Annotated in this window: 52 protein-coding genes (2 of these 52 cut by a window edge); 29 read left to right on the forward strand and 23 right to left on the reverse strand. The window is 68.8% G+C overall.

Going from position 1 to position 56743, the window contains the following annotated elements; all coding sequences use genetic code 11:
* Positions 1 to 402, forward strand: the 3' portion of a protein-coding gene (locus U5798_RS10240; RefSeq protein WP_322081966.1) for a type IV pilin protein. It extends 45 nt beyond the left edge of the window; 402 of the gene's 447 nt are visible here — the last part of the coding sequence; the start codon falls outside the window, past its left edge; its stop codon occupies positions 400 to 402.
* A gap of 64 nt (positions 403 to 466) precedes the next feature.
* Here U5798_RS10240 and U5798_RS10245 read toward each other — a convergent pair whose 3' ends face one another.
* The 3 genes from U5798_RS10245 to U5798_RS10255 all read right to left on the reverse strand — a co-directional run bounded on the left by U5798_RS10245 (position 467) and on the right by U5798_RS10255 (position 1767).
* Positions 467 to 910: a DUF3318 domain-containing protein gene (locus U5798_RS10245; protein ID WP_322081967.1), complete on the reverse strand. Its 444-nt coding sequence runs from the start codon at positions 908 to 910 to the stop codon at positions 467 to 469.
* A gap of 43 nt (positions 911 to 953) precedes the next feature.
* A complete protein-coding gene (locus U5798_RS10250) occupies positions 954 to 1343 on the reverse strand; it encodes a phage holin family protein (protein ID WP_124449275.1) in 390 nt (129 codons plus the stop codon).
* A gap of 121 nt (positions 1344 to 1464) precedes the next feature.
* On the reverse strand, positions 1465 to 1767 hold the full coding sequence (locus U5798_RS10255; RefSeq protein ID WP_006494044.1) for a DUF883 family protein: 303 nt from the start codon (positions 1765 to 1767) through the stop codon (positions 1465 to 1467).
* A 317-nt stretch (positions 1768 to 2084) separates the two neighbouring features.
* Between U5798_RS10255 and U5798_RS10260 the strand changes: the two genes are divergently transcribed.
* Complete coding sequence (locus U5798_RS10260; RefSeq protein WP_034187217.1) at positions 2085 to 2723, forward strand: peroxiredoxin; 639 nt, start codon at positions 2085 to 2087, stop codon at positions 2721 to 2723.
* A gap of 123 nt (positions 2724 to 2846) precedes the next feature.
* Here the strand turns inward: U5798_RS10260 and U5798_RS10265 are convergent, their stop codons facing one another.
* Positions 2847 to 4034 (reverse strand): acyl-CoA dehydrogenase, encoded by a 1188-nt coding sequence (locus U5798_RS10265; protein WP_124449273.1) that lies wholly within the window; start codon positions 4032 to 4034, stop codon positions 2847 to 2849.
* A 115-nt stretch (positions 4035 to 4149) separates the two neighbouring features.
* Between U5798_RS10265 and U5798_RS10270 the strand changes: the two genes are divergently transcribed.
* On the forward strand, positions 4150 to 4941 hold the full coding sequence (locus U5798_RS10270) for an IclR family transcriptional regulator (RefSeq protein WP_322081968.1): 792 nt from the start codon (positions 4150 to 4152) through the stop codon (positions 4939 to 4941).
* 214 nt (positions 4942 to 5155) lie between these two features.
* Here U5798_RS10270 and U5798_RS10275 read toward each other — a convergent pair whose 3' ends face one another.
* Positions 5156 to 5959 carry an EAL domain-containing protein gene (locus U5798_RS10275; RefSeq protein WP_322081969.1) on the reverse strand — a complete coding sequence of 268 codons (804 nt, stop codon included), beginning with the start codon at positions 5957 to 5959 and terminating at the stop codon, positions 5156 to 5158.
* A gap of 353 nt (positions 5960 to 6312) precedes the next feature.
* On the opposite strand from U5798_RS10275, the gene U5798_RS10280 reads away from it, so the two are divergent.
* Genes U5798_RS10280 through fahA form a run of 5 tightly spaced genes read left to right on the forward strand, consistent with a single transcriptional unit; the run spans position 6313 to position 12242 of the window.
* Positions 6313 to 7974 (forward strand): FAD-dependent oxidoreductase, encoded by a 1662-nt coding sequence (locus U5798_RS10280; RefSeq protein WP_322081970.1) that lies wholly within the window; start codon positions 6313 to 6315, stop codon positions 7972 to 7974.
* 28 nt (positions 7975 to 8002) lie between these two features.
* Positions 8003 to 8233 carry a DUF2783 domain-containing protein gene (locus U5798_RS10285; protein ID WP_322081971.1) on the forward strand — a complete coding sequence of 77 codons (231 nt, stop codon included), beginning with the start codon at positions 8003 to 8005 and terminating at the stop codon, positions 8231 to 8233.
* Positions 8230 to 9591, forward strand: a complete 1362-nt coding sequence (locus U5798_RS10290) for an MFS transporter (protein WP_124449263.1) — start codon at positions 8230 to 8232, stop codon at positions 9589 to 9591. Before U5798_RS10285 ends, U5798_RS10290 begins: the two co-directional genes overlap by 4 nt.
* Positions 9592 to 9606: 15 nt before the next feature.
* Positions 9607 to 10941 (forward strand): homogentisate 1,2-dioxygenase, encoded by a 1335-nt coding sequence (gene hmgA, locus U5798_RS10295; protein WP_322081972.1) that lies wholly within the window; start codon positions 9607 to 9609, stop codon positions 10939 to 10941.
* Entirely contained in the window at positions 10938 to 12242 is a 1305-nt protein-coding gene (gene fahA, locus U5798_RS10300; protein ID WP_322081973.1) for a fumarylacetoacetase, read from the forward strand. The genes hmgA and fahA overlap by 4 nt, the downstream gene beginning before the upstream one ends.
* A 78-nt stretch (positions 12243 to 12320) precedes the next feature.
* Here fahA and U5798_RS10305 read toward each other — a convergent pair whose 3' ends face one another.
* From U5798_RS10305 to U5798_RS10325, 5 genes are all read right to left on the reverse strand, one after another.
* Positions 12321 to 13481, reverse strand: a complete 1161-nt coding sequence (locus tag U5798_RS10305; protein WP_322081974.1) for an MFS transporter — start codon at positions 13479 to 13481, stop codon at positions 12321 to 12323.
* 104 nt (positions 13482 to 13585) lie between these two features.
* Positions 13586 to 14755 carry an MFS transporter gene (locus U5798_RS10310; protein WP_322081975.1) on the reverse strand — a complete coding sequence of 390 codons (1170 nt, stop codon included), beginning with the start codon at positions 14753 to 14755 and terminating at the stop codon, positions 13586 to 13588.
* Positions 14756 to 14996: 241 nt separating this feature from the next.
* Positions 14997 to 15746 carry a 5,6-dimethylbenzimidazole synthase gene (gene bluB, locus U5798_RS10315; protein WP_322081976.1) on the reverse strand — a complete coding sequence of 250 codons (750 nt, stop codon included), beginning with the start codon at positions 15744 to 15746 and terminating at the stop codon, positions 14997 to 14999.
* Between the two features lie 172 nt (positions 15747 to 15918).
* The gene (locus U5798_RS10320) at positions 15919 to 16917 is read right to left on the reverse strand and encodes a 2-hydroxyacid dehydrogenase (protein ID WP_124449253.1); all 999 of its coding nucleotides are present in this window, start codon (positions 16915 to 16917) and stop codon (positions 15919 to 15921) included.
* Positions 16918 to 16947: 30 nt separating this feature from the next.
* A complete protein-coding gene (locus U5798_RS10325; RefSeq protein WP_124449251.1) occupies positions 16948 to 17931 on the reverse strand; it encodes a LysR family transcriptional regulator in 984 nt (327 codons plus the stop codon).
* Here U5798_RS10325 and U5798_RS10330 point away from each other — a divergent pair.
* Together U5798_RS10330 and U5798_RS10335 are read left to right on the forward strand one after the other, a co-directional pair.
* Positions 17930 to 18142: a hypothetical protein gene (locus tag U5798_RS10330; RefSeq protein WP_124449249.1), complete on the forward strand. Its 213-nt coding sequence runs from the start codon at positions 17930 to 17932 to the stop codon at positions 18140 to 18142. The genes U5798_RS10325 and U5798_RS10330 overlap by 2 nt on opposite strands.
* 545 nt (positions 18143 to 18687) lie before the next feature.
* Positions 18688 to 19899, forward strand: coding sequence for a pyridoxal-phosphate-dependent aminotransferase family protein (locus U5798_RS10335; RefSeq protein ID WP_059235871.1), 1212 nt, complete (start codon positions 18688 to 18690; stop codon positions 19897 to 19899).
* A 27-nt stretch (positions 19900 to 19926) separates the two neighbouring features.
* On the opposite strand, the gene U5798_RS10340 is transcribed toward U5798_RS10335, so the two are convergent.
* Positions 19927 to 20862: an AraC family transcriptional regulator gene (locus U5798_RS10340; RefSeq protein WP_322081977.1), complete on the reverse strand. Its 936-nt coding sequence runs from the start codon at positions 20860 to 20862 to the stop codon at positions 19927 to 19929.
* Between the two features lie 134 nt (positions 20863 to 20996).
* Here U5798_RS10340 and U5798_RS10345 point away from each other — a divergent pair, with 134 nt between their 5' ends.
* The 3 genes from U5798_RS10345 to U5798_RS10355 all read left to right on the forward strand — a co-directional run bounded on the left by U5798_RS10345 (position 20997) and on the right by U5798_RS10355 (position 23266).
* Complete coding sequence (locus U5798_RS10345; protein WP_322081978.1) at positions 20997 to 21887, forward strand: DMT family transporter; 891 nt, start codon at positions 20997 to 20999, stop codon at positions 21885 to 21887.
* Between the two features lie 122 nt (positions 21888 to 22009).
* A complete protein-coding gene (locus U5798_RS10350; protein WP_322081979.1) occupies positions 22010 to 22663 on the forward strand; it encodes a hypothetical protein in 654 nt (217 codons plus the stop codon).
* A 51-nt stretch (positions 22664 to 22714) separates the two neighbouring features.
* Positions 22715 to 23266, forward strand: coding sequence for an RES family NAD+ phosphorylase (locus U5798_RS10355; RefSeq protein ID WP_322081980.1), 552 nt, complete (start codon positions 22715 to 22717; stop codon positions 23264 to 23266).
* Positions 23267 to 23304: 38 nt separating this feature from the next.
* Here U5798_RS10355 and U5798_RS10360 read toward each other — a convergent pair whose 3' ends face one another.
* Positions 23305 to 24519 (reverse strand): MFS transporter, encoded by a 1215-nt coding sequence (locus U5798_RS10360; protein WP_124449243.1) that lies wholly within the window; start codon positions 24517 to 24519, stop codon positions 23305 to 23307.
* A gap of 339 nt (positions 24520 to 24858) precedes the next feature.
* Between U5798_RS10360 and xdhA the strand changes: the two genes are divergently transcribed.
* The 4 genes from xdhA (at position 24859) to U5798_RS10380 (ending at position 29971) form a co-directional block, all read left to right on the forward strand.
* Entirely contained in the window at positions 24859 to 26430 is a 1572-nt protein-coding gene (gene xdhA / locus U5798_RS10365) for a xanthine dehydrogenase small subunit (protein ID WP_322081981.1), read from the forward strand.
* Positions 26431 to 26448: 18 nt separating this feature from the next.
* Positions 26449 to 28812: a xanthine dehydrogenase molybdopterin binding subunit gene (gene xdhB, locus U5798_RS10370; protein ID WP_322081982.1), complete on the forward strand. Its 2364-nt coding sequence runs from the start codon at positions 26449 to 26451 to the stop codon at positions 28810 to 28812.
* Position 28813: 1 nt separating this feature from the next.
* Positions 28814 to 29482 carry a xanthine dehydrogenase accessory protein XdhC gene (xdhC, locus tag U5798_RS10375; protein ID WP_124449236.1) on the forward strand — a complete coding sequence of 223 codons (669 nt, stop codon included), beginning with the start codon at positions 28814 to 28816 and terminating at the stop codon, positions 29480 to 29482.
* 87 nt (positions 29483 to 29569) lie between these two features.
* Positions 29570 to 29971, forward strand: coding sequence for a nuclear transport factor 2 family protein (locus U5798_RS10380; protein WP_124449234.1), 402 nt, complete (start codon positions 29570 to 29572; stop codon positions 29969 to 29971).
* A gap of 27 nt (positions 29972 to 29998) precedes the next feature.
* Here the strand turns inward: U5798_RS10380 and U5798_RS10385 are convergent, their stop codons facing one another.
* From U5798_RS10385 to U5798_RS10395, 3 genes are all read right to left on the reverse strand, one after another.
* Positions 29999 to 30946, reverse strand: coding sequence for a LysR family transcriptional regulator (locus U5798_RS10385; protein WP_124449232.1), 948 nt, complete (start codon positions 30944 to 30946; stop codon positions 29999 to 30001).
* A 68-nt stretch (positions 30947 to 31014) separates the two neighbouring features.
* On the reverse strand, positions 31015 to 31653 hold the full coding sequence (locus tag U5798_RS10390) for a 2-hydroxychromene-2-carboxylate isomerase (protein ID WP_124449230.1): 639 nt from the start codon (positions 31651 to 31653) through the stop codon (positions 31015 to 31017).
* Between the two features lie 94 nt (positions 31654 to 31747).
* Complete coding sequence (locus U5798_RS10395; protein WP_124449228.1) at positions 31748 to 33190, reverse strand: TAXI family TRAP transporter solute-binding subunit; 1443 nt, start codon at positions 33188 to 33190, stop codon at positions 31748 to 31750.
* Between the two features lie 438 nt (positions 33191 to 33628).
* Here U5798_RS10395 and U5798_RS10400 point away from each other — a divergent pair, with 438 nt between their 5' ends.
* From U5798_RS10400 to U5798_RS10410, 3 genes are all read left to right on the forward strand, one after another.
* Positions 33629 to 33994 (forward strand): BON domain-containing protein, encoded by a 366-nt coding sequence (locus U5798_RS10400; protein WP_089424630.1) that lies wholly within the window; start codon positions 33629 to 33631, stop codon positions 33992 to 33994.
* A 138-nt stretch (positions 33995 to 34132) separates the two neighbouring features.
* Entirely contained in the window at positions 34133 to 36223 is a 2091-nt protein-coding gene (locus U5798_RS10405; RefSeq protein ID WP_322081983.1) for a D-(-)-3-hydroxybutyrate oligomer hydrolase, read from the forward strand.
* A gap of 612 nt (positions 36224 to 36835) precedes the next feature.
* Positions 36836 to 38671 carry a S10 family serine carboxypeptidase-like protein gene (locus U5798_RS10410; protein ID WP_322081984.1) on the forward strand — a complete coding sequence of 612 codons (1836 nt, stop codon included), beginning with the start codon at positions 36836 to 36838 and terminating at the stop codon, positions 38669 to 38671.
* Positions 38672 to 38966: 295 nt separating this feature from the next.
* On the opposite strand, the gene U5798_RS10415 is transcribed toward U5798_RS10410, so the two are convergent.
* The 5 genes from U5798_RS10415 to U5798_RS10435 form a co-directional block, all read right to left on the reverse strand.
* Entirely contained in the window at positions 38967 to 39755 is a 789-nt protein-coding gene (locus U5798_RS10415; protein WP_124449220.1) for a sulfite exporter TauE/SafE family protein, read from the reverse strand.
* A gap of 291 nt (positions 39756 to 40046) precedes the next feature.
* Positions 40047 to 41486, reverse strand: coding sequence for a DHA2 family efflux MFS transporter permease subunit (locus U5798_RS10420; protein ID WP_322081985.1), 1440 nt, complete (start codon positions 41484 to 41486; stop codon positions 40047 to 40049).
* A 142-nt stretch (positions 41487 to 41628) separates the two neighbouring features.
* Positions 41629 to 42360, reverse strand: coding sequence for a DsbA family oxidoreductase (locus U5798_RS10425; RefSeq protein ID WP_322081986.1), 732 nt, complete (start codon positions 42358 to 42360; stop codon positions 41629 to 41631).
* A 174-nt stretch (positions 42361 to 42534) separates the two neighbouring features.
* A complete protein-coding gene (locus U5798_RS10430) occupies positions 42535 to 43329 on the reverse strand; it encodes a transcriptional regulator (RefSeq protein WP_322081987.1) in 795 nt (264 codons plus the stop codon).
* Positions 43326 to 44300, reverse strand: coding sequence for an ornithine cyclodeaminase family protein (locus U5798_RS10435; RefSeq protein ID WP_322081988.1), 975 nt, complete (start codon positions 44298 to 44300; stop codon positions 43326 to 43328). Before U5798_RS10435 ends, U5798_RS10430 begins: the two co-directional genes overlap by 4 nt.
* Positions 44301 to 44682: 382 nt before the next feature.
* Here U5798_RS10435 and U5798_RS10440 point away from each other — a divergent pair, with 382 nt between their 5' ends.
* The 9 genes from U5798_RS10440 (at position 44683) to U5798_RS10480 (ending at position 53787) form a co-directional block, all read left to right on the forward strand.
* A complete protein-coding gene (locus tag U5798_RS10440; protein ID WP_124449210.1) occupies positions 44683 to 45462 on the forward strand; it encodes an ABC transporter substrate-binding protein in 780 nt (259 codons plus the stop codon).
* 67 nt (positions 45463 to 45529) lie between these two features.
* The gene (locus U5798_RS10445) at positions 45530 to 46774 is read left to right on the forward strand and encodes an FAD-binding oxidoreductase (RefSeq protein WP_322081989.1); all 1245 of its coding nucleotides are present in this window, start codon (positions 45530 to 45532) and stop codon (positions 46772 to 46774) included.
* Positions 46775 to 47305: 531 nt separating this feature from the next.
* Positions 47306 to 50164 (forward strand): hypothetical protein, encoded by a 2859-nt coding sequence (locus U5798_RS10450; protein WP_322081990.1) that lies wholly within the window; start codon positions 47306 to 47308, stop codon positions 50162 to 50164.
* 295 nt (positions 50165 to 50459) lie between these two features.
* Positions 50460 to 50819: a hypothetical protein gene (locus U5798_RS10455; RefSeq protein WP_124449204.1), complete on the forward strand. Its 360-nt coding sequence runs from the start codon at positions 50460 to 50462 to the stop codon at positions 50817 to 50819.
* Between the two features lie 33 nt (positions 50820 to 50852).
* Complete coding sequence (locus U5798_RS10460; RefSeq protein WP_124449202.1) at positions 50853 to 51368, forward strand: sigma-70 family RNA polymerase sigma factor; 516 nt, start codon at positions 50853 to 50855, stop codon at positions 51366 to 51368.
* The gene (locus tag U5798_RS10465) at positions 51365 to 52147 is read left to right on the forward strand and encodes an anti-sigma factor family protein (RefSeq protein WP_124449200.1); all 783 of its coding nucleotides are present in this window, start codon (positions 51365 to 51367) and stop codon (positions 52145 to 52147) included. The genes U5798_RS10460 and U5798_RS10465 overlap by 4 nt, the downstream gene beginning before the upstream one ends.
* A gap of 28 nt (positions 52148 to 52175) precedes the next feature.
* On the forward strand, positions 52176 to 52598 hold the full coding sequence (locus tag U5798_RS10470; protein ID WP_322081991.1) for a quinol oxidase: 423 nt from the start codon (positions 52176 to 52178) through the stop codon (positions 52596 to 52598).
* On the forward strand, positions 52595 to 53227 hold the full coding sequence (locus U5798_RS10475) for a LolA family protein (protein WP_124449196.1): 633 nt from the start codon (positions 52595 to 52597) through the stop codon (positions 53225 to 53227). The genes U5798_RS10470 and U5798_RS10475 overlap by 4 nt, the downstream gene beginning before the upstream one ends.
* 44 nt (positions 53228 to 53271) lie before the next feature.
* A complete protein-coding gene (locus tag U5798_RS10480; RefSeq protein ID WP_124449194.1) occupies positions 53272 to 53787 on the forward strand; it encodes an SRPBCC family protein in 516 nt (171 codons plus the stop codon).
* 36 nt (positions 53788 to 53823) lie between these two features.
* On the opposite strand, the gene U5798_RS10485 is transcribed toward U5798_RS10480, so the two are convergent.
* The 3 genes in view from U5798_RS10485 to U5798_RS10495 are tightly spaced (at most 27 nt apart) and all read right to left on the reverse strand, a layout consistent with a single transcriptional unit that may run on beyond the window.
* Positions 53824 to 54873 carry an ABC transporter ATP-binding protein gene (locus U5798_RS10485; RefSeq protein ID WP_124449192.1) on the reverse strand — a complete coding sequence of 350 codons (1050 nt, stop codon included), beginning with the start codon at positions 54871 to 54873 and terminating at the stop codon, positions 53824 to 53826.
* A gap of 27 nt (positions 54874 to 54900) precedes the next feature.
* Positions 54901 to 56499, reverse strand: coding sequence for an iron ABC transporter permease (locus tag U5798_RS10490; RefSeq protein WP_322081992.1), 1599 nt, complete (start codon positions 56497 to 56499; stop codon positions 54901 to 54903).
* Positions 56500 to 56501: 2 nt separating this feature from the next.
* Positions 56502 to 56743, reverse strand: partial view of an iron ABC transporter substrate-binding protein gene (locus tag U5798_RS10495; protein WP_124449188.1) — the 3' portion only. It continues 793 nt past the right edge of the window; the window shows 242 of its 1035 coding nt (coding positions 794-1035); the start codon falls outside the window, past its right edge; it ends in the stop codon at positions 56502 to 56504.

Below are 56743 nucleotides of genomic sequence, written 5' to 3' on the forward strand. Positions count from 1 at the left end.
ATCGAGTTGATGGTCGTGCTCGCGATCGTCGCGGTGCTGGCCGGATGGGGCATCCCGTCGTATCGCGAGCATGTCGCGCGCGTTCATCGCGCGTCGGCGGTGTCCGCGCTGTATCGCGCGGCCCAGTATCTCGAAACGCTGGATGGTTCGTTGCCTTCGGCGTTGCCGGACGCGCTCGTGCGGGCGCCGCCGGACGGGCGTGCCGTCTATCGCCTGACGCTGCGGCGGCCGGGTGGCGACGATTCGCCGGTGAGCTACGAACTGGACGCAAGCCCGCTCGATACGGGCCCGATGCACGACGATCCATGCGGGTCCTTCACGCTGGATTCCGGCGGGACGAAAGGCAATGTGCGGCGCGATGGCACCGACGAACCGGGCACGGCCTGCTGGGGCGCGCGTTGAGTTTGCAAGCGTCTGCAAAAAAGGCGCGCAACGGCGCATGGCCGTGCGCGTGGGAGGTCGGCGGTCAGTCGTCGTGCGGGTCGAGCCCGCGCTCGTCGCGGGATTGTTTCCAGATCCGGTAGACCTCCCATGCGGCGAAGCCGAGCGTGCCCCATTTCAGCGCGGGGCCCGCGCTCGCGCGCAGCAGCGAGCGAACGGGTTTCGCCAGCACGAGCGACGCGAGCGAACTCAGCATCGGGTACTGGTTGACGAGATTGCCGAGGCTCGCGTTCAGGTTCCTGGCGGACTGGCTGAACTTGTTGGTGGAAAGGCCGGGGATGAAAACCTTGAGCCAGCTGAAGCGCGTGACGGCCTGGCGCATCTCGCCGGCGGCTTCCGCGAGCTCGAGCCGCTCGACTTCGGATCGCAGGATCAGCAGTTCCTTGCGGAGCGCGCGATGCTGCGATGCGCTCCAGTTCGATCGCGACGAATGGGAGCGGGATGAATTGCCCGTAACGTTCTGGCTCATGGCGCGTCGACGAAGTAGGTGGGAGGGGTGAACGCGATGGCGATCACGGCTTGCCGCGGAACAGTTCGCGGTCCTTCTCGAGTTCGGCGAGCGTCGCCTCGAATACGGTCGGTGCGTCGCGCAGGCCCGAGCGGGCTTTCAGCGCGCACACGATGCCGGCGGCGGCATACAGCGCGGTGATTACCGCGAGCGACTGCCAGCGATAGGTATCCCAGAACGCGATCGCGACGAGCACGGTCAGGCTGATGAGTGCCATCGTCGCGAGCATCATCGCGGCGAGCCCGAGGAACAGCACGCCCATCAGGCGCTCCTTCTCCTCGGCAAGCTCGATGCCTACCAGTTCGAGGCGTGTCTGCAGAAGCCCGATCGCGGAGCCGACGAGGCGGCGCAGCGGTCCTTGGCCGGACGGCTGCGAGGTGGTGTCTGTCGTCATGGATGAGGTGCGTGCGCGCAGTGAGCAGCTAGGACAAAGCCGGCCGGCGGAAACCGCCGGCTGGCTTCGACGCCCGCGGGCCGCGCGACGCGGCCCGCGGGACGAAACGGCGCAGAGCGCGTTACTTGCGGTTGATCAGCAGGCCGATCAGCACGCCGACGCCGGCGGCCACGCCGATCGACGTCCACGGGTGCTCGTGCACGTAATCGTCGGTCGCGCGTGCGGCCTTCTTGCCTTTCTCGACCACCACGACCTGGACGTCGGCAGCCTTTTCCTTGGCCTGCTTCAGGCGCGACATCGCCTTCTCGCGCAGCTCGGCCGCACGGTCGCCCGTGCTGCTCGCTGCTTGCTTGAGCAGGTCTTCGGCGTCCGAGAGAACGGTTTTGATATCCGACATCAGTTTCTCCTTGTTGATTTCCGACATTGCAACTCCCTTCGTGCTGTCATGCTGCAGGTTCACATCGTAGCGAAACCCCTGCCTGCTGGCGAGCCGGGAACACACACGGCGGCAGTGCAAGACTGCATGGTAAACGACTTGTAATCATGAACAGAGCGGCAAAGGATTGAAAAGTTTCCCTCGTGGCCGTCCGTCCCGTCCCGGCGCCGGGTAAAAATGACAAAAAAGTATGAATATCAAACGGAATAATCGTTCGCACGGCCCATTGCTTCCCGTAAGCTGATGGACTGTCCCGCGCTGTCCAGCGCGCGGTTTCAACCAGCATCGTTCGAGGAGGGAACATCATGAGTCTGCGTCTTGGCGACATCGCACCGGATTTCGAGCAGGAATCGAGCCTGGGCACCATCAAGTTTCACGACTGGCTCGGCAACAGCTGGGGCGTCCTGTTCTCCCATCCGGCCGACTACACGCCGGTGTGCACGACGGAACTCGGGCTGACCTCGAAGCTGAAGGGCGAATTCGAGAAACGCAACGTGAAGGTGATCGCGCTGTCGGTCGACGGCGTCGAATCGCACAAGGGCTGGATCAACGACATCAACGAAACGCAATCGACGGTCGTCGGCTTCCCGATCATCGCCGATGCGGACCGCAAGGTTTCGCAGCTGTACGACATGATCCACCCGAACGCGAACGAAACGCTGACGGTGCGCTCGCTGTTCGTGATCGACCCGAACAAGAAGGTGCGGCTCACGATCACCTATCCGGCCAGCACGGGGCGCAATTTCGACGAAGTGCTGCGCGTGATCGACTCGCTGCAGCTGACCGACAACTACAAGGTCGCGACGCCCGGCAACTGGAAGGACGGCGACGACGTCGTGATCGTGCCGTCGCTGCAGGATCCGGAAGAGCTGAAGAAGCGCTTCCCGAAGGGCTTCAACGCAGTGCGTCCGTATCTGCGCCTGACGCCGCAGCCGAACAAGTAAGCAGCGGCGGCCCGGAACCGCGGTTCCGATGAACAACGGCCCGCCCGGCAGTGATGCCGGGCGGGCCGTTTGCTTGGCGCTGCGCCACGCGGCATCGCGGCCGCGTGCGTCACGTCCGGATGTTCAGAAGAATGCCTGGATGCCCGTCTGCGCGCGGCCGAGGATCAGCGCGTGGATGTCGTGCGTGCCTTCGTACGTGTTGACCACTTCGAGGTTCACGAGGTGGCGCGCGACGCCGAATTCGTCGGAGATGCCGTTGCCGCCGAGCATGTCGCGCGCGAGGCGCGCGATGTCGAGCGCCTTGCCGCACGAGTTGCGCTTCATGATCGACGTGATCTCGACGGCCGCCGTGCCTTCGTCCTTCATCCGGCCGAGGCGCAGTACGCCTTGCAGGCCGAGCGTGATTTCGGTCTGCATGTCGGCGAGCTTCTTCTGGATCAGCTGGTTCGCGGCGAGCGGCCGGCCGAACTGCTGGCGGTCGAGCACGTACTGGCGCGAGGTGTGCCAGCAGGACTCGGCCGCGCCGAGCGCGCCCCATGCGATCCCGTAGCGCGCCGAGTTCAGGCACGTGAACGGGCCGCGCAGGCCGCTCACGTTCGGCATCAGGTTCTCTTCCGGCACGAACACTTCGTCGAGGACGATCTCGCCGGTGATCGACGCGCGCAGCCCGACCTTGCCGTGGATCGCCGGCGCCGACAGGCCCTTCCAGCCTTTCTCCAGGATGAAGCCGCGGATCGCGTCCTTGCCGTTCTCTTCGAGCTTCGCCCACACGACGAACACGTCGGCGATCGGCGAGTTCGTGATCCACATCTTCGCGCCGGACAGCGAGTAGCCGCCGGGCACCTTCTTCGCGCGCGTGACCATGCTGCCCGGATCGGAGCCGTGGTTCGGCTCGGTCAGCCCGAAGCAGCCGATCCATTCGCCCGTCGCGAGCTTCGGCAGGTATTTCTGCTTCTGCGCGTCGGAGCCGAATTCGAAGATCGGCACCATCACGAGCGACGACTGCACGGACATCATCGACCGGTAGCCCGAATCGACGCGCTCGACTTCGCGCGCGATCAGCCCGTAGCTCACGTAATTGAGGCCGGGGCCGCCGTATTCCTCGGGAATCGTCGGGCCGAGCAGGCCGACTTCGCCCATCTCGCGGAAGATGGCGGCGTCGGTGCGCTCGTGGCGGAACGCTTCGGTGACGCGCGGCGCGAGCTTGTCCTGTGCGTACGCCTGCGCGGCATCGCGCACCATCCGCTCTTCTTCAGTCAGTTGCTGGTCGAGCAGCAGCGGATCGTCCCAATGAAAAGTTGCAGCGGTCATCGTCTCATCTCCAGTTGGTCCGGTCTTCCAGCCGGGCCCCATGCCAAAAGTTCGCTTGACTGTAGTTCCGCTGTGCGGAACAATGTTTTGCAAATTGAACTCAGTGTAGCACCAGATGACACTTTCAACCATCGACGAAACCACGATCGACGAGCGCAAGTTCGTCGTCGCGCTCGCGCGCGGGCTCGACCTGCTGCGCGCCTTCCGGCCCGGCGAGACGATGCTCGGCAACCGCGACTTCGCGGAGCGCACGGGGCTGCCGAAGGCGACCGTGAACCGGCTCGCCTATACGCTGACCGTGCTCGGTTACCTGCGCTACGACGAGACGCTCGGAAAGTATGCGCTCGACGCCGGCGTGCTGTCGCTCGGCTACGCGCTGCTGTCGGGTTCGGGGACGATCGATCTCGCGCGGCCGCACATGCAGGCGCTCGCGCGCGAGATCGGCGCGGCCGTGTCGCTGGGCTGCCGGGACGGACTCGACATGATCTACCTGGAGACGATCCGCAGCGAGACGGCGCTGACGCTCGGGCTCGCGCCCGGTTCGCGGCTGTCGATGCTGACGAGCTCGATGGGGCGTGCGTACCTGGCCGTGCAGCCGGAGGATGTGCGCCGCACGCTCTATACGGAACTGCATCGCGCGGCAGGCGGCGCGGCGGACGCCGATGCGCTCGTCGCCGCCGCGCAGCATGCGGTGGCCGAGTTCTCGGCAGGCGGGTGCTGCTATTCGTTCCGCGCGTGGCACATGGACGTGAACGCGGCGGCCGTGCCGTTTCGCGAGCCGCGCGAGGGACGCTGGCTGATCCTGAGCTGCAGCGGTCCCGCGTCGTCGATGGACGAGGACGTGTTCCGGACGCAGATCGGGCCGAAGCTGAAAGGGCTCGCGCAACGGCTCGGGCAGACGGCCTGAGCCATGCGGTGCGCGACGGCCATGCCGTCGTCGCCGGTGTCGGCGGGAACCGCGGAGGGCGGCGGCGCCTTCCGGTTGCGCCGGCCATGCAAGACATCCAGTCACGAACCGGCCGGCATCGGGCACGGATGACGCAAGCCGAACGGATTCCGCGAACGGCGCGTCGCCCAACGCTCGCAACCGGCACATCGCGCGTGCCGGTCACGCCCTCCGCTCAGGCCGTCACGACCTTCGCAAACACGGGGCCCTGCATGAACCGCACGTCGTGCTGGCGCAGCAGCTCGCACTGCGTCTCGTCGACGACGCCGTCGAAGATCAGCGGAATCCGCACGCGCTGCGCATAGGCGACGAGCGCCTTGACCATCCCGTCGCGCAACGCGATCCCTGCATCCATCTTGATGAAGTCGGGCCGCGCCATGTCCGATTCGACCGCGAGGATGCGGCCCGGGTCGGGCAGCTTGTCCGCGACCTTGAAGCCGTGATGCTGGTAGCTGCGCGTCAGGTAGCCGAGGAAGGTCTTGTGCGCGACCGCGACCGCCGGCAGCTCGATCACGACCCGCTCGGGCGGCAGCCCGAAGCGCTGCAGCACCGACGAGAAATGCTTGCCGTGGTCGTACTTCACGCTCTTCAGCAGCCGTTCATGCACGCGCAGGAACAGCAGCCCGTGGCGCTGCGCGCCGAAAAAGTTGATCGCATGCAGCGCGCGCGACAGGCGGTCGATCGCGACCAGCGTCTGGTCGTCGACGGCCGAGTCGACCGGATCGTGCGGCGCGCCCGTGACGACCGTGACGGCCTGGAAGCCGAGCTCGTCGCCGTAGCGCTCGATCGCGTCGGCAAATGACGTCGATTGCGGCGCGCCGGGCATCGTCACGTCGTAGATCGGTTCGTAGGCGCTGCCGAGCGTGCGCTCGGGCAGATTCGCGCTCGCGGTGCCGCCTTCGGCCAGCGCGAGGTGATCCCGCAGATACGGCAGTTGCCCGGCACGGGTGACCAGCTCGGGAATGGTGGGCGGAATCATCGGCGTAAGAAGGAAAAACGGCGGCCGAACGGGCCGCCTCGTATCTCGATATTAGCAGCGCGCGCCAAGCTCGGCTTGGCGTTTCGCTCATATGGTTATCCCGTCCGGATAGGTTCGCCTAGGGTTTACGTTGATTTCACTATTCGTAATTGGTTTTACTATTCGTAAATCCAAGAATTTGTCGCCGATCAAGAAATGCGGCATGCGGGCGCCGCGAGACGGCGCCGTTCACGAATCAACAGGAAGCAAGGAGCGAGACGTGGCGGTTGACAGGACAGCCGGGCAGGCGCGCCGGCAGGAGACGAAAGGCACGACGGGCGCGCCGGTGCGCGCGCGGCAGGGTTGAGGAGCGGATGGCGACCATGAGCATCGATTACCAGACGCTGAAGTTCGAGTACCGCGCTCGCGCGCATGACGCGGCCGTCCACCCGGTCATCGTCGTCGGTGCGGGCCCGGTGGGCCTCGCGGCCGCGATCGACCTCGCGCAGCAGGGCGTGCCCGTCGTGCTGCTCGACGACGACGACACGCTGTCGACCGGTTCGCGCGCGATCTGCTTCGCGAAACGCACGCTCGAGATCTTCGACCGGCTCGGCTGCGGCGAGCGCTTCGTCGACAAGGGCGTGAGCTGGCACGTCGGCAAGGTGTTCCTGCAGGACGAGCAGCTGTACGCGTTCGACCTGCTGCCCGAGGAAGGGCACGCGCGCCCCGCGTTCATCAACCTGCAGCAGTACTACGTCGAAGGCTATCTGGCCGACCGTGCGTTCGAGCTGCCGAACATCGACATTCGCTGGAAGCACAAGGTGACGGGCATCGAGCAGTCGGCCGAACACGCGGTGCTGACGATCGAGACGCCGGACGGGATCGCGACGCTGCACGCGCGGTACGTGATCGCGGCCGACGGCTCGCGCAGCCCGATGCGCACGATGATGGGCCTCGAAAGCCACGGCCGCACGTTCAAGGACCGCTTCCTGATCGCCGACGTGAAGATGAAGGCGGAGTTTCCGACCGAGCGCTGGTTCTGGTTCGATCCGCCGTTCCATCGCAACCAGTCGGTGCTGCTGCATCGCCAGCCCGATAACGTATGGCGCATCGACTTCCAGCTCGGCTGGGACGCCGACCCCGTCGCCGAGAAGCAGCCGGAGCGCGTGATCCCGCGCGTGCGCGCGCTGCTCGGGCCGGACGTCGAGTTCGAGCTCGAATGGGTGAGCGTCTATACGTTCCGCTGCCAGCGGATGGACACGTTCCGCCACGGCCGCGTGCTGTTCGCGGGCGATTCCGCGCACGGCGTGTCGCCGTTCGGCGCGCGCGGCGCGAACAGCGGCGTGCAGGACGCGGACAACCTCGCATGGAAGCTGAAGCTCATGCTCGACGGCCGCTCGGACGACCGCCTGCTCGACACGTATGCGAGCGAGCGCGAATTCGCGGCCGACGAGAACATCCGCAACTCGACGCGCTCGACCGACTTCATCACGCCGAAGAGCGCGGTGTCGCGCGTGTTCCGCGACGCGACGCTGAAGCTCGCGCGCGACTGCGAGTTCGCGCGCAAGCTCGTGAACAGCGGCCGCCTGTCGGTGCCGGCGGAACTGGCCGATTCGCCGCTGAACACGCCCGATCGCAACGGCGACGCATTTGCCTGCGCGATGCGGCCGGGCGCGGCGGCGGCCGATGCGCCGGTGCGCGTGCAGGGTGCGTCGGGCTGGCTGCTGCGGCATCTGCGCGGCGGCTTCACCGGCGTGCTGTTCGGCTTGCCGGGCGATGCGGCCGCGCTCGCCGGGGCCGTCGACGGCCTCGCGCTGCCGGTGCGTCCGGTGCTCGTCGTGCCGGCCGGCCATGCGCAGCCGGTGGCCGGCGTCGACGTCGTGGAGGACGTCGACGGTTTTGCCACGCAACGCTACGACGCGCAGCCGGGCACGTTCTACCTGCTGCGCCCCGACCAGCACGTCTGCGCGCGCATGCGCACGCTCGACCGCCAGGCGATCGCCGACGCACTGGCGCGCGCGACCTGCGCACGCTGAATACGATAAAGACAACGGAGACACCGTCATGCCCGCACTCGATACCCGCCCGCGCCTGGCCGACCCCGACGCGTTCTACGAAGCGCTGATCGACATGCATCGCGACCTGTCCGACAGCGACAGCCAGCTCGTCAACGCGAAGCTGATCCTGCTGCTCGCGAACCAGGTCGGCGACGCCGACGTGCTGCGCGAAGCGATGGCGCTCGCGCGCCAGGGCGTGACGCCGCACGCGCATCCGGCCGCCGAGGTGGCGCAATGAGCGCGGCGCCGGCCGACGCACGCGTGCTCGAGGTCGAGCGCGTGATCGACGAGACCCATCGCCCGGGCTTTCACTGGATGCTGCTGATGCTGTGCGGGCTGTGCCTCGTGATCGACGGGTTCGACGCGCAGGCGATGGGCTACGTCGCGCCGAGCGTGATCGCCGAATGGGGCGTGCCGAAGCAGGCGCTTGGGCCCGTGTTCAGCGCGAGCCTGTTCGGGATGCTGCTCGGCGCGCTCGGGCTGTCGGTGCTGGCCGACCGGATCGGGCGGCGCCCGGTGCTGATCGGCTCGACGCTGTTCTTCGCGGTGACGATGCTCGCGACGCCGTTCGCCGGTTCGATTCCCGTGCTGATGGCGCTGCGCTTCGTCACGGGCCTCGGCCTCGGCTGCATCATGCCGAACGCGATGGCGCTGGTCGGCGAGTTCAGCCCGGCCGCGCATCGCGTGAAGCGGATGATGATCGTGTCGTGCGGCTTCACGCTCGGCGCGGCGCTCGGCGGCTTCATCAGCGCCGCGCTGATTCCCGCATTCGGCTGGCGTTCGGTGTTCTTCGTCGGCGGCGCGGTGCCGCTCGTACTGACGATCGCGATGCTCGCGCGGCTGCCGGAGTCGCTGCAGTTCCTGGTGCTGAAAGGCCGCGTCGCGCAGGCGCGCGACTGGCTCGCGCGATTCGCGCCGCAGGCCGGTATCGATGCGAACACGCGCATCGTCGTGCGCGAGCGTGCCGCGAGCGGTGCGCCGGTCGCCGAACTGTTCAGCCATGGCCGCCTGCCGGTCACGCTGCTGCTGTGGGCGATCAGCTTCATGAACCTGATCGATCTGTATTTCCTGTCGAACTGGCTGCCGACCGTGATGCGCGACGCCGGCTATTCGCCGGGCACGGCAGTGATCGTCGGCACGGTGCTGCAGACGGGCGGCGTGATCGGCACGCTGTCGCTCGGCTGGTTCATCGAACGTTACGGCTTCGTGCGCGTGCTGTTCGTGTGCTTCGCGTGCGCGGCCGTGTCGGTGGGGCTGATCGGCTCGGTCGCGCATGCGCTGCCGTGGCTGCTGGTCGTCGTGTTCGCGGGCGGGTTCTGCGTGGTCGGCGGGCAGCCGGCCGTGAACGCGCTCGCGGGCCAGTATTACCCGACGTCGCTGCGCTCGACGGGCATCGGCTGGAGCCTCGGCATCGGCCGGATCGGCTCGGTACTCGGACCGCTCGTCGGCGGACAACTGATTGCGCTCAACTGGTCGAACGGCGCGCTGTTCCACGCGGCCGCGGTGCCCGTGCTGTGCTCGGCGCTGTTCGTTCTCGGCCTGGCGGGCGTGACGCGGCGCAACGGCGTGCAGGCGCCGAACGCCGCCATGAATTGAGGGAGAAAGGAAACGATGACGCTTGACCTGTCGAAATCGGCAACCGCCGGCTACCTGAGCGGTTTCGCGAACGAATTCGCGACCGAGGCACTGCCCGGCGCGCTGCCGCACGGCCGCAACTCGCCGCAGCGTGCGCCGTACGGGCTGTACGCGGAGCAGCTGTCGGGCACTGCGTTCACCGCGCCGCGCGGCCACAATCGCCGCTCGTGGCTGTACCGCATTCGCCCGGCCGCCGTGCACCGGCCGTTCGAGCCGTACGCGGGCCCGCAGCGGCTCGTGTCGGAATTCGGCGATTCGGCCGACGTGCCACCGACGCCGCCGAACCAGCTGCGCTGGGATCCGCTGCCGATGCCGGTCGAGCCGACCGATTTCGTCGACGGGCTCGTGACGATGGCCGGCAACGGCTCGGCCGCCGCGATGAACGGCTGCGCGATCCACCTGTACGCGGCGAACCGCTCGATGCAGGACCGCTTCTTCTACAGCGCGGACGGCGAACTGCTGATCGTGCCGCAACAGGGGCGCCTGTTCATTGCGACCGAATTCGGCCGCGTCGACGTCGAGCCGTTCGAGATCGCGGTGATCCCGCGCGGCGTGCGCTTTACCGTCACGCTGCCGGACGGCGACGCGCGCGGCTATCTCTGCGAAAACTTCGGCGCGCAGCTGCGCCTGCCGGATCTCGGCCCGATCGGCTCGAACGGGCTCGCGAACCCGCGCGACTTCCTGACGCCGCAAGCCGCGTACGAAGACCGCGAAGGCGCGTTCGAACTGATCGCGAAGCTGAACGGCCGCCTGTGGCGCGCGGACATCGGCCATTCGCCGCTCGACGTCGTCGCGTGGCACGGCAACTACGCGCCGTACAAATACGACCTGCGCCTGTTCAACACGATCGGCTCGATCAGCTTCGACCATCCCGATCCGTCGATCTTCCTCGTGCTGCAGGCGCAGAGCGACACGCCGGGCGTCGACACGATCGACTTCGTGATCTTCCCGCCGCGCTGGCTCGCGGCCGAGGATACATTCCGCCCGCCGTGGTTCCACCGCAACGTCGCGAGCGAATTCATGGGGCTCGTGCACGGCGCATACGACGCGAAGGCCGAAGGCTTCGTGCCGGGCGGCGCGAGCCTGCACAACTGCATGTCGGGCCACGGGCCCGATGCGGATACGTTCGAGAAGGCGTCCGCGAGCGACACGACGAAGCCGCACAAGGTCGACGCGACGATGGCGTTCATGTTCGAGACCCGCACGCTGATCCGGCCGACGCGCTATGCGCTCGACACCGCGCAGCTGCAGGCCGACTACTTCGAATGCTGGCAAGGCATCAGGAAACACTTCAATCCGGAGCAACGATGAGCGATACCCAAGACTGGCGCGCGACGCTCGACCCGGCTCGCAAGAGCTGGATCGACACCGCGAACGAGCCCGCCTGCGATTTCCCGATCCAGAACCTGCCGTTCGGGATCTTCAGCGATGCGAAGCAGGCGGCGCATCGTGCGGGCGTGGCGCTGGGCGACCAGATCGTCGATCTCGCGGCGCTCGCGCGCGCGGGCCTCGTGACGCTGCCGGCCGGCGCCGATGCGTTCGCCGCGCCGACGCTCAATGCGTTCATCGCGCTCGGCCGCGACGCATGGCGCAGCGTGCGCGTGCAGCTGTCCGACCTGTTCTCGCGCGACAACGCGACGCTGCGTGACGACGCGGCGCTGCGCGCGCAAGTGCTCGTCGCGCAGCGCGACGCGACGCTGCATCTGCCGGTCGAGATTCCCGGCTATACGGATTTCTATTCGTCGAAGGAACACGCGACCAACGTCGGCTCGATGTTCCGCGATCCGAAGAACGCGCTGTTGCCGAACTGGTCGGAGATGCCGATCGGCTACAACGGCCGTGCGTCGTCGGTGGTCGTGAGCGGCACGCCGGTGCGGCGGCCGAACGGGCAACTGAAGCTGCCCGACCAGGAGCGTCCCGTGTTCGGCGCGTGCCGCAAGCTCGACATCGAACTCGAGACGGGCTTCATCGTCGGGAAGGGCAACGCGCTCGGCGAGCCGATCGCGTGCGAGGACGCGGAAGCGCATATCTTCGGGATGGTGCTGCTGAACGACTGGAGCGCGCGCGACATCCAGCAGTGGGAATACGTGCCGCTCGGCCCGTTCAATTCGAAGGGCTTCGCGACGACGATCTCGCCGTGGATCGTCACGCTCGACGCGCTCGAACCGTTCCGCGTCGCGCAGCCCGAGCAGTCGCCGCAGCCGCTCGCGTATCTGCGGCACGCCGGCAAGCATGCGTTCGACATCGCGCTCGAAGTGACGCTGCGTGCCGAAGGCGCGGCCGAAGCGACGTCGATCTGCCGCACGAACTTCAGGCACATGTACTGGACGATGGCGCAGCAGCTCGCGCATCACACGGTCGCGGGCTGCAACACGCGCGTGGGCGACCTGATGGGTTCGGGCACGATCAGCGGGCCGACGAAGGATTCGTTCGGCAGCCTGCTCGAACTGACGTGGAACGGCAAGGAGCCAGTCGCGCTGAACGGCGGCGGCAGCCGTGCGTTCATCGAGGACGGCGACGAGCTCACGCTCGCCGGGTGGTGCCAGGGCGACGGCTATCGCGTCGGCTTCGGCACGTGTGCGGGGAAGATCCTGCCGGCGCGGCAGGTGTAACGAGTAGTACGGCAGGACTGAACGGCCCGCGTCATGCGGGCCGTTGCCGATTCGTCGAGGTGGTTTCGTCGATACGAATCAGATCACGCGTTGCAACGCGGCGCGGCGCTCCCACAGCGCGGCCGCGACGAACGCCGCGACGCAGGCGATCAGCACGCCGACCAGCGCGTTGCTGCCCAGTTGCTCCATCAAAGCACCGGCCACCAGCGGGCCGCCGAAGCTCGCGGCGCTCCACGATGCCGATACGAGCGAGCTCGCGGTGACGAGCGCCGCGCCTCGGAAGCGTTCGCCGCACGCGACCAGCGACAGCGTATAGATGCTGCCGGCCGCCGCGCCGAGCACGAACAGCAGCGGCCAGCACAGCCACGGATTCGCGATGACGAACGGCAGCAGCGGCAGGCCGGCCAGCACGATCCAGCCGGCGCCGAGGTGCACGCGTTCGCGGCCGAGCTTGTCCGCGAGCCAGCCGATCGGGAACTGCATCGCGGTATCGCCGAACAGCATGATCGACGCGAGCAGCACGGCGGTCGCGCTCGCGACGCCGTGATCCATCGCGTAGAGCGGCAGCAGCGACAGCGCGAGCGTATCGAACAGCGCGAAGAAGCCGGTGCCGATGATCAGCGCGGGCATGCGGGGCAGCACCGCGAACCAGCTGTCGTGTGCTTCGTGATGCGCGTCGTCGCCGGCGAGCGGCGCGCGCCGGATCGTCGCGAGCGTCGGCAGCGCGAGCAGGAACAGTGCGCCGCACAGCGCGAAGCGGATGTGCGTCGCGCCCGCGATCTGGCTGACGAGCACGGGGCCGGCCATCTGGAACAGCGTGAAATTGGTCGCGTAGATCGCGACGACGCGGCCGCGCGTCGAATCGTCGGCGAGCTGGTTGACCCACGCTTCGCCGATCGTGAACAGCAGCATCAGCGCGGCGCCGCACAGCACGCGCAGCGCGCCCCACAGGATCAGGTTCGACGTGAACTGCATCAGCGCGGTGGCGGCCGCGAGCAGCACGACCGACACGACGATCGCGCGGCGCGAGCCGATATGCCGCGCGAGCGCGGTGACGAACGGGACGATCGCGAGGCCGCCGAGCGCCTGCGCGGCCGTCAGCATGCCGACCACGTTGGTGCCGTGTCCGGCTTCGGTCAGCGCGAGTGCGGTGAGCGGCAACGTGGCGCCGGTCCCGAGGCCGACGACCGCGACGCTCAGGATCAGCGCGAGGAAATCGCGATTGAGAATGGCTTTCATCGGCCGGGATGCTACACCGCGGCCCTTGAAAGGTCCATGAAGGCCATCAGGATCGAGTGGGGTTGTGTCCGCAACGATTGCAGCAGGATCGCAGCAGGGGTGCGTCACACGTACTCGGTCGGCACGCCCACCGGGCGGCGTTCGAGCGACGCCGACCACAGCGTGAGCGCGAGCGCCGCGACGGCCATCGCGACGCCGACCCACGGCAGGCTCACGAGCGATACGCCGGAGCCGATCGCCATCCCGCCGAGCCATGCGCCGGTCGCGTTGCCGAGGTTGAACGCACCCTGATTCAGCGTCGACGCGAGGTTCGGCGCATCGCTGGCGCGATCGACGATCATGATCTGCAGCGGCGGCACGATCGCGAACGCGAGGATGCCCCACACGAAGATCGTCGCGAGCGCGGCGAACGGCACGTGCATCGTGCCCGCGAACAGCGCGAGGACGATACCGATCAACGCGAGCGTCGCGATCAGCGACGGCATCCGGCGCCAGTCGGCGAGCTTGCCGCCGAGCGTGCCGCCGACCGTCAGCCCGAGGCCGAACAGCAGCAGCACGTAGGTGACCTGATGCGGCGAGAAGCCCGTCACGTCCTCGAGGATCGGCGTGATGTACGTGAACACGCTGAACAGGCTCGCGGACGCGAGCACGCTGATGCCGAGCACCATCAGCACCTGCGGGTGCTTCAGCACGCTGAATTCGCGCGTGATGCTGGTGTCGGGCATCGCGAGGTGCTTCGGCAGGCACACCGCGAGCGCGGCGGCCGCGGCGATGCCGATGCCGGTGACGGCCCAGAACGTCGCGCGCCAGCCGAATGCCTGGCCGAGCGCGGTGCCGAGCGGCACGCCGAGCACGTTCGCGAGGGTGAGGCCGGTGAACATCAGCGCGATCGCCTGCGCGCGGCGGTTCGGCGCGACGAGGTTGCTGGCGACGACCGAGCCGATCCCGAAGAACGCGCCATGACAGAACGCCGTGACGACACGCGCGGCCATCAGCACCGCATAGCCCGGTGCGATCGCGCAGAACAGGTTGCCGGCGATGAACAGCCCGATCAGGCCCATCAGCGCGCGCTTGCGCGGCATCTTCGCGGTGACGATCGCGAGGATCGGCGCGCCGATCGTCACGCCGAGCGCGTAGCCCGACACGAGCATGCCCGCGGCCGGAATCGACACGCCGAGATCGCGCGCGACATTGGGCAGCAGCCCCATGATCACGAATTCGGTGGTACCGATTCCAAATGCGGCGACGGCAAGGGCGAAAAGAGGCAGGGGCATCGCGGTAGGCTCGGGAAAAATGCCGCACGAGCCAGGCGCGGGAGGCGCGGGACGGGCGGTGGGTCAGTCGAATGACAGCCGCGATTCTACTTCAGTGAAAACCCTTACGCTTGGGGCCAAAATGGCTGTTGCCGGCGTGCGACGCGCCGGCAGGCGGGAAGCTCACAGTGTGGGATTTTGCGGCGATTTCCCGCGTCGGGCCGTATCGGGGCCGGAACGACGGGCGTGGCTGGATCGACCGTCACGCGATGCGTGCGGGCGATCCGCCGGGGACGGCGTCCGGCACGGTCGTCACGTCGGCTTCCGGCTCCGTGTCGGCACGCGAAGCGGCCGTGCCGACGCCGTCGATCGCCGCCGGGTCGTCCCAGCCGTTCTCGAACAGGCAAGCCTCGATCGGCATCCGCGCGGCCCAGCGCTCCTGTTCGAGCATCGGCTTCGCATAGAACGCGTCGACGTGCCCGATGCACAGCACGGCGATCGGCTTCGCGCCGTCGGGCATCCGCAGCAGCGTGCGCAGCGCGTCGACGTCGAACAGCGACACCCAGCCCATCCCGAGTCCTTCCGCGCGCGCCGCGAGCCACATGTTCTGGATCGCGCACGCGGCGGATGCCAGATCCATCTCCGGCAGCGTGCGGCGGCCGAACACGTGGCGCTCGCGGCCGTCGGCGAGCGCGACGACCAGCAGCTCGCCGCATTCGCGCACGCCTTCGACCTTCAGCCGCATGAATTCGTCCTGCCGCTCGCCGAGCGCATCGGCGGTCGCGCGGCGCTCGGCTTCGACCAGCGCGTGGATCGCGGTGCGCAGCGCGGGATCGGTGATGCGGATGAAGCGCCACGGCTGCATGAAGCCGACGCTCGGCGCATGGTGCGCCGCGCGCAGCAAGCGCGCGAGCACGGCCGGGTCGACGGGCGCCGGCGTGAAGTGGCGCATGTCGCGCCGTTCGAAGATGGCGCGGTAGACCGCGGCGATGTCGGAGTCGTCGAAACGCATGAGCGGCAAAAGCAGGGGAGGACGTCGGCGCAACGATAGCAGACGGCGCGCCCGAAACGTTGCTTCATCCGAAACAAAGCGCGGAATTGTTGACGAAGACGAGTGCGGCGCGCGGTAGCGTGCAAAAGCAAACGATTGCGAGTGCGCTGCCGGCCGTCAAATGGGCCTTTTCTCAGCGGTTTGCCGCCACGACGTTCTGCGGCGTGCCGGCGTGCCACGCTTCGATGTTCAGCAGCGTCGTATGCGCGATCTCGGCCAGCGCCTCGCGCGTGAAGAACGCCTGATGCGACGTGACGATCACGTTCGGGAACGTCAGCAGGCGCGCGAGCACGTCGTCCTGCAGCGGCAGGTCGGAGTGATCCTCGAAGAACAGCCCGCTTTCCTCTTCGTACACGTCGAGCCCGAGGTGGCCGAGCTGGCCGCTCTTGAGCGCGTCGACCAGCGCCTGCGCATCGACGAGGCCGCCGCGCCCGGTGTTGATCAGCATCGCGCCGTGCTTCATCCGTGCGAGCGTCCGCTCGTTGATCAGATGGTGCGTCGACGGCAGCAGCGGGCAGTGCAGGCTGACGATGTCGGCGTGGTGCAGCAGTTCGTCGAGCTCGACGTAGCGCGCGCCGAACGCGATCAGCTCGTCGTTGTACGGCGGCACGGAGTGCGCGAGCACGTGCATCCCGAAGCCCATCATGATCTTCGCGAACACGCTGCCGATGATGCCGGTGCCGATCACGCCGACGGTCTTGCCGTGCAGGTCGAAACCGAGCAGGCCGTTCAGCGAGAAATCGCCTTCGCGGGTGCGTGCGACCGCGCGCGGCAGCCGGCGGTTGAGTGCGAGGATCAGCGCGACCGCGTGCTCGGCGACCGCATGCGGCGAATACGCGGGCACGCGCACGACCGTGATGCCGAGCCGCTCGGCGGCCGTGAGGTCGACATGGTTGAAGCCGGCCGAGCGCAGCGCGATCAGCCGCGTGCCGCCGTCGGCGAGCCGTTCGAGCACGGCCGCGTCGACGGTGTCGTTGACGAACGGGCACACGACTTCATAGCCGTGCGCGAGGATCGCGGTTTCCGCGTCGAGGTGCGACGGCTGGAAGTGCAGCCGATAGCCGAACTGCCGGTTGGCGGCGGTAAACGAATCGTCGTCGTACTGCCGGCTGCTGAACAGGATCACGCGCACGCTGCACCTCCGATGGCTGACGCGCGCAGTTTACTGCAGCCCCGTGACGATGTCGGACCGTTCGGGCCCGCGCGACGGCCGCAGGAAGCCGTAGTCCGTCCGGTCGCGAGCCGTCTGTGCGCTGAAGTGGTCGAGCGCGTGCTCGACGAAGCTGCGCGTGCGGGCCGGCACGTACTGGCGGTTCGGGTAGACGAGCGACAGCTGCGCGTCGGGATCGTCGATCCGGTAGCCGGCCAGCAGCCGCACGAGCGTGCCGCTGTTGAGCGCGTCGGCGACGCACGGCTCGGGCAGCACGGCGATGCCGGCCCCGGCCACGGCAGCGGCGTGGACCAGCGCGAGCTGGTTGACCGTGCACGCCGGGCGCACCGTGACCGAATGCGCGACGCCGTCGTGGCCGACGAGCTGCCACGTCGGCGCATGCTGGTGCGGCGCGAGCGTGACCCAGTCGTGGCCGGGCAGGTCGTCGGGTGCGCGCGGCTCGCCGCGCCGGTCGAGATAGGCCGGCGCCGCGCAGGCGACGAACGGATTCGGCGCGAGCGCGTGGCCGATCAGCGTCGGGTTGCCGTCGAGCCGGTTGCCCGTGACGATGCCGACGTCGTAGCCCGAATCGAGCACGTCGAGCGGCCCTTCGGAGACGGTCAGCTGTACGCGCAGTTCGGGGTAGCGGTGCCGGAAGCTGCTGACGAGCGGCGTCAGCGCCAGCGGCGACAGCAGCCCCGATGCGACGACGCGCAGCGTGCCGGCCGGCTCGCGCACGGCATGCGCGACGGACGACTCGAGGTGATCGAATTCCTCGAGCAGCGCACGGCAGCCGTCGAGGTAGCGCACGCCGGCCTCGGTGAGCGACAGGTTGCGCGTGGTGCGGTGGATCAGCCGTGTGTTCAGGTGGCCCTCGAGCATCGCGATCGAACGCGTGACGAGTGCATTGGACACGCCGAGATGGTGCGCCGCGCGCCGGAAGCTCTGCTGCTCGGCGACGCAGACGAATACACGCATGGTCTGAATCTGGTTCATGGCTTGCGTATTTCTGGCCCGGTTGATTGATTATGTTGTGATTTTTCGCCGCGCAACCAAAAAAGCGCATCGCGCGGCACCCAGTTCTCCCTCGTATCGAAAAAATCGCTTTTTTTCGATTCCGCAGACGATTGTTAAATACCGGACCGATATCCGTCAACCTGAGAAAATGGGCGGCTTGCGAAAAATCGAAATCGCGGGTAACGGTTAAACGCTGCAGTGCAGCACATGCGCGACGTGCAAAACTGACGCGGTATTGGAATATGCGCTGATTCGTCGAATAATATTTATGTTAATCAATGATTTGCGGATGATTCGGGTGGCGTGGCTTCGTTAATCTGCGGAGTCGTTCCCCAATGCGGGGCGCGATAATGGATGTTTTCGGACATGCGCCGGTATTGCGTATCGCATTCCGCGCGGCGGTTTTTATCGGGTAGTCGGTCTATTCCGTTCGATGCGAAAGTTGTCGTAAGCCGTCGGCGTCGTCGAATCACGATGTTATTGGCGGAGAAAATCACGTGCACGGAAGCCGAATGGAACCGTTTCGCAACCGGCCGGCAGTCCCTTTTCAATCGCGATGGCCATCGTGCAATACGCACGCGGCCGGCTGGCCCGGTCCGGCGACCGGGCCACCGTCGCGCTGTCCGGCCGCGTGTGCCTCTTGCGCGAGGTCACGGAACGCGGAATCATCGATCAGTTCGCCATGCCGTGCGGCGAGCGTCCGTGCATTTTCTTTCCTCACCTCTTGCCAGCCCCATGTCCATCGATTACTCGCCGATTCCCTGTCCCGTCGTCGTGCCGCTCGACGCGATCCTGCCCGAAGAACCGCTGCTGATGATGGGAGCCGGCCCGGTTCCGATCCCGGCCGCCGTCGCGAAGGCGAACACGATCGTGATCAACCACCTCGGCGCGACGATGGCGAAGATCATCGAGCAGGTGAAGGAGATGGCGCGCTACGTGTTCCAGACCCGCACGAAGTGGGTGCTCGGCGTCGCGGGCCCCGGCTCGGCCGCGATGGAGATGGCGATCTCGAACCTCGCCTGGCGCGGCACGCGCGTGCTGTCGATCCGCAACGGCTTCTTCAGCGCACGGATGGCCGAGATGGCCACGCGCGTCGGCGCCGACGTCGCGACGCTCGAAGTGGCCGACCGCGCGGTCGCGAGCCTCGACGAGATCGCGGATGCGATCGCCCGCGAGCGGCCCGAGATCGTCACGATCGTGCAGGGCGAAACGTCGAACACCGTGTGGAACCGCGACCTGCGCGACATCGCGGCGCTCGCGAAGGCGGCCGGCGCACTGGTCGTCGTCGATGCGGTGTGCACGCTGTCGACGATGCCGCTCGAAATGGACGCGTGGGGCATCGACGCGGTGATCACCGGCGGCCAGAAGGGGCTGTCGTCGATCCCGGGCGTATCGCTGATCGCCTTCTCCGATGCCGCGTGGGAGCGCATGAAGCATCGCACCGAGCCGAACGCGCACTGGTGCCTCGACATGGCGCTCGCGGAAAACTTCTGGCACAACGCCGGCTATCACTACACGGCGCCCGTGTCCGGCGTGCTCGCGCTGCACGAGGCGCTGCGGCTCGTCTGCGCGGAGACGCTCGAAAGCCGCTTCGCCCGCCATCTGCGCTGCTCGCTCGCGCTGCAGGCGGGCGTCGAGTCGATGGGGCTCAAGCTCTATGCGCCGAAGGACTGCCGGCTCAATTCGGTGGTCGGGATCGAGACGCCGGAAGGGCTGACGCCCGGGATGGTCTGCGGCCACATCTCGAAGCAATACCAGGTCGAGATCTCGGGCTCGTTCGGCTTGCCGATCGTCCGGATCGGGCAGATGGGCGAGCAGTGCCGCGAACACAACCTGTTCCGCACGCTGCATGCGTTCGGCCGCACGATGGTCGACCTGAAGGTGCCGGTCGACCTGCCGGCCGGCGTCGCGGCGCTCGAACAGGAATTGTCCCGGCGCGGCGCGTAAGCGGGAAAGCGAGGGAAGGGGCCGCGCTCAGCGGCCCTGCATCGCGCGCCGGTACGTATTCGGCGTCGTGCCGTGCGCGTCGCGAAAGCGGTGGCTGAAGTGGCCGGCGTTCGCGTAGCCGCAGTCGGCTGCAACTTGCGCGAGCGGCAGCGCCGTCGTGCGCAGCAGTTCGCGCGCCCGAGCGAGGCGCTGCTCGGCCACCCACGCGTGCGGCGCGCGTCCGAACGACAGCCGGAACATCCGCGAGAAGTGGTATTCGGACAGCGCGGCGACCTCGGCCAGTTCGCCGAGCGTCAGCGGCTGCGTGAGATATGTGTCGATGTAGTCGCGCACGCGGCGGCGCACGGCCGGAGCGAGCCCGCCGCGGAACGTCGTGTCGGTGCGTGTCGTGCTTTGCCCGCGCAGCAGCAGGCTCAGCACCTCGTGCGCGGTTTCGTTCACGCGCAGCCGCTCGTCGGCGTCGTCCCAGCCGTCCAGCGCGAGCGAGCGCAGCAGCGCGGCGACGCGCGCATCCTCGAAATAGGTGCGATCGGCGAGCTTCAGCTCGCGCGGCTCGCGGTCGAGCTCGCGGATCGCGCGCTGCGTGAAGTGCTCGGGCAGGAAATACAGGTGGATGAAGTGCATCTCGCCGCGTACCCACCAGCGCGACTCATGGTCGCCCGGCAGCGCGCACAGCAGGCTCGGCGCGCCGTAGCGCGGCACGCGCTGGCGCTCGGTCCGGTAGCCGCCGTCGAGGTAGCACGACAGCGTGTGGTGGCCGGGCTGCTCGTAGACCGTTTCGCTTTCGTCGGTGATCCGCGTCCATTCGGCGATCGCCAGGTGGTCGCCGAGCCACGCGAAGCGCTCGAGCGTCGCATTCGCATCGGCGAGCGTGCGGCAGACCGACTGCAGGCCGAACGGTAGATCGCCGCCGGCCAGGGCGGCGGCGTGGTCGACGGGCGGGGCGGAGAGGGAGAGGCTCATGATGCGCCGAGTATAAGCGGGCGTGCGGCAGCGCGTGCGGCGCCCCGAAAAAGACCGCAATTCCGGACAATCGGCCCGCGCCGCGCGGCGGCATAGTCGGGATCCCGATTCACCCGATTTTCCGGATTGCCGCCATGAACCTGTCGCTTTATTTCGTCACCGTGCTGATCTGGGGCACCACCTGGATCGCGATCAAGTGGCAGCTCGGCTCGGTGCCGCCGCCCGTATCGATCGCATGGCGCTTCTGGCTCGCGGCCGTCGTGCTGTTCGCGCTGCTGCGCGTGATGCGCCGGCCGGTGCGCCCGCCGCGCGACGCGTGGCGCTTTCTCGTCGCGCAGGGCTTCGCGCTGTTCTGCGTGAACTTCCTGTGCTTCTACTACGCGGAGCAGGTCGTGCCGAGCGGCCTCGTCGCGGTGATCTTCTCGACCGCGCCGCTCCTGAACTCGATCAACGGCCGGCTGTTCATGGGCCGCCCGCTGCGGCCGTCGGCGATCGCCGGCGCATTGCTCGGGCTGACCGGCATCGCGTGCCTGTTCTGGCAGCAGATGGCCGGCCATCTCGACGATCACGCGACCTGGACGGGGCTTGCGATCGCGTTCGCGGGCACGATGTGCTTTTCGATCGGCAACCTGCTGTCGAGCCGGATGCAGTCGATGGGGCTGCATCCGCTCGTGACCAACGGCTGGGCGATGCTGATCGGCGCGGCGATCCTGACCGTCGGCAGCGTGGCGGCCGGGATGCCTTTCACGCTCGACACGAGCCCGCGCTATCTCGGTGCGCTCGTCTATCTCGCGGTGCCGGGCTCGGTGATCGGCTTCACCGCGTACCTGACGCTCGTCGGCCGGATCGGGCCGGAGCGCGCCGCGTACTGCACGGTGCTGTTCCCGATCGTCGCGCTGGCCGTGTCGACGGTGTTCGAGGGTTACCAGTGGTCGCCGCTCGCGGTGGTCGGGCTGCTGCTGGTGGTGGCCGGCAACCTCGTCGCGTTCGACCTGACGCGCCGGCTGTTTCTGCGGACGGCTTGAGGAAGGTCGCGGCTGCGCGAGCGCTCGATCGAGGAAACCGGCGAAGGATCGTTTTGGTTGACACGGTTGACTTGGTTTCGATTCGGGGCTACGCTCGATCATTCCGGTAGTGACGGGAGGTGATGATGATCGCGCGGGCTCATACGCTGGAAGGGACGGCTGTCATTCTTGATGTCGAGACGGAGGAGGCGCTGCGCAGCGCTGTCGGCGCGGCGACCATGCTCGGTCCCGATCGCGCGCGGGCGCTGCTCAGCCTGCCTGACGAGCAATTGGGGCACCTGTTCAAGGTCGGCATCGCGCAGGTCATCGATCTGGCCGGCACGATCACGTTCGGCATAGCCGCTGCCGCGACGCGCGACAGGAAGCCGACCGGCCGGAAGAAGCGGGCGGAGAGCGTCGCCGTCGATCCGGAGCGGCAGGTGCAGGCGGAACGTCGCATGCTGGTCGCCGACGGCAAGCTGCTGCCTGCCGCGCAGACATGGGCCGGCCTCGGCATGACGCGGCAGGCGCTCAGCAAGGCCGTGGCGTCCGGCCGGATCTTCACGGTCGATGTCGGCGCCGCACAGTACTATCCGGCCTTCTATCTGGCGGGAGATATCGATCGAAAGACGTTGGGCAAGGTGACCCAAGGTCTGGGCGGTTTGCCGGGATGGAGCAAATGGCAGTTCTTCACGACGCCGAAGGCATCCCTGGGCAACGTGACGCCGCTCGTCGCGCTGTCGCGCGGGAAGGTGGATGAAGTCGAGCGCGCCGCCACGGCGTTCGCCGAGCGCTAGGCGGCCCGTTTGCTGACGGCGCCGGGGGAACATTTCGCGAGCGCGACACTGGTGACTCGCGAAGTGGCGCCGACGGCGCTGGTGCGTATCTCGCGATATGCGACCGGCGAGCCTTACTTCGGGAAATCGGGCGGCAATCGCTTCGACGATCCGCGCAAGCGGCGGCGGTACGGCACCAGCTATTTCGGCTTCGATCTGCATTGCGCATTCGCCGAGACGGTGCTGCACGACGAAGTCGCCGATCTGGTGCGGGGCGGTTTTCCGCTCGTGACGACCGAACTCGATCGCTACGTCCTGTCATTTGACGGCGCGCCGCTGACGGTCGCCGTCCTGCACGGCTTGCCGCTGAAAAATCTCGGTGGCGACGGTGCGTTGTCGACCATCGCACCGTACGACGTTCCGCAACAGTGGTCGCTTGCCGTCCACCGTCATCCCCGTCGCGTCGACGGGTTTTTGTACATGTCGCGCCATCTCAACACGTCGGAAGCGCTCGTGCTCTTCGATCGTGCCGAACCGAAGCTCTCGCTCGGGCGCGCCGTTCCGTTCAGGCGTCATCCCGATGCGGCCCGCGTATTGCGGGACTTCAACGTGCTGCTGCGTTGACGCGCGTTGCGCGTGCGCCAACGCGCGTCACGCCTCTCTCACGCTGCCGCGCCGCTCCCCGCCACGCGCGCCTGCCGCTGGTACAGCACCATCGACAGCGCGACGCCCGCAGCCGCCGCCAGCGCCGCGAACAGGAACACCTGCGGATAGCCGAATGCGCCCGCGACATAACCGGCGAGCGGGCCCGTGATGCCGAGCGACAGGTCGAGGAACACCGAGTACGCGGACAGCGCCGCGCCACGGCTCGCGGGCGGCACGAGCGCGACGGCCTCGACGCCGAGTGCCGGGAAGATCAGCGCGAAGCCGAAACCGGTCAGCGCGGCGCCGACGAGCGCGATGTGCGGCACGGGCGCGAGCCACAGCAGCAACAGGCCCGAGCATTCGAATGCGAACGACACGATCGCGACGCGGAAGCCGCCGTAGGTCTTGATCGTGTTCGCGAACAGCAGGCGCGCGCCGATGAACAGCGTGCCGAACACGGTCAGCGACAGCGCGGCGTTCGGCCAGTGGCGCGCCGCGTAGTACAGCGTGACGAAGGTCGCGATCGAGCCGAAGCCGGCCGAGCCGAGCGCCAGGCCGAGGCCGTGCGGCAGCACGCGCGTGAACACGCTCGCGTACGACATCCGTTCGCCGTGCACGAGCGGTACCGACGCGATCAGGCGCGCGAGGTAGAAGCCGGCCGCGGCCAGCGCGATCACGATCACGCCGATCAGCGCCGGGTTCAGCGTATTCGCGATCGCGACGCCGACCGGCGCGCCGAGCGCGAGCGCGCCGTAGGTCGCGATGCCGTTCCACGAGATCACCTTCGCGTTGTGCGTGACGCCGACGCGGCCGATGCCCCACAGGATGGCGCCGGTGCCGCACAGGCTTTCGCCGACGCCGAGCACGAGCCGGCTCGCGACCAGCAGCACGAGGCTCGCGACCGGCCAGTGCGCGAGCAGCAGCGCGACGAGCAGCAGCACGCCCGACACACCGCACCCGATCAGCCCGCGCAGCACCGTCTGCTTCGGGCCGAGCGTGTCGGCCAGGCGCCCGGCGAGCGGCCGCGACGCGAGCGTCGCGAAGTACTGGACGCTGATTGCGCCGCCCGCGACGATCGCGGAAAAGCCCAGGTCGTCATGGACGAAGCCCGGCAGCACCGCGAGCGGCAGGCCGATGGTCAGGTAGCAGATGAACGTGAAGCAGACGACGGACACGATTTGCAGCGTGACCGCGAACCCGCTGCGCGGCGGTGTGGCGGAATCGGTTGACATGGGGTCGGAACGAATGAACGAAGCAAACGGAAGACGGCGAAAAAGGGAATCGGGATTTTCCCATGGAACCGGTTTTCACGCAGGTACCATTTAGTTAATCGCGACCTCATTTCGGCGACGGCGGACGGTGGCGGGGGGCGTCGGGAACGGGCGCGGAGCCCCGTGCGGAAAGGATGCCGGGCCGCCGCCGGCGTCCATATCGCGGCAGTTATATGGGCCCCATGCGTGATGGGCTATGGGTTGCGGAATTTGACGGTGATAGCGTGCAAACTGTCAGATAAACGTCGGTCAGGCGCTCCGCGCAGGCCGCCTTGCCCCCATTTGAAGAAACATCGAGACATGAGTGAGCCGATTCGCTTCTACCATCGTCACGCGCTCCGCGAAGTCAGCGGCGCGGACGTCACCCGCACCGTGCAGCAATACCTGCGCGAGGACGCGCATTGCACCGGCACCAAGGAAGGCTGCGCGGAAGGCGACTGCGGCGCGTGCACGGTCGTCGTCGGCGAGCTGACCGACGCCGGCACGGTCGAGTTCAAGGCCGTCAACGCGTGCATCCAGTTCCTGCCGACGCTCGACGGCAAGGCGCTGCTGACGGTCGAGGACCTGCGCCAGCCGGACGGTGCGCTGCACCCGGTGCAGCAGGCGATGGTCGATTGCCACGGTTCGCAATGCGGGTTCTGCACGCCCGGCTTCGTGATGTCGATGTGGGCGCTGTACGAGAAGCACGGCCATGAAGGCTGCGCCGCCGCGTGCACGAAGGCGAAGGACGTGCCGACGCGCACCGAGATCGCCGACGCGCTGACCGGCAACCTGTGCCGCTGCACCGGCTACCGGCCGATCGTCGATGCGGCCGTGCAGATGTTCGACGCGGCCGGCGAAGGTGCGCCGGCGCCGTCGGCGCCGGTCGACACGGCCGCGCTGGCCCGCACGCTCGCGTCCCTCAAGCGCGACGACACGTTCGACTACACGACGCTCGACGGCGCGCGCTTCGCGGCGCCGCGCACGCTCGACGCGCTGGCCGCGCTGAAGGCCGAGCGTCCCGACGCGCGCCTTCTCGCGGGCAGTACCGACATCGGCCTGTGGGTGACCAAGCAGATGCGCCGCCTCGACGACCTGATCTACGTTGGTCAGATCGCCGAATTGCAGCGGGTCGTGCACGGCGACGACTGGATCGAGATCGGCGCGGGCGTGACGGTCGAGAAGGGCTATGCGGCGCTGGCCGGCACGTATCCGGAACTGACCGAGATGTGGAAACGCTTCGCGTCGCTGCCGATCCGCAACGCCGGCACGATCGGCGGCAACGTCGCGAACGGCTCGCCGATCGGCGATTCGATGCCGGGCCTGATCGCGCTCGGCGCGCGCGTCGTGCTGCGCGGCGGCGATACGGTGCGCGAGCTGCCGCTCGAGGCGCTGTACACGGGCTACCAGCAGAAGGACATGGCGCCGCACGAATTCGTCGTCGGCCTGAAAGTGCCGACCCGCACCGGTGCGCGCGCGAAGCTGCAGTTCCGCACGTACAAGCTGTCGAAGCGGTTCGACTCCGACATCTCGGCCGTGTGCGCGGCGTTCGCGTTCATCGCGGACGGCGACACGATCCGCGAGCCGCGCATCGCGTTCGGCGGGATGGCCGCGACGCCGAAGCGAGCGACCCAGACGGAAGCCGTGCTCGACGGCGCGCAGTGGCACGAAGCCACCGCGCAGGCCGCGATGCAGACGCTCGAGCGCGACTACCAGCCGCTGTCCGACATGCGCGCGACGAGTACGTATCGACTCGATACCGCGAAGAACCTGATCTATCGCTTCTGGCTGGAGACGCGTCCGCACGACCCGCTGCCGCCGCAGGCGCTGAACGTGCGCGAAGTGGCCGCCGAAGTCGCCGCTGAAGTGGCCAACGACGCGGCGCGCGTCTGAAGACGGAGAACACCGGACATGAACCAGCAAGCAGAACCGTTCCTGAGCACCCTCGACCCGCAAGCCGACGCCGCGCAGGTCCACGTGTCGCGCGCGCACGAATCCGCGCACCTGCACGTCAGCGGGCGTGCCACCTATACCGACGACATTCCCGTCGTCGCGGGCACGCTGCACGCGGCGCTGGGCCTGTCGGCGAAGCCGCACGCGAAGATCGTGTCGATGAACTTCGACGCGGTGCGCGCGACGCCGGGCGTGGTCGCCGTGTTCACGGCCGACGACATCCCGGGCGTCAACGATTGCGGCCCGATCATCCACGACGACCCGGTGCTCGCGAAGGGCATCGTGCAGTTCGTCGGCCAGCCGATGTTCATCGTCGTCGCGACGTCGCACGAAACCGCGCGGCTCGCCGCGCGCCGCGCGCAGGTCGACTACGAAGAGCTGCCGGCGATCCTCACCGCGCAGGAAGCGCGTGCAGCCGAAACCTACGTGATCCCGCCGCTGAAGCTCGCACGCGGCGACGCGGCCGCGCGGCTCGCCGTCGCGCCGCACCGCGAGTCGGGCGAGATGCTGCTCGGCGGCCAGGAGCAGTTCTACCTGGAAGGCCAGATCGCGTATGCGGTACCGAAGGACGACGACGGGATGCACGTGTACTGCTCGACGCAGCACCCGAGCGAGATGCAGCATCTCGTCGCGCACGTGCTCGGCGTCGCGTCGCACAACGTGCTGGTCGAATGCCGCCGGATGGGCGGCGGCTTCGGCGGCAAGGAATCGCAGTCGGGCCTGTTTGCGTGCTGCGCGGCGCTCGCCGCGTGGAAGCTGCTGTGCCCGGTGAAGCTGCGTCCGGACCGCGACGACGACATGATGATCACCGGCAAGCGGCACGACTTCCATTACCGCTTCGACGTCGGCTACGACGACGACGGCCGCATCGACGGCGTGGCGCTCGACATGACGTCGCGCTGCGGCTTCTCGGCCGACCTGTCGGGCCCGGTGATGACGCGCGCGGTGTGCCACTTCGACAATGCGTACTGGCTCGGCGACGTCGACATCGCCGGCTACTGCGGCAAGACCAATACGCAGTCGAACACCGCGTTCCGCGGCTTCGGCGGCCCGCAGGGCGCATTCGCGATCGAGTACATCCTCGACGACATCGCGCGTTCGCTCGGCCGCGATCCGCTCGACGTCCGCTACGCGAACCTGTACGGCAAGACCGAACGCAACGTGACGCCGTACGGGCAGACGATCGAGGACAACGTGCTGCAGGAACTGCTCGGCGAACTCGAGACGACGAGCGACTACCGTGCCCGGCGCGCCGGCGTGCGCGCATTCAACGCGCGCAACACGGTGCTGAAGAAGGGCATCGCGATCACGCCGGTGAAGTTCGGCATCGCGTTCAACGTCACGCACTTCAACCAGGCCGGCGCGCTGGTGCACATCTACACCGACGGCTCGGTGCTCGTGAACCACGGCGGCACGGAGATGGGGCAGGGGCTCAACACGAAGGTCGCGCAGGTCGTCGCGCACGAACTCGGCATCCGCTTCGGCCGGATCCGCGTGACGGCGACCGACACGAGCAAGGTCGCGAACACGTCGGCGACGGCCGCGTCGACGGGCTCGGACCTGAACGGCAAGGCCGCGCAGGATGCGGCGCGCCAGTTGCGCGAGCGGCTCGCGGTGTTCGCGGCGAAGCAGTTCGGCGACGGCAAGGTCGACGCGGCCGATGTGAAGTTCGGCAACGACTTCGTGTCGGTCGGCGGCCACAGCGTGCCGTTCGGCGAAGTGATCGCGAAGGCGTACCTCGCGCGCGTGCAGCTGTGGTCCGACGGCTTCTACGCGACACCTAAGCTGTACTGGGATCAGTCGAAGCTGCAGGGCCGGCCGTTCTACTACTACTCGTACGGCGCGGCCGTGTCGGAAGTCGTGATCGACACGCTGACGGGCGAGATGCGCACGCTGCGCGTCGACGCGCTGCACGACGTGGGCGCATCGCTGAACCCGGCGCTCGACATCGGCCAGGTCGAAGGTGCGTTCATCCAGGGGATGGGCTGGCTGACGACCGAGGAGCTGTGGTGGAACAAGGGCGGCAAGCTGATGACGCACGCGCCGTCGACGTACAAGATCCCGACGGTGAACGACACGCCACCGGAGTTCAACGTGCGGCTGTTCCAGAACCGCAACGTCGAGGACAGCATCCACCGTTCGAAGGCCGTCGGCGAGCCGCCGCTGCTGTTGCCGTTCTCGGTGTTCTTCGCGGTGCGCGACGCGGTCGCCGCGGTCGGCGACTACCGGGTGAACCCGCCGCTCGACGCGCCAGCCACCGGCGAGTCGATCCTGCGCGCCGTGCAGGCGGTACGGGCGGCCAGCGCCGCGCGGGCAGGCTGACGTGAACGGGCCCGCTCGTCCACCGCGTCCCGCGTCCTGCGCACCCGTCGCGGGGTGCGAAGGCGCGTGCCGCACCGCGCCGTCGTCGATGCAGCCGTTCGCACCCGGCACCGGCCAGCGCAACCGCGCGACCGGCACGCCGGCGCCGATGCACATCGTGCTGTTCGGCGCGGGGCACGTCGGCCACGCGCTCGTCACGCTGCTCGGCGCGCTGCCGTGCGTCGTGCAGTGGGTCGATACGCGCGACGAGCTGTTCCCGGACGAATGTCCGCCGAACGTGCAGCCGGAGCCGACCGACACGCCGGAGGCCGTCGTCGATGCGGCGCCGCCCGGTGCGTATTTCCTCGTGATGACGCACAACCACGCGCTCGACTTCTCGCTCGCCGCGCAGATCATGCGGCGGCGCGACTACGCGTACTTCGGGATGATCGGCTCGCGCACCAAGCGCGTGAAGTTCGAGCGCCGGCTTGCCGCGCGCGGCGTCGATCCGGCGCGGCTCGTGGAGATGGTGTGCCCGATCGGTGTCGCGGGCATCGTCGACAAGGCGCCGGGCGCGATCGCGGTGGCCGTGTGCGCGGAATTGCTGCAGGTGCGCTCGGGCATGCCGGTGGCCGATGCGAAGGCGGCAGCGGCCGGCCGCGCACGCGACGAGGCGTCCTGCTCGCGATAGCGCCGCGCGGCCGGCGCACGGTCGCGCGTTTTTGCATACACTGCACGGCAACGCGCGGCATCGGGCCGCGCCTTACCGTGCACGCCCATGTCCGATCACCCGATCTATCTCGACACGCTCGATGCGAGCCTCGTCGCCATCGAGCGCTGGCTGTCCGGCGTCGATACCGCGCCCGCGGCACTCGACGCGCTGCTCGCCGCGTTTTCCCCAGGCTTCACGATGATCCTGACCGACGGCCGCGTCGTCGACCATGACGGTACGCGCGCGCTGTTCGCGAAGCTCGCCGGCGCGAAGCCGGGGCTGCGCATCACGTTGTCGGACATTCGCGTGCTCGCGACCGGCGCATCGCATGCGGTGATCACCTATCTCGAGGCGCAGCACGCGGCATCGGGCGAACTGCCCGCGCGCCGTGCGACGGCCGTGTTCGAACGCGACGCGGCGGGCGTCGTGCGCTGGACCCATCTGCAGGAAACCTTCTGCACGGCCTGAGCGGCCGCGTGGCGTGCCGGCCGCGCGTCAGCGCTTGCGCGTGCGGGCGACCGTCAGCTCGTCGGACACGCTCTGCATCAGCGCGCACAGCCACGCGATGTCGGTCGGCCGGTCGGGCTGCGGATGCGTGAGCAGGTAGCTCTTGATGCGCGGAAAGGGCACGGGCGGCGTGACGACGACGAGCGGCAGCAACTGCGCATAGTGCGTCGCGAAGCGGCGCGTCGTCGTGAAGATCAGGTCCGACTGCAGCAGCACCTGCGGCACGATGCCGAAGTACGGCAGCGTCGTCACGATGCGCCGCGTGAGGCGCGCGCGTGCGAGGCCGATTTCGATCGCGTTGCGCTTGTCGCCGGTGTACGGAGTCGGTGCGACGTGCGCCGCCGACGCGTACGCTTCGCGCGTGAGCGGCACGCGAGCGAGCGGATGTGCGTCGCGCATCAGGCACACGATCGTGTCGGAGAACAGGTCCTGGCGCGCGAACTGCGGGTCGGGCTTCGGCCAGTTGCCGATCACGAGATCGAGCGCGCCTGATTCGAGCGCGCCCGCGTGGTCGAGCGCGGGATTCAGCGAATCGATTTCCAGGTGCGCATGCGGAGCCGCGTCGCGAAAGCGCTCGATCAGCGTCGGCATGAAGAAATCGTTCAGATAGTCGGGCGCTGCGACGCGGAACGTGCGTCGCGCGGACGACGGATCGAAGTCGCCGTGCGGCGTCGCGATGAAGTCGACCTCACGCAGCGCGCGCTGCGCGGCCTCGAGCAGCGATGCACCGTATTCGGTCGGCACCATGCCGGATTTGCCGCGCACGAGGATCGGGTCGTTCAGCGTCTCGCGCAGCTTGCGCAGCGCGGTGCTGATCGCGGGCTGGGTCTGGTTCAGCCGCAGCGCGGCCTGCGTGACGCTGCGCTCGAGCAGCAGCGTGCGCAAGACGCGCACGAGCCAGATGTCGAGCGAGGCGGTACGGTCGTCGTCTTCCATCGGTTGGGGGTGTTCGGGTGACGCGTAACCTTACCGCAGCCGCGCGTTGGCGTGCGTGATACCGGCCATCACGCACGGCCCTTCGGCAGCGTGCTGATCCGCTTGACCTCGCGCGATTCGAGCCAGTTCGGCGTGCGTGCGCAGTACAGCACCATCGGCAGCGCGTCCTCGCCCCAGAACAGCTGCTGGTTCATCCAGAACGTCGGCACGCCGAACACGCCGAGCGCGATCGCGTCGGCATTGTTGCGGACCAGTTGCGCGGTGGTTTCCTCGAATTCGATCAGTTCGTCGCCGTGACCGACGCCGACGCGCTCGCACAGCGCCGCGAAGCCTTCCGGCGTCGACGGATCGTTGCCGTCGCGCCAGATGAAGCGGAACATTTCCAGCACGGTCGCGATATCGGCGCGCAGCGCGATCGCGAGGCGCAGCAGCTTGTCGGAATCGAACGGGTGCGCGGGCGGCATCTTGAAGCGGATGCCGAGCTGTTCCGCGCGAAACAGCGCGTGACGGTACGTGAACACGCGCTTGGCCGGCACGTCGGCGGTCGCGCGCTGGCCCCAGTGGCGCTGCAGGTCGGCCAGCGACACGGCCACGGGTTCGAACGGCACGTCCGGCCATTTGTCATGCTGCTCGAGCAGCAGATACGAGAACGGCGACACGAAGTCGAAGAACCAGGCGGGTTGGGCGGTGTCGAGGCCGGTTGTCATGTCGTTCTCCAGAGGGTGGGGCGTGCGGCGCCTGGCGGCGGCCTCCATGTTACGCGGCGGCACGCGCATGCAGCAATGATCGCGGATCGTCCGCTCACGCGGAACCGGGAGTCGCCCGAGGGGGCGTGCCGCCCGGCGGCGCGGCCTCGGCGCGCGCATTCGGCGGGCCGCTGGCGCCCGGCGTGCCCGCCGGCGTGTCATGGTCGTGCGCGGTGAGCCGTTCGCGCACGAAGCCGATGTGCTCGCGCAGCACGTAGAACTGCCCGGCGTAGGCCAGCGGCATCTTCATCCGGTTCACGGCTTCCTCGATGTCGTCCAGCTCGTCGAGCAACTGCACGCGCTCCTCGGCCGTGTGCTCGCCGAGCGCGCGGCGCTCGAGCGCGATCAGCGCGCCGTACCAGCGGTAGATGCGCGAGCGCACGCGCCAGCCGTACAGCGACGGCACGAGCCGCAGCCCGGGGATCAGCACGACGATCAGCGGCACGACCACGACCAGCAGCCGGTCGACCAGGCTCGCGACCCAGAACGGCAGCCGCCGGTACAGGAGGGTCTTGCCCGACTTGTAGTAGCGCGCGGCGTCGTCGGACAGCGGGAACCCGCGCGTGACGGGCGACGGGAATTCGCCCGCGTGCTGCAGGATCGTCGCGTGGCCGTGCACCTCGCGCGCGGCCTCGATCAGCAGGTCGGACAGCGCGGGGTGCAGCGAGTCGCGTGCGACGAGTTCGATGGTCGGCGCGACCGTGTGGATGTCGGCGGGCGGCAGGTTGTGGCCGAGATCGTAGACGCCCATCGGCAGCGTGATCGCGGTCAGGTACGGAAAGCGCCGCGCGTAGGCCTCGGCCTGCGTGAACGAATACACGTGCACGCCCGGCGCGCGGAACAGTTTCGCCATCACCGGGATCTGCGTCGAATCGCCGGACAGGAACGCCGCGTCGATCTTGCCGTCGAGCAGCGCGGTTGCCGCGTCCTCGCCCGCGGTCGGCAGCAGCTCGGTCGGGCCGCCGGGCACGATGCCGTTCATCTTCAGCAGCGCGAGGCTCAGCTCGCGCGCGCCGCTGCCTTCCGCGCCGAGCGCGAGCCGCTTGCCCTTGAAGTCGGAAAGGCGTGCGACGACCGGGCCGCGGTACATGATCGCGAGCGGCACGTAGCCGATGCTGCCGAGCGACACGAGGTGTTCGTCGCGCTCCTTCGGGCCGACGCCGCTCTGCACGAAACCGACGTCGACCGGCGCGTTCGGGTTCGACAGCCGCGCGAGGTTCTGCGCGGACCCTTCAGACGATTGGACGTCGAGCGTGACGCCGTTCTTCGCGAGGATCGCCTTGTACTTCTGCGCGGCGTTCCAGTACGTGCTGCCGGGCGGGCCGGACGAGATCACGAGCGTGGACGGCGGCGCCGGCTGGATCAGCTTGACCGCGAGCCAGACGGCCGCGGCGGCGAGCAGCACGGTCGGGCCGATCGACAGCGCGAGGTCGCGCCACGACACCGCGACGAAGCGGGCGAGGATGCGGCGGGGCGGGCGAGGGCGGGCAGGCTTCATGGGGTCGGCGGATGACGCTGGCATGACGCATCGGTGACGGTCGGGCGGTTGTCACGGGCGATGTGGATTCTCGCGGCGATGGTACCCGGTTTCACCGCGCATGCGCGAGTCGGGCGCCCGGCGCGGCGCGCCGGCGACAGCGGCGGGCGGCCGCGCGTCAAAAGCTTTGCGCTTCGGCGGGCGCTGGATTACATTGTGCGACGCAGCCGCGCCCGATTCGCGCGCGACCCGGCACGCAATGAGACCGGGCGCGTCCGGCCGGCGGCTGCCCGGCCCGGCCGGCCCGCTTTCAGCGAGCGCCGGCCGCCGGCCCGTGACGCCTCTCTCGTATCGCCGTGGAAAACACCGGCTGTCCCGCCCGTTCGCGCGCGGGCCGGCTGTTTTTGGGGGTATTCGGCCGTACTGTGCACGGCCGTTCCGGAGTGATAAGGAGATAGCATGAAGTCGATCGTGTTGAGAGCGTTGGGTGTCGCCGCCGTGGCGGCCTGTCTGTCGGGCAGCGTATATGCGCAGTCGAGCGACGCAGCGGCAACGGAAGCGCCGGCGGCCGCGACGAGCGCGCCGAAGGCCGCCGCGAAAACCGCGAAGAAGGCGAACCGCAAGCTCGGCTACGCGGTGCGCAAGGCCATTACGAAGGCAGGCGGCATCGACGTGGCGAACATCGTCGTGCGTTCGAAGGGCGGCGCGATCACGCTGGAGGGCACGGTGCCCGACCAGGCTCAGATCGACAAGGCGGAAGAGGCGGCGAAGGGCGTGAGCGGCGTGACGTCGGTCTCGAACAAGCTGACGGTTCAGCAGCAGTAACGCCGGGCGGCGGCGCGCGAGCGTCGCGCGCGCCCGTTTCCAGGCGGGCCCCGGCATGCCGGGGCCCGTTTGCGCTTCAAAGGCCGACAGCCGCGCGCGGCGCGGCGGCGGACCGATAACGATATCGAGGGGGCGGCGATGACGAAACTCGGGTGGGGCAGGCGGGTGGTGTGGGGTGCGGCGCTGGCCGCGGTCGCGATGCTCGGCGCCTGCAACGGCGACGATTCGGCCGAGCGCAACCGGTTGCCCGGCTTCGTGTCCGGCAGCGTGCGCACGACGGCCTACGACGGCGCGAGCGACGACCTGCTGACGGCCGGCCTCGGCAAGACGGGCCTCGGCACGGCCACCGCGCCCGGCTTCGCGAACGCGTCGCGGCCGACGAGCGCCGAACTGCGCCGCCTGGCCATCTGGTCGAACTACCGCGCGCTCGTCGACATGAGCGTGAATGGCGGCTATGGCCGCTTCTGGGGGCCGAACGTCGATCTCGACGGCAACGACACGCTCGGCGAAGGCAAGATCGCCGGCACCGAATATCTCGCGTATTCCGATGACGGCAGCGGCACCAAAAACGTGACGCTGCTCGTGCAGGTTCCCGCCAGCTTCGATCCGGCACAGCCCTGCATCGTCACCGCGACGTCGTCGGGCTCGCGCGGCGTGTACGGCGCGATCTCCGCGGCCGGCGAGTGGGCGCTCAAGCGCGGCTGCGCGGTCGCCTACAACGACAAGGGCGGCGGCAACGGCGCGCACGAGCTCGGCTCCGACACCGTGACGCTGATCGACGGCACGCTCGCGAACGCCGTGCTGGCCGGCACCGCGAGCCTGTTCACCGCGAACGTGACGAGCGGCGACCTCGCCGCGTTCAACAGCCGCTTCCCGAACCGCTACGCATTCAAGCACGCGCATTCGCAGCAGAATCCCGAGCAGGACTGGGGGCGCGTGACGCTGCAGTCGGTCGAGTTCGCGTACTGGGCACTCAACGAGCAGTTCGGACCGCTGATCGACGGCTCGCATCACGGCGTGCGCTATCGCGCGGGCGACATCACGACGATTGCCGCGTCGGTCAGCAACGGCGGCGGCGCGTCGCTCGCGGCGGCCGAGCAGGACAACCGCGGCTGGATTACCGCGGTGGTGGTCGGCGAGCCGCAGGTCAACGTGCGGATGGCGCCGAATGCGGTCGTGCGCACGGGCGGCCAGCCGGTGCCGTCGTTCGGCCGGCCGCTGGCCGACTACGCGACGCTCGCGAACCTGCTGCAGCCGTGCGCGGCCGCGTCGGCGTCGCTCGCCGGCGCGCCGTACCTGAGCGCGCTGCCGGCCGCGACCACGCAGTCGATCCGCACGCAGCGCTGCGCGACGCTCGCCGCGGCAGGGCTGGTGGCGGGCGCCGACACGCAGAGCCAGGCGGCCGACGCGCTCGCGCAGCTCCACGCGGCCGGCTATCTGGCCGATTCCGACCTGCTGCAGGCGCCGATGTGGGATTCGCAGGCGATTCCGGCGATCGCGGTCACCTATGCGAACGCGTACACGCGCTCGCGCGTCACCGACAACCTGTGCAACTTCAGCTTCGCGACGATCAATCCGGCGACCGGTGCGGTCGCGGCGCCTGCCACGTCGCCGATGCCGGCCGTGTTCGGCGTCGGCAACGGCGTGCCGCCGACGGCCGGCATCGACCTCGTGTTCAACAACGGCGCAGGTGTCGACCACCGGCTCGCGACGCCCGATGCGAGCTTCGCGGGCGCGGCGTGCCTGCGCCAGCTGTGGACGAACGGGATGCTCGGGATGCCCGCGAACGTCGATGCGGTGCGCGTGAACGCGAACCTGCAGGGCAAGCCGGCGATCATCGTGCAGGGCCGCAGCGACGCGCTCGTGCCGGTGAACCACGCATCGCGTGCGTATGTCGCGCAGAACGGCATCAGCGAAGCCGGGCGCAGCCGGCTCGTGTTCTACGAGGTGACGAACGGCCAGCACTTCGACGCGTTCCTGCCGGTTGCGGGCTTCGACACGCGCTTCGTGCCGGTCCACTACTACAACCTGCAGGCGCTGAACCTGATGTGGAAGCACCTGAAGAGCGGCGCGCCGCTGCCGCCATCGCAGGTGATCCGCACGGTGCCGCGCGGCGGCACGCCGGGTGCCGCGCCGGCGCTGACGAGCGCGAACCTGCCGCCGATCTCGGCCGCGCCGGGCGCGAACGCGATCACGACGGGCGCAGGCACGATCGACGTGCCGCTCTGACGGCACCCGCAGCATCGCCCCGCGAAGCCGGACAGTCGTCCGGCTTTTTTTCTTTTTGCGGCATGGAATCGGTCCCGAACGGCCATTTATCCGAATGGCGAGCGCCGTAACAAATTGTTACTTTACGGCATTAAATCCGGAACTTAATATGCGCCGGTATTTTCACTTAATTTAATAAATTCCAGATACGAGATATTCCTTTCCGTTTAGTTAATCGACCCTTTCGATTTTATTAAATCGGCTCGAGCTGCGATTGATCGTCGTTTCGCGATTAATCGGCATCTCGCCGAGGGGGATTGTTCGTCTGTTCGAAGCGGAGCGGCCTTGCCGGGCGGGCTTTGCAGGGCACGCTTTTGCCGTCGATTTTGTGCGTATGCAAATGCGCGAAATGGATTCGTATTGCTGCGGATTATTGAATTGTCGTTTGCAATGGAATTGATTCCATTGTGCGGTTGCAAAAACGTGGGTGGGGTAAATCATGCCGGTCGGTATTCGCCGATTCGGTAAAAAACTCGGAATGCGTCGCATAACGAATGCATTCCCGGTGCGGAGCGCCGGCGCAAATGATCCTTTGCGACCGGCGGTATTTATCGTTCTGTTCGAGAGGCAATAATGACGACACGGAAGTCCTTGAAAGACGGTTTCGCGCTATTCGGAACGACCTTGAGCGTGCCGCTCGCCGCAGCAGCGGCCGCGGCGCTGCTCGTCACGGGATGCGGCGGCGACGACGGGCCGAGCCCGGCTGCATCGGCCGCCGCGGCGGCCGCGACGTCCAGCGGCAGCACGCAGGCCACCACCAACGCAACGGCCGCCGCCGCGGCCGACCAGCCCTACGTCGATACCGACGTGTACGGCACCGGGCCGAACGACGCGGTCACGGATTCGACCGAAGGCGCCGCGGTCGTGCACCGCCAGGTCACGATCGGCGGCAAGACGATCAAGTACACGGCCACCACGGGGCACCTGACGACGATCGATCCGGTCACGTCGGCACCGAACGCGAAGATGTTCTACGTCGCGTACACGCAGGACAATCCGGACCCGTCGAAGCCGCGCCCGGTCACGTTCTTCTACAACGGCGGCCCCGGCTCGTCGTCGGTCTACCTGCTGCTCGGCTCGTACGGGCCGAAGCGCCTGCAGTCGTCGTTCCCGAACTTCACGCCGCCCGCGCCGTACAAGCTGCTCGACAACCCGGACAGCCTGCTCGACCGCACCGACCTCGTGTTCATCAACCCGGTCGGCACCGGTTACTCGACGGCGATCGCCCCGGCGAAGAACAAGGACTTCTGGGGCACCGACCAGGATGCGCACTCGATCGACCGCTTCATCCAGCGCTACCTGACCAAGTATTCGCGCTGGAATTCGCCGAAGTTCCTGTACGGCGAGTCGTACGGCACCGCGCGCAGCGCGGTCGTGTCGTGGGTGCTGCATGAGGACGGCATCGACCTGAACGGGATCACGCTGCAGTCGTCGATCCTCGACTACGCGAACGCGCTGTCCGCGCCGGGCACGTTCCCGACGCTCGCGGCCGATGCGTTCTACTGGAAGAAGACGACGCTCAACCCGACGCCGACCGATCTCAACGCATACATGGTCCAGGCCCGCAACTACGCGGACAACACGCTCGCGCCGCTTGCGCAGAAGCCGAACCCGCAGGACGGCGGCTTCGTCAACGTGCGACTGAACCTGAACCTGCAGACCGCGCAGCAGATGGGCGCGTACATCGGCACGGATCCGACGTCGCTGATCCAGACCTTCGGCAACCCGGCCGCGCTCGGCAACGTGCCGTCGTCGGACGACAACCCGCCGTACACGTTCTTCCTGACGCTCGTGCCGGGCACGCAGATCGGCCAGTACGACGGTCGCGCGAACTTCACGGGCAAGGGCATCGCACCGTACATCCTGCCGAACTCGGGCAGCAACGATCCGTCGATCACGAACGTCGGCGGTGCGTACACGGTGCTGTGGAACAGCTACATCAACACCGACCTCAAGTACACGTCGACGTCGTCGTTCGTGGACCTGAACGACCAGGTCTTCAACAACTGGGACTTCAGCCACACGGACCCGACCGGCGCGAACAAGGGCGGCGGCAATACGCTGTACACGGCCGGCGACCTGGCATCGACGATGAGCGTGAACCCGGACCTGAAGGTGCTGTCGGCGAACGGCTATTTCGACGCCGTCACGCCGTTCCACCAGACGGAGCTGACACTCGCGCAGATGCCGCTCGATCCGACGATCAAGGCGCAGAACCTGACGATCAAGAACTACCCGTCGGGCCACATGATCTACCTGAACGACGCGTCCCGGACCGCGCTGAAGGGCGATCTCGCCAACTTCTACGACGGCATCCTCGCGAACCGTACCGCACTGCAGCGCGTGCTGAAGCTGCAGGCGCGCACGCAGCAGCTCAAGCAGCAGAAACTGCAGCAGCAGGGGCAGTAGGCGGCGTGGGCGGCGAGTGCCGCCTGACGTGAAAAGCGCACCTGCTCATGCGTCCCGACGCTTCGGGCGCGTGCGTTGACGATGCCGCAGAAGTGCCTCGCGATGCCCCGGAGTCATGGACTTCCGGGGCATCGTCTCGTCTGACGATGCACGCCGGCCGCAAGTCGCGGGTGACGGCGTCGCATCGTCCTTAAAAGGGGGATGAACAGCCCTCTATTGAGGATTTTTGTGGGCCTGCAGGTATTCAGACGGTCGGCACGGCGGGCGTTTGCCGTCAAGGGCGGCGAGAAGCCGCTTACGCGAGAATGAGCCGCACGCCGACCGCGACGAGCGTCGAGGCGAGCAGGTTGCGCAGCAGCCGCTCGGGCGCGCGCGCCGACAGCAGGCTGCCGAGCACGATGCCCGGCAGCGAGCCGAGCAGCAGCGACAGCAGCATCGACCAGTCGACCGAGCCGAGCAGCCAGTGGCCCATGCCGGCGACCAGCGTGAGCGGTACGGCGTGCGCGATGTCGGAACCGACGATGCGGGTCGTCGCGAGCATCGGATACAGCAGCAGGAGCACGGTGACGCCGATCGCGCCGGCGCCGACCGACGTCATCGACACGAGCACGCCGAGCACGGCGCCCGTCAGCACGGTCGACCACAGCGTGCGCGCGGGGCTCGGCGCGAGCGGGTTGCGCGCGGCGAACGCGGTGAGTTGCGGCCGGAAGATCAGCGCGAGCGACGTGAGCAGCAGCGCGATGCCGAGCACGAGCTGGATCATCCGCGCGGTGCCCGGCGTGTTCATCCCGTGCGTATGCAGCCACCACAGCGTGACGGCTGCGGCCGGGACGCTGCCCGCCGCGAGCCGGAGCGTGATGCGCCAGTCGATCGATCCCTTCAGGCCGTGGACGAGCGTGCCGGTGGCCTTGGTCGCGGCCGCGTACAGCAGGTCGGTGCCGACCGCCGTCGCAGGGTGCACGCCGAACAGCAGCACGAGGATCGGCGTCATCAACGAACCGCCGCCGACGCCCGTCAGGCCGACGAGAATGCCGACGAACAGGCCGGACAGGGAGTACAGCAGATCGATATGGGGAAGCGACATCGGAACCAGGCGGTTATGCGGTGTTCGGGGCGGCGCGTGGCCGTGGCGCGCGCGTCAAAGTCCGCCATTGTCGCAAAAGTGACGCGTCAACGTACGACTGCGTTAAAAATCGGCCGGGAAGGCCGGCGCGGCGGCCGGCAGGACAACGGCGAAACGGGCGTTTGAATGGCAGTGCGGCCGATGGATGGCCGTCGGACCGGAACGCATGGCGAATCCGCCGCGCGCCGCGCCCGGCAAGCGAAAAAAAGGGCGCGACAGTGCGCGCCCCGGTTCGACCGCTGCTGCCGTCGCTCAGTGCATCGCGGGGCCGACGCTTTCGACGGTTGCCTGCCGCCGGATGCGCAATGCGAGGCCGATCAGCGCGGCCACGGCGGCGAACACCGCGCCGAACGCGAATGCCGCGTGGTAGCCGCCGTTCAGCGCGGCGAGCGGCGCGGCCTGCGCTGCCCCGAGCGCATCGGTGCGGGCGGTCGCGAGGCTCGCGAGCACCGCGAGGCCGAGCGCGCCGCCCATCATGAACGCGGTGTTGACGATCCCCGACGCCAGCCCCGAATCGGCCGGGTCGACGTCGCTCATCGCGGCGAGCAGCACCGGGTTGAACGCGATACCCGCGCCGATGCCGAGCAGCGTCATGCCGGGCAGCACGTGCCACACGAAGCCGCCGTCGACCGGCGCGCGGGAGAACAGCGCGAGGCCGCAGGCCGCGATCAGCAGGCCGGCCGTGATCGGGCCGCGGATGCCGAAGCGCATCACGATCCGCGCCGACAGCCCGAGCGAGAACGCGGCCATGATCAGGTTCGCCGGCAGGAACGCGAGCCCGACCTGCAGCGGCCCGTATTGCAGCACGCGCTGCATGTACAGCGCCGACAGGAAGAACCACGCGAACATCGCGGCTGCCCACAGCACGGCGATCACGTTCGCGAGCGCGACGTTGCGCGCGGCGAACAGCGAGAGCGGCATCAGCGGATGCGCGGTGCGCGCCTCGATCGCGATGAACAGTGCGAGCAGCACGGCGGCCGCGCCGATCAGCGCGACCGTCTGCGCCGACAGCCAGCCGGCCTCGTTGCCGCCGACGATCCCGTAGACGGCCAGCATCAGCGACGCGGTCACGGTAAGCGCCCCCGCGACGTCGAGCCGCGCGGCGCCGGCCGGCGCACGCATGCGCGGCAGCAGCGCGGCGCTCATCGCATAGACCGCGATGCCGATCGGCAGGTTGACGAGGAAGATCCAGTGCCACGACAGCGAACTCGTCAGCAGCCCGCCGAGCAGCACGCCGATGCTGCCGCCGCCCGCGCACACGAAGCCGTACACGCCCATCGCGCGTGCGCGCTCGCCGGGTTCGGTGAAGAGATTCATGATCAGCGACAGCGACACGGCCGACACCACCGCGCCGCCGAGCCCCTGCACCGCGCGCGCGGCGATCAGCATCGTCTGCGATTGCGCGAGGCCGCATGCGAGCGACGCGAGCGTGAACACGACGAGGCCCGCGAGAAACATGCGCCGCTGGCCGTACAGGTCGCCGAGCCGGCCGCCGAGCAGCAGGCAGCCGCCGAACGTCAGCAGGTACGCGTTGACGACCCACACGAGGGCCGTTTCGGTGAAATGGAGGTCGGTGCTGATCGACGGCAGCGCAACGTTCACGATCGTGCTGTCGAGCACGATCATCAGTACGCCGAGGCAGAGGACGATCAGCGCGTACCAGCGCTTCCCGCCGTGGATCCCGTGGGTCATGGGGCTGCAACCTTCTGATGGTTGTTCGAAGGATGCATTGTAGAGGTCAAGGACGCGGGCTTCCTGCCGGTTTGTGGCAGGAGCGGCGCGTAGTGGCAAGCCCGCGGAAAGGCGCGCCGCAAGCTTGGGAAGGCGTTGCGCGTTACGGGCGCGCCGGCAGTTCGCAGCCGTCAGGGCCGCAGGCCGCGGCGTCGGCGCCGTCGAGTTCGACGATGCCGTCGCGCCACGCCTGGTCGAGCGCCTGCGCGAATGCGTCGGCCGGCTGGGCGCCCGACACCGCATAGCGGCCGCCGAACACGAACAGCGGCACGCCGCGCCCGCCGATCTGCGCGGCGCGCGCGATGTCGGCTTCGACTTCGTCGCGGTATGCATCGCTGCGCAGCACGGCTTCGACGGCCGTGCGCTCGAGCCCGGCTTCGACCGCGAATTCGGTCAGCTCCGCGTGATCGAACAGCGAGCCGTGTTCGCAGAAATACGCGCGGTACAGCCGTTCGGTCAGCGCGTGCGCTCGGCCCGTCGCTTCCGCGAGCTTCACGAGACGGTGGCCGTCGAGCGTGTCGCCGACGAGCGTGCCGGGCAGGTCGTAGCGCAGCCCGACGCTCGCGGCCGCATCGGTCACCTGGCGCAGCATCTGGTCGACCTGTGCGGGCGACATCCGGTATTTGCCTGCGAGCATCACCTCGACCGGCTCGACGGGTTGGCCGGGCATCAGCCGGTATGCGCGCAGCGCGACGTCGACGCGGTCGGCGTGCGCGAACGCCGCCAGCGCCTCGTCGAAGCGGCGCTTGCCGATCCAGCACCACGGGCAGATCAGGTCGGACCAGATTTCGACGGTCAGGGTCGGGCGGGCAGTCGGGGCGGGAGCGGTCGTCATGGGCGGTCCAGGGCGGCAAAAAAGTGTAACCGGGACTATATCACTTTATGCATCGACGCTTGGTCGCAGCCGTGCCCGCGCGGCGGGGTCCGGCCCGACGTATCACGAAGCATAGGCACGGAAACCGCGGCGCGGTAGCGATGACCGGCGCCGGCCGTCGCCGCGATCGGCCGCTTACGCGTCGCCTTGCGTTTCCTTCAGGTGCTTGAGGTGCTTGTAGACGGTCGCGCGCCCCATCCCGAGCACGTTCGCGACGTAGTTCGCCGCGCTCTTGCCGCGGAACGCGCCTTCCGCGTACAGCGCCTCGACGAGTTCGCGCCGGTGTTCGCGCGTGAGCCCGTTCAGTCCGACCTGCCGCTCGCGCAGCCAGCCGTGCAGGAACGTGTTGATGCGCTCCTGCCAGTCGTCGCGGAACAGTTCGTCGGGCTGGGCGACGACGCCCGCGCCCTTGATGAACAGGTCGAGCGTCGTACGGACCTCGTCGAACACCGCGATGTTGAAGTTGATGCACATCATCCCGGCCGGGTGGCCTTCGTCGTCGAACAGCACGTTGCTGACGCAGCGCATCCGCCGGCCGTCCCAGTTCAGCTTCTCGTACGGGCCGATCACGCGCTCGCGTGCGGAATGATCGATCTCCTCGAGCGCGGAATCGTCGCCGACCTCGCGCTTCGACAGGTTGTTCGCGAGATACAGCACGGTCTGGTCGTGCAGGTCGTGGATCACGACCTCCGCGTACGGGAAGAACATTGCGGCGATACCGTCGGCGATCGGCGCATAGCGGGTGAGCAGCAGGTCTTTGACGGGGGATTGCTTCTTGCGCATCGGTGTCGCGATCTCGGGTGGGCGGAGGCCGGGCGGCGCGTCGGGCCGGCGTGCGGGCGCACCGGTGGCCGGCATGCCCGTGCGCCCGCGCGCGGCTGCCGCGGCGGTTGCGCCATTGTATCGGCCCCGCGTGCGCGTGCCGCTCATGCGCGCGTCAGGTGCGTGTACAGCGCGTGCGCGATCGCGATGTCCTCCAGCCCGAGGCCGATCGACCGGAAGAACACGTGACGCGTGCGCGACGGCGCCGCGCAGGTGCCGGCGACGAGCGTGGGCAGGTCGCCGACGATCCGCCCGGCCTCCCAGCCGTGGTCGGCCGCCGCGATCTGCATCTCGCCGGCGCTGGCGGGCGTCGTGTGGCGGTAGTCGCAGTAGACGTCCATGTCGGGCAGCCAGGCGGGCGGGATTTCGTGCGCGCGCGCGACGTTCGTGCTGATCGACGTGACGAGCGTCGGGCGCGTGAGCATCCCGTCGCCGAGCACGGGCGTGCCCGACGACGTGCACAGCATCACGACGTCCGCGTCGCGCACGCAGGCTTCGATGCTCGCCGCCGCACGGGCGCGCGGATCGAGTTCGGCGAGCTTCGCCTGCTGTGCCGCATCGCGGGCCAGCGCGGGCGAGTACACGCGAATCGTCTCCCAGTCGCGCAGCGCCGCCGTGTGCCGCAGGTGCGCGAGACCGACCGTGCCCGCGCCGACGATCGCCAGGCGGCGCGCATCGCGCGGCGCGAGGCAGTCGACCGCGAGCGCCGTCGTGCCGGCCGTGCGTTCGATCGTCAGCAGCCCCGCGTCGCACCACATCAGCGGCTGGCCGGTCTGCATCGACATCAGCGCGGTCCAGGCGGTGACGATTGGTCTCCCGTCGGGCTTGCCGCCCGTCACGATGTACGGCGACAGTTTCGCGCCGAACACCTGCGCATCGGCGAGCGCGCCGAGATACGTGATGAAGTCGCCGGCCTGGCCGGGAAACAGCGTGAGCGTCTGCGGCGGCTGCACCGCGCACGCCGCGGCGAGCGACGCGAACATGCGGCGCAGCGTGCCGAGCACGTCGAGCGACGGCAACGCCGCGCGCACGGCGGCTTCGTCGACGGTCAGCGGCAGGGTCGGGACGGTTTGCGTCATGGGGACATCTCCGGTCGGGGCTGGACAGAACTGTCTCGAAAGACGGTGTCCGGCAATGTTCGTGATGGACGAAAAGTCTAATATAGACAAACGAAGTCTGGAGAATTTTTCTTTTTCGAGACTGGATTACGCCGCGATTTTTGAGAAAAGTGTCGGTAAATCAAAGGCATATATCGTGGAGTGCAGAAATTTCGATCTGGCTCGACAGCGCACGATTCTCGTAACCCCTATAGTCTAGAGTAGACTTTAAGTCTATATTTCGCCTGCAGGACACGGCACGTCGCCTGGCGGCTGCTGCCTGCATCGAATGCCGATCGGGCGCCTGTCCGACGGCGTCGTGCGACCGATCTTCCTCGCCTCAATCCGGAACAGAAGGACCGTCATGAACTGGAAGCTTTCCCTTTGCGCCGCTGCGGCGCTCGCGTGCGCGGCCGTCACGGCCCATGCGGAACAGACCACGCTGCGCTTCGGCATCGAAGCCGCCTATCCGCCGTTCGAGAGCAAGACGCCGGCCGGCCAGCTGCAGGGTTTCGACGTCGACGTCGGCAACGCGGTGTGCGCGAAGCTGAACATGAAGTGCGTGTGGGTCGAGAATGCGTTCGACGGGTTGATTCCGGCGCTGCAGGCGCGCAAGTTCGACGCGATCAATTCGGCGATGAACATCACCGCGAAGCGCAAGCAGAGCATCGACTTCACGCCGGCGATCTATGTGGTGCCGATCGTGATGGTCGCGAAGCACGGCTCGCCGCTGCGGCCCGACGTCGCGAGCCTGCGCGGCAAGCACGTCGGCGTGCTGCAGGGTTCGTCGCAGGAGGATTTCCTGAAGGCGCACTGGGCCAATGCGGGCGTGGCCGTCGTGTCGTACCAGGATCAGGACCAGATCTACACCGATCTCGTCGCGGGGCGGCTCGACGCGGCCGTGCAGGAAGCGCAGACCGCGCAGGACGGGTTCCTCGACAAGCCGGCCGGCCGCGACTACCAGATCGTCGGCGACGCGCTGAAGGATCCGGCGACGCTCGGCGAAGGCACGGGCTTCGGGATGCGCAAGAACGACAAGGCGCTGCAGGCGAAGATCGTCGGCGCGCTCGACGCGCTGAAAAAGGACGGCACGCTGAGCGCGCTGTCGCAGAAGTACTTCAAGCGCGACATCATCGCGAAGTAAGCACCGCCGCGCGCCGGCCGCGGGGTCGGCGCGCGGCGCATCGAATCTCGACGCAGGACGGGGAACCATGGATTTCGACGTCATCGTTCTGGGGGCCGGCATCGTCGGCGTGTCGTCGGCGCTGCACCTGCAGGATCGCGGGCTGCGCGTCGCACTCGTCGACCGGCGCGCGCCCGGCGAGGAAACCAGCCACGGCAATGCCGGGCTGATCGAGCGCTCGTCGGTCGTGCCGTACGCGTTTCCGCGCCGGCTCGGCACGCTGCTGCGCTACGCGCGCAACCGCTCGGTCGATCTGTACTGGGATTACCGCGCGCTGCCCGCGTATGCCGGCTGGCTCGCGCGGTTCTGGCGCGAATCGTCGCCGCAGCGGCTCGCCGTCGCCGCGCGCGACCTGCTGCCGCTCGTCGCGGCGAGCGTGGTCGAACACGACGCGCTGCTCGCGCGTACCGACGCCCAGCCGCTCGTGCACGACGGCGGGTGGATCGAGGCGTTCCGTTCGCCCGCGCTGTTCGACGCGCAAGCGGGCGCGCAGCAGCGCGTGGCCGACGCGCACGGGCTGCGGATGGCCGTGCTCGACGCGCGTGCGCTGCGCGATCTCGAGCCCGGCATCGGCGACGCATTCTGCGGCGCCTTCCACTGGCAGGACCCGAAGACCGTATCGAGCCCGGGCGGGCTGACCAAGGCCTACGCGCGGCTGTTCGAGCGCGACGGCGGCACGTTCGCGTGCGGCGATGCGAAGACGCTCGTACAGGTGGACGGCGGCTGGCAGGTCGGGTCCGAACACGGGCCGATTTCGGCACGTTCGGCCGTGGTCGCGCTCGGGCCGTGGTCCGATCACGTGTTCGCGCCGCTCGGCTACCGCATTCCGCTGCGCGCGAAGCGCGGCTACCACATGCATTACCGGCCGACGCGCACGCCGCTGAGCGTGCCCGTGTGCGATACCGAGGAAGGCTTCGTCGTCGCGCCGATGGAGGGCGGCCGCCTGCGGCTCACGACGGGCGTCGAGATCGCGCTGCGCGGCGCGCCGCCGACCGGCGTGCAGCTCGCGCGGGCCGAACCGCTGGCGCGCGACGCGTTCGGCATCGGCGAGCGGCTCGATCCCGAGCCGTGGCTCGGGATGCGGCCGTGCACGCCCGACATGCGTCCGGTGATCGGGCCCGCGCCGCGCCATCGCCATCTGTGGTTCGCGTTCGGCCATGCCCACCACGGGCTCACGCTCGGCCCCGCGACCGGGCGCCTGCTCGCTGAAATGATGACGGGCGCGCCGACCTATATCGATCCCCATCCGTACCGGCCCGCGCGCTTCGGCTGACCGGCGGCGAGGCGAGGCAGCGCCTGCCGCCGCCTTGCGTTGCCGCCTGTATGCCGATCGCTTGACGGCATTCACAGTATTTCATTTTGCTATCCGGATAATCGAAAGCCACGCGATCGGAAATGGTCTGCGTAATCGGCAAGAAAGATAATCGCGAAATAAAGAAAATCGGTAAATCCGCGATTTATCAATGCATTTTCATATTGCTGAAATGCGTAATGGGCAGCCGGCCCTGATGGTGTGGCGCACCATCTCGATCAGGTGTTCCGGCGTTACGTGGAATGTACCGGAACACGTTACTACGGGGCTCGCAAACGTTACGTTACATCCGTGCTTCACGGGCCTTTTTCATCAGACGATTGAGGTCCGTCAACCCGTCGCAACCCGTGAATTTCGTCCGAAATCGATTAAAAAATCGTTATTGCAGAAAAATCGACAGACAAATCAATCCGTTTTTTGAATTGGCACGCTTCGTGCAATCCGTCCCCATGCTTTATCAACGTAGTGCCAACCGAGATGGGGAAAATAACGATGGGACACAATTTCAAATTGACGGGTGTGGCGCTGTCGGTCGCGACGGTGTTCGGGGTACTGGCTTCGGGTTCCGCGATGGCGGGCGCCCTCGATTCGCTGCCGATCCCGCAAGTGATCGTCAACCCGCCGACGAACAGCGTGTCGGTCGGGCTGGTCGCCACGGGTACGTCGCCGCTGGGCTCGATCACCGTGACGGCGGGCGGGTCGGGTGCGATCCAGACGTCGCTCGGCGATCCGGGACAAGTGCTGTCGGGCGCCGTGGGGGCGGTGACAGGCGCACTGGGTGGTGGCGGCACGGTGCAGCCGCTCGCGCCGGTCCAGGGTGTGTTGAACCAGGTGACGGGTGCGCTCAATGGCGGCAACCCGGCAGGTGCGTTGACCGGTGCGCTGAATACGGCGACGGGGACGCTGAGCAATGCGGTTGGCACCGTGACGGGTGCGCTGGGTAACGTCGGCGGTGGATCGAACCCGCTGGCGCCGGTGCAGGGTGTGGTGAATCAGGTGACGGGTGCGCTGGGTGGTGGCAATCCGGCCGGCGCGCTGACGGGTGCGCTGGGCGAGGTGACCGGTGCACTGGGCGGTATCGGCGGCGGTGCGAATCCGCTGGCGCCGGTCCAAGGCGTGGTGAATCAGGTGACGGGCGCGCTCGGCGGCGGCAATCCGGCCGGTGCACTGACCGGTGCGCTCAATACGGCGACTGGCGCGCTGAGCAATGCGCTCGGCACCGCAACGGGGGCGCTGGGCGGTATCGGTGGTGGTTCGAATCCGCTGGCACCGGTTCAAGGCGTGGTGAATCAGGTCACGGGTGCGCTCGGCGGCGGCAACCCGGCAGGCGCGCTCACGGGCGCACTCGGCACGGTGACGGGCGCGCTGGGCGGTATCGGCGGCGGCTCGAACCCGTTGGCGCCGGTGCAAGGCGTCGTGAACGGTGTCACCGGCGCGCTTGGCAGCGGCAACCCGGCAGGCGCACTGACCGGCGCACTCGGCACGGTGACGGGCGCGCTGGGCGGTATCGGCGGTGGCTCGAACCCGTTGGCGCCGGTGCAAGGTGTCGTGAATCAGGTGACGGGTGCGCTCGGTGGCGGCAACCCGGCAGGCGCACTGACCGGCGCACTCGGCACGGTGACGGGCGCGCTGGGCGGTATCGGCGGCGGCTCGAACCCGTTGGCGCCGGTGCAAGGTGTCGTGAACGGTGTCACCGGCGCGCTTGGCAGCGGCAACCCGGCAGGCGCACTGACCGGCGCACTCGGCACGGTGACGGGCGCGCTGGGCGGTATCGGCGGCGGCTCGAACCCGTTGGTGCCGGTGCAAGGTGTCGTGAATCAGGTGACGGGTGCGCTCGGTGGCGGCAACCCGGCAGGCGCGCTGACTGGCGCACTGGGCACGGTCACGGGTGCGTTGGGCGGTATCGGCGGTGGCTCGAACCCGCTGGCACCGGTGCAAGGCGTTGTGAATCAGGTGACGGGCACGTTGGGCGGTATCGGCGGCGGCTCGAATCCGCTGGCGCCGGTCCAGGGCGTCGTGAACCAGGTAACGGGCGCGCTCGGCGGCGGCAACCCGGCAGGCGCACTGACCGGCGCACTCGGCACGGTGACGGGCGCACTGGGTGGCCTCGGCGGCGGTTCGAACCCGATCACGCCGATCCAGAACATCGTCAACCAGGTCACGGGTACGCTCGGCAGCGGCAACCCGACCGGCGCGCTGAGCAACGCGGTCAACACGATCACGGGCTCGCTCGGCAACCTTGGCGGCGCAGGGAGCCCGCTGGCACCGGTGCAAGGCGTCGTCACGCAGCTCGCAGGCACGCTCGGCAACGGCAATCCGGCCGGTGAACTGACGAACGCGCTGAACTCGGTGACGGGGGCGCTCAGCGGCGCGAATCCGCTGGCGCCGGTGCAAGGCGTCGTGAACCAGGTCGTCGGCACGTTGTCGGGTGCAGGCGGCAGCCCGATCACGCCGATCACGAACCTCGTCAATGGCCTGCAGAACGCGCTGCCCGGCGGCAATCCGGCCGGTGCGCTGACCGGTGCGCTCGGCTCGGTGACGGGCGCGCTCGGCAACCTCGGCGGCTCGAACCCGCTGGCGCCGGTGCAGGGTGTCGTCAACCAGGTCGTCGGCACGCTCGGCGGCAGCAACCCGGCCGGCACGTTGAGCAACGCGGTCGGCGCGGCCACGGGCGCACTCGGCAACGCGGTCGGCTCGGTTACAGGCGCGCTTGGCGCGCTGGGCGGCTCGAATCCGCTGGCGCCGGTGCAGGGCGTCGTCAACCAGGTGGTCGGCACGCTCGGCGGCGGCAATCCGGCCGGTGCACTGACCGGCGCGCTGAACTCGGTGACGGGCGCACTCGGCAGCCTCGGCGGCTCGAACCCGCTGGCGCCGGTGCAAGGCGTCGTCAACCAGGTCGTCGGCGCGCTGTCGGGCGCGGCGGGCAACAGCCCGATCGCACCGATCACGAACCTCGTGAACGGCCTGACGGGCGGCAGCAACCCGGCCGGCGCACTGACCGGTGCACTCGGTTCGGTAACGGGCGCACTCGCGAGCGGTCCGGCGGCACTCGGCCAGGCGGCCGGCGCGCTGTCCGGCGCGGCCGGCTCGACGGCAGCGGCAGGCGGCAGCCTGCTCGGCGCGGGCGCGAACGCGGCCGGCGGCACGGCGGGCGCAGTCGGCTCGCTGCTGACGACGGGTGCCAACTCGACGGCGACGGTCGTCAATGCGGTCGGCACGTCGGTGGGTACGGCGCTCGGTTCCGCGCCGAGCCTGTCGGTGACGCCGCATTCGGGCAACGGCTCGCCGAACAACCCGCTCGCACCGGTGACGACGCTGCTCCAGTCGCTGACCGGCGCACTGCCGAAGTAACCGGCCGGCCCCGCACGGCGGCGCCGCATCGGCCGCCGTGCGCGACGGTCGTGCCATACGGGTCGCGCAACGCGGCATGACAGCGATGTCATGCCGCGTTGTCTTTTCGGGCTTCCCGCTGTCTTTCGTCGCATGAATGACCGCCGCCGATCGTTGCGGCGCAGCATGGAATAACCGATTCCCGCCGTCCGTTTACCTACCGAGTTCCAGCACGGCCGGCGGGATAATGGTTGCAACGAAACCGATCGTCCCGTCCGGCGGTGCGTGCCATGAGGTCCTGCCAAGGAGAACGGGAATGAAGCGGATACTTTTTGCCGCCGCGCTGACGGCGGCGATCGTGCGGCCGGCGGCCGCGGAACCGCCGCAGGTCGGCGACGGGAAACTGGTCGACGAGGCGCACATGACGCTTTACGTGTTCGATCGCGACGCGCCGGGCAAGAGCGCGTGCGACAGCGCATGCGCGGCGAACTGGCCGCCCGCGATCGCGGACGCGTACGACAAGGCATCGGGCGCACTGAGCCTCGTCGCGCGCGACGACGGCAAGAAGCAATGGGCGTACCGCGGGCGCCCGCTGTATCGCTGGAAGATGGACCGCAAGGCCGGCGATGCGGGCGGCGACGGGATCGGCGGCATGTGGCACGTCGCGCGCCCGTGACCGCGCGGCGACGCTGATGCGCAAGGCTTCCTGATGAGCTACGAATCGGATCTGCTGGTGTGGCTGCCGCATCTCACGCGCTATGCGCGTGCGCTGACGGGCGACCGCGCGTGGGCGGACGATCTCGTGCAGGACACGCTCGAGCGTGCGCTGAACCGGCCGCCGCGCGATGGAGGCAACCTGCGCGCGTGGCTGCTGACGTTGTTGCGGCACCGTTTCATCGACCAGTTGCGCGCGCGGCACGAGATCGCGGTCGACGACGCCACCGCACCCTGGCAGACGATGGCCGCGCCGGCCGGCGAGATCGGCGGGCTGGTGCTGCGCGACGTGCAGCGCGCGCTGTACCGGCTGCCGGTCGAACAGCGCGAGGTGTTGCTGCTGGTCGCGCTTGAAGAGTTGAGCTATCGCGATGCCGCACAGGTGCTCGGCGTACCGGTGGGCACGGTGATGTCGCGGCTCGCGCGGGCGCGCGCGCAGATGCGCGCACTGCTGTCGGACGAGCCGTCGTCGCACGGCACGGCCGCGTTACGGGTGATCGGGAAAACATGATGGACGATCCGCACAAGCCATCGAACGAGCGGGATGACGACGCGTCGGCGCAGCTGCTGTCCGCATTGCTGGACGGCGAGCTGTCCGGGCACGAGCAGCGCGAGATGCTCGAGCGCCTGCGCTCCGATCCGGAGGAAGCCGAACGATTCGCGCATTACCGCGCGCAGCGCGACGCGCTGAAAGCACTGTTCCCGCTGCCGGGCGCGGTGCCCGCGCTGTTCGTGCAGCGCCGCGCGCCGCGCCGTCGTGCATTCGCGTATGCGTGCGCGGCGCTGGCGGCCGGGTTCTTGATCGGCGTGGCGCTGCATGCGGGTTGGATGGCATTCGGCAGCGATCCGGCGTTCGCCGCGCGCGCCGATGTCGCATATGCCGTGTACGCAGCCGATCGCGAGCATCCGGTCGAGGTCGGCGCGGGCGATCGCGCGCAGCTTGCCGCGTGGTTGTCGGCGCGCGTCGGGCGGCCCGTGCGCGCACCGTCGCTCGACGAATACGGCTACGTGCTGCTGGGCGGCCGGTTGCTCCCCGGCGATCGCGGGCCGGCCGCGCAGTTCATGTACCAGCGCGCGGACGGCGCGCGCGTGACGCTGTACGTGACCGCCTACGATGCGCGGCATCTCGCGCCGCAGTCGATGTCGGCCGACGGCCGCTACACGTATTTCTGGTCGGATCGCGGCATCGGCTACGCGTTGTCCGGCCGCGGCGACGAACGGCGGCTGCGCGAGCTCGCGATCGAGGCGTGCGGCGCGCTCGGCGGCTCGACCGACGCGTGGAGGAGCTGACGCGCGACGCCGGCAGGGAGTCCAGGCGATGAAGACGACGATGACGAAGGTGCTCGTGCAGGTGGCGCTCGCGGCGGCCGCGACCACCGCGCGGGCGGAAGGCGAGGCGCCCGTGCGCGTGCCGGTCGACGCCGACGGCGTGCAGCGGGTTGCCATCGTCGGCGGCAGCTATTTCTTCCGGCCGAACCATGTGATCGTGCGCGCGCACGTGCCGGTCGAGCTGACCGTGTCGGCCGAGCCCGGTGTCGTGCCGCACAGCTTCGAGATCGATGCGCCGCCGCAGGCCGGCATCGCGGTGCGTACCGAGCTCGGCACGACGCCGAAGACGTTCCGCTTCACGCCGGCGCAACCGGGCCGGTTCGCCTACTATTGCACGCATCGGCTGCTGTTTTTCAGGAGCCATCGCGAGCGCGGGATGGAAGGCGCGCTCGATGTCGAGGCGGCGCCGTGATCGCCGCGTTGCTGGCCGCGAGCCTGATAGGAGCGAGCATGACAGCCGACCCCGTGACCGTCGCCCAGGCGCATTTCGACCATGTCCGCTCGTACCGCGCGACGATCCGCTCGTCGGCGCGCAGCGGCGAGCACACCGAAATCCGCTACGCCTACCTGAAACCGGGCTTCGTCCGGATGGATTTCGTGTCGCCGCATCACGGCGCGGTGCTTGCGTACGATCCCGGCGACGGCAAGGTGCGGCTGCGCCCGTTCGGCGCGCACGCGCCGCCCGCGCTGACGCTGTCGCCGTCCAATCCGCTCGTGCGCGACCGCAGCGGCCACCGCGTCGACCGGTCGGACGTCGGCGAACTGCTGCGCAACGTGCATGCGCTGCAGCAGGGCGGCGCGACGGTGACCGAGGGCGAGGAGGCCGTCGGCGGCCGGACGGCGCTGCGCGTATCGGTCACCGGTGCGCCCGCGCACGTGGTCGACGGCGTGCATCGCTACCGGCTGTGGCTGGACGCCGAGGACGGTTTTCCGCTGAAGGTCGTCAGCTTCGCCGGCGATGACGACGTGCCGCTCGAAACCGTGACGCTCGACGACGTGGAAATCGACGTTGCGTTTCCCGAGCGCTTCTTCACGCCCTGACCGATGCACTGATCCGTTCTCCTGATGGACATGCCGGAGGCTGCATGGCGGAATACCGATTCTCGACGACGTGGCGCGTGGACGCCCCGCTCGCGGCGGTCTGGGACGCGATCTACCAGGTCGACCGCTGGCCCGACTGGTGGAAGGGCGCCGTCCGCACCGTCGAGCTCGAGCATGGCGACGTGCGCGGCGTCGGCGCACTGCATCGGTACACGTGGAAGGGCGCGTTGCCGTACCGGCTGACCTTCGACATGCGCGTGCGGCGCGTCGAGCGGCTGCATGCGCTCGAAGGCCGCGCGAGCGGCGCGATCGAAGGCGACGGACGCTGGTCGTTCGCCTGCGACGGCGTGCGCACCGTCGTGCGCTACGACTGGCACATCCGCACGCAGGTGCGCTGGATGAACTGGCTCGAGCCGCTCGCGCGCCCGCTGTTCCGCTGGAATCACGACGTCGTGATGCGCGAAGGCGCGAAGGGGCTCGCGCGCTTGCTGGCTGCGGCCGTCGAGACGGATGGCCGGATCTTCCGGCCGCTGTCGGGCGCGGGCTGCGCCGATGCGTAGTGACTTATAGCGACGCGTGACGACGGTCCGCGCCGCTCAGCGCGCGTACGCCATCACCGCGCCGTCCACGGCCAGCGCGACGCGCTCGCCGACGGCCGGGCACCGGTGTCCCGGCACGCGGATCCGCACGAGCACGTCGCGATCGGCATCGAGGCGCGCGAGCACGTCGGCATCCTGGCCCGCGAACTGCGCGGCTTCGACGCGCGCCGTATGGCCGCGCGCCGTGTCGACCTGCGTGACCGGCGCGATGCCGATCTGCTCGGGACGCAGCATCGCGTCGGCCGGCCCGTCGGGCAGCGGCGCGACGAGCGGCAACTCGCCGAGCGCACAGGCGATGCGCGTATCGCGTACGTGGCCCGCGAGCAGCACGGCCTGCCCGACGAACGACGCGACGTCGCGCGTGACGGGCTGCCGGTACAGCGTCTGCGGCGCGGCCGTCTGCACGAGCCTGCCTTGCCACATCACCGCCACTTCGTCGCCGAGCGTCATCGCCTCGGGCTGGTCGTGCGTGACGAGCACCGACGTCGCGCCGGCCGCGGCGAGCGCGTCGGCCACTGCGCTGCGCGTTTCGTGGCGCAGCGACGTGTCGAGCGCGGAGAACGGTTCGTCGAGGATCACGAGCGACGGCTCGGGCGCAAGCGCACGCGCGAGTGCCACGCGCTGCTGCTGGCCGCCGGATAGCTGCTGCGGTGCGCGGGGCGCGTACGACGCGGGCAGCCCGACCATCTCGAGCAGTTCGTCGACGCGATGATGGCGCCGCCGCGCCGCGCGCGGCAGCCCGAACGCGATGTTGTCGGCTACCGACAGGTGCGGAAACAGCGCGCCTTCCTGCGGCACGTAGCCGATCCGGCGCCGTTCGGGCGGCAGGTGCACGTCGGGCGCGGCCACGCGGCGCCCGTCGATCTCGACGATGCCGCGCTCGGCGCGCTCGAAGCCGCACAGCACGCGCAGCAGCGTGGTCTTGCCGCTGCCGGACGGGCCGAGCAGCGCGAGGCGCGAGCCGCGCCGCACCGTGAGGTCGATGTCGTGCAGGACGGTATGCGATCCGAACGATTTGGACAGGCCGTGGATGCGTAGTTCGCTCATGGGCGGTTCCGGGAAAAAAGGCGGCGCTCAGTCGCGCACCGACGCGCGGCCGAGCAACAGGAACAGCAGGCCCGATGCGCCGAGCGACAACGCAACGAGCAACGCCGCATACGGCGCCGCGGCCGCGAACGCGAGCGTCGCCGTATCGCTCCACACCTGCGTCGCGAGCGTGCGCGTACCGATCGGCGACAGCAGCAGCGTCGCGTTGAGTTCCGTCACGACCGAGATGAACACCATCGTCGCGGCCGCGCCGAGGCCGGGCGCCGCGAGCGGCAGCACCACGTGCACGAGTGTCGCGCGCCAGCCGAGGCCGAGCGAGCGGGCGGTTTCCTCGAGCCGGACCTGCACGTGCGACAGCGCCGCGCGCACGCTCACCACCGCGAGCGGCAGGAACAGGATCGCGTACGCGGCGACGAGCGCCGGCGCGCTCTGGTAGAGCGGCTGCAGCAACCGCACCGTGATCGACACGATCGCGAGCGCGACGACGATGCCCGGCACGCCCTGCACGGTCATTGCGGTGCGTTCGAGGAGCGTCGCGACGCGGCTCGGGTGGCGGACCAGCAGGAACGCGAGCGGCAGCGCGAGCAGCGTCGTGACGGCTGCCGCCGCGAGGCCGTAGCCGCCTGAAGCGAGCGTGGCCTGCCACAGCAGTTCGGGCGACACGTCGGCCGGCGTGACGGCGGCCGCACCTTGCTGCGTGAGCCAGTAGCCGATCATCGCGAGCGGCACGCCGAGCGTCGCGGCCGCGAGCGCGGCGAACGCGACGGCGACGGGGCCGCGCAGCGTGCCGAGCGGATAGCGCATCGCGACGCGGCGCGCGGCGCGGTGCGTATGGCCGTAGCGCGCATGGCCGCGCGCCCGTGCCTCGATCGCGAGGCACAGCAGGCACAGCGCGATCAGCACGCAGCCGAGCAGCGACGCGCCGCCGCCGTCGAACGCGGTGCGGTATTCCGCGTAGATCTCGGTCGTGAACGTGCGAAAGCGCAGCAACTGGAACGCACCGAATTCCGACAGCACGCCGAGCGCGACGAGCAGCATCCCGCCGTACAGCGCGGGGCGCAGCTGCGGCAGCACGACGCGAAAGAACGTATGCCACGGCGAGCAGCCGAGCGTGCGCGCGCTTTCCTCGAGTGCGGGGTCGAGCTCGCGCAGCGCGGCGGCCACCGGCAGGTAGACGAGCGGGAAGTACGCGGACGTCAGCACGATCAGCGCGCCGAGGAAATCCTGCAGGTCGAGGCTCAGCGACACCCACGCATAGCTCGTGATGAACGGCGGCACCGCAAGCGGGGCGGCGGCGAGCGCGGTCCACAGCGGCCGCGCGGGCAGGTCGGTGCGCTCGATGAACCAGGCGACCGCGGTGCCGAGCAGCGTGCACGCGAGCGTCGCGGCGAGCGTGATCGACAGCGTGTTGACGAGCAGCTCGCCGACGAGCGGGCGCCACAGCAACGCGATCGCATCGTCGACGCCGAAGGTAGCCGCGCGGTACAGCGTGAAGCCGAGCGGCAGCAGGATCGCGAGCGGCCCGCACGCAGCCGCGGCGACGAGTGCGCGCGACGCTCGCCGCCGCGTCGCGGTGCGCTCGCCGTCGGGCGCGGGGCGCGCCGTGCGGGACACGGCGTCGCTCATGCTCAGAGCAGGCCGGCCTGGCGCAGCAGCTTGCCGGCCTGGCTGTCGTCGCCGAGCTGTTCGAACGTCAGCGCCGGCGGGCTCAGTTCGTCGAACGGCTTCAGGATCGGATCGGGGGCGACGCCTGGGTGCAGCGGATACTCGAAGCTGATGTGGCCATTCGCCATCAGCTTCTGCGCGCGCTCGCTGACGAGATAGGCGACGAACTTCTGCGCGTCGGCCTGGTGCTTCGACGCCTTCATCA

Origin of the sequence: Burkholderia sp. BCC1972 (assembly GCF_905339605.1) — a bacterium.
Lineage (GTDB): Bacteria > Pseudomonadota > Gammaproteobacteria > Burkholderiales > Burkholderiaceae > Burkholderia.

Coding starts and splice junctions, on each gene's coding strand:
- U5798_RS10460 (WP_124449202.1), top strand. CDS start 50,853: ATGAGCTACGAATCGGATCTGCTGGTGTGGCTGCCGCATCTCACGCGC.
- U5798_RS10380 (WP_124449234.1), top strand. CDS start 29,570: ATGTCCGATCACCCGATCTATCTCGACACGCTCGATGCGAGCCTCGTC.
- U5798_RS10360 (WP_124449243.1), bottom strand. CDS start 24,519: ATGTCAACCGATTCCGCCACACCGCCGCGCAGCGGGTTCGCGGTCACG.
- U5798_RS10305 (WP_322081974.1), bottom strand. CDS start 13,481: ATGAAAGCCATTCTCAATCGCGATTTCCTCGCGCTGATCCTGAGCGTC.
- U5798_RS10335 (WP_059235871.1), top strand. CDS start 18,688: ATGTCCATCGATTACTCGCCGATTCCCTGTCCCGTCGTCGTGCCGCTC.
- U5798_RS10455 (WP_124449204.1), top strand. CDS start 50,460: ATGAAGCGGATACTTTTTGCCGCCGCGCTGACGGCGGCGATCGTGCGG.
- U5798_RS10410 (WP_322081984.1), top strand. CDS start 36,836: ATGACGACACGGAAGTCCTTGAAAGACGGTTTCGCGCTATTCGGAACG.
- U5798_RS10255 (WP_006494044.1), bottom strand. CDS start 1,767: ATGTCGGAAATCAACAAGGAGAAACTGATGTCGGATATCAAAACCGTT.
- U5798_RS10415 (WP_124449220.1), bottom strand. CDS start 39,755: ATGTCGCTTCCCCATATCGATCTGCTGTACTCCCTGTCCGGCCTGTTC.
- fahA (WP_322081973.1), top strand. CDS start 10,938: ATGAGCGATACCCAAGACTGGCGCGCGACGCTCGACCCGGCTCGCAAG.
- U5798_RS10385 (WP_124449232.1), bottom strand. CDS start 30,946: ATGGAAGACGACGACCGTACCGCCTCGCTCGACATCTGGCTCGTGCGC.
- U5798_RS10485 (WP_124449192.1), bottom strand. CDS start 54,873: ATGAGCGAACTACGCATCCACGGCCTGTCCAAATCGTTCGGATCGCAT.
- U5798_RS10345 (WP_322081978.1), top strand. CDS start 20,997: ATGAACCTGTCGCTTTATTTCGTCACCGTGCTGATCTGGGGCACCACC.
- U5798_RS10405 (WP_322081983.1), top strand. CDS start 34,133: ATGACGAAACTCGGGTGGGGCAGGCGGGTGGTGTGGGGTGCGGCGCTG.
- U5798_RS10350 (WP_322081979.1), top strand. CDS start 22,010: ATGATGATCGCGCGGGCTCATACGCTGGAAGGGACGGCTGTCATTCTT.
- U5798_RS10440 (WP_124449210.1), top strand. CDS start 44,683: ATGAACTGGAAGCTTTCCCTTTGCGCCGCTGCGGCGCTCGCGTGCGCG.
- U5798_RS10490 (WP_322081992.1), bottom strand. CDS start 56,499: ATGAGCGACGCCGTGTCCCGCACGGCGCGCCCCGCGCCCGACGGCGAG.
- U5798_RS10310 (WP_322081975.1), bottom strand. CDS start 14,755: ATGCCCCTGCCTCTTTTCGCCCTTGCCGTCGCCGCATTTGGAATCGGT.
- U5798_RS10450 (WP_322081990.1), top strand. CDS start 47,306: ATGGGACACAATTTCAAATTGACGGGTGTGGCGCTGTCGGTCGCGACG.
- U5798_RS10445 (WP_322081989.1), top strand. CDS start 45,530: ATGGATTTCGACGTCATCGTTCTGGGGGCCGGCATCGTCGGCGTGTCG.
- hmgA (WP_322081972.1), top strand. CDS start 9,607: ATGACGCTTGACCTGTCGAAATCGGCAACCGCCGGCTACCTGAGCGGT.
- U5798_RS10290 (WP_124449263.1), top strand. CDS start 8,230: ATGAGCGCGGCGCCGGCCGACGCACGCGTGCTCGAGGTCGAGCGCGTG.
- U5798_RS10465 (WP_124449200.1), top strand. CDS start 51,365: ATGATGGACGATCCGCACAAGCCATCGAACGAGCGGGATGACGACGCG.
- U5798_RS10330 (WP_124449249.1), top strand. CDS start 17,930: ATGGCTTGCGTATTTCTGGCCCGGTTGATTGATTATGTTGTGATTTTT.
- U5798_RS10275 (WP_322081969.1), bottom strand. CDS start 5,959: ATGATTCCGCCCACCATTCCCGAGCTGGTCACCCGTGCCGGGCAACTG.
- U5798_RS10480 (WP_124449194.1), top strand. CDS start 53,272: ATGGCGGAATACCGATTCTCGACGACGTGGCGCGTGGACGCCCCGCTC.
- U5798_RS10270 (WP_322081968.1), top strand. CDS start 4,150: ATGACACTTTCAACCATCGACGAAACCACGATCGACGAGCGCAAGTTC.
- U5798_RS10390 (WP_124449230.1), bottom strand. CDS start 31,653: ATGACAACCGGCCTCGACACCGCCCAACCCGCCTGGTTCTTCGACTTC.
- U5798_RS10265 (WP_124449273.1), bottom strand. CDS start 4,034: ATGACCGCTGCAACTTTTCATTGGGACGATCCGCTGCTGCTCGACCAG.
- U5798_RS10285 (WP_322081971.1), top strand. CDS start 8,003: ATGCCCGCACTCGATACCCGCCCGCGCCTGGCCGACCCCGACGCGTTC.
- U5798_RS10400 (WP_089424630.1), top strand. CDS start 33,629: ATGAAGTCGATCGTGTTGAGAGCGTTGGGTGTCGCCGCCGTGGCGGCC.
- U5798_RS10470 (WP_322081991.1), top strand. CDS start 52,176: ATGAAGACGACGATGACGAAGGTGCTCGTGCAGGTGGCGCTCGCGGCG.
- U5798_RS10325 (WP_124449251.1), bottom strand. CDS start 17,931: ATGAACCAGATTCAGACCATGCGTGTATTCGTCTGCGTCGCCGAGCAG.
- U5798_RS10425 (WP_322081986.1), bottom strand. CDS start 42,360: ATGACGACCGCTCCCGCCCCGACTGCCCGCCCGACCCTGACCGTCGAA.
- xdhB (WP_322081982.1), top strand. CDS start 26,449: ATGAACCAGCAAGCAGAACCGTTCCTGAGCACCCTCGACCCGCAAGCC.
- bluB (WP_322081976.1), bottom strand. CDS start 15,746: ATGCGTTTCGACGACTCCGACATCGCCGCGGTCTACCGCGCCATCTTC.
- U5798_RS10395 (WP_124449228.1), bottom strand. CDS start 33,190: ATGAAGCCTGCCCGCCCTCGCCCGCCCCGCCGCATCCTCGCCCGCTTC.
- U5798_RS10430 (WP_322081987.1), bottom strand. CDS start 43,329: ATGAGCGGCACGCGCACGCGGGGCCGATACAATGGCGCAACCGCCGCG.
- xdhA (WP_322081981.1), top strand. CDS start 24,859: ATGAGTGAGCCGATTCGCTTCTACCATCGTCACGCGCTCCGCGAAGTC.
- U5798_RS10280 (WP_322081970.1), top strand. CDS start 6,313: ATGGCGACCATGAGCATCGATTACCAGACGCTGAAGTTCGAGTACCGC.
- U5798_RS10245 (WP_322081967.1), bottom strand. CDS start 910: ATGAGCCAGAACGTTACGGGCAATTCATCCCGCTCCCATTCGTCGCGA.
- U5798_RS10340 (WP_322081977.1), bottom strand. CDS start 20,862: ATGAGCCTCTCCCTCTCCGCCCCGCCCGTCGACCACGCCGCCGCCCTG.
- U5798_RS10420 (WP_322081985.1), bottom strand. CDS start 41,486: ATGACCCACGGGATCCACGGCGGGAAGCGCTGGTACGCGCTGATCGTC.
- U5798_RS10250 (WP_124449275.1), bottom strand. CDS start 1,343: ATGACGACAGACACCACCTCGCAGCCGTCCGGCCAAGGACCGCTGCGC.
- U5798_RS10435 (WP_322081988.1), bottom strand. CDS start 44,300: ATGACGCAAACCGTCCCGACCCTGCCGCTGACCGTCGACGAAGCCGCC.
- U5798_RS10260 (WP_034187217.1), top strand. CDS start 2,085: ATGAGTCTGCGTCTTGGCGACATCGCACCGGATTTCGAGCAGGAATCG.